The sequence below is a fragment of the Pseudomonas sp. KB_15 genome (genome assembly GCF_052114525.1).
Lineage (GTDB): Bacteria > Pseudomonadota > Gammaproteobacteria > Pseudomonadales > Pseudomonadaceae > Aquipseudomonas.
The window spans coordinates 1-56,425 of the sequence record NZ_JBFREX010000017.1 but is presented as its reverse complement, the minus strand read 5'-3'; the positions used below and the strand labels follow the sequence as shown (position 1 = coordinate 56,425).

The window sequence follows — 56,425 nt, the reverse complement described above, 5'->3', positions numbered from 1 at the left end:
AGGTAATCGAAGACTCGGGACCGATTTTCGTCCCCAGCACTTGCGGCCCGTAGGCAATTAAAAGGATGAAGGCGGAGTAAAGCCCAAGCATGATCGCCGATAGAATCCAGGCGAATCGTTCCCTCTTGCTAACCAGCTCCTTGAAGCGCGGGCTGTTTTGAATCGAGAGGTAAATGCTGTCGTTCATTGTTTTTATCCTCGCAGCACAGATTTAGTTGGAACGGTATCCACTCTATGCGGCTGCGGGGCAGGTTCCAGACGACCTTAGTCTTAGAACCACATGACAGAATCGCCATTTTTCAGCAGGCATTAAACAATGTGGGAGCGAGCCTGCTCGCGATTGCGGTGCGTCAGTCAACATCAATGCCGACTGATACACCGCAATCGCGAGCAGGCTCGCTCCCACAGGGAAAAGCAAAGGGCCGCTTGGCATAAGTTTGCCAAGCGGCCCTGCAAGGTGCTGACCAGACGCGTCAGCTCAAATCATTTAGTCCAGTCGGCAACACGCTCAGGGTGTTTGGCGACCCAATCCTTCGCCGCCGCTTCCGGCTTGGCACCATCCTGGATCGCCAGCATGACCTGACCGATTTCGTCTTTGGAGGCCCACTGGAAGTTCTTCAGGAACTTGGCCACTTCCGGCGCCTTGGCCTCCAGGCCTTTGCTGCCGATGCTGTTCACCGTTTCAGCAGCGCCGTACACGCCTTTCGAGTCTTCGAGGAAGCGCAGTTTCCACTTGGCGAACATCCAGTGCGGCACCCAACCGGTCACTGCGATGGATTCGTTTTTCTTCTCGGCACGGGTCAGTTCGGCAATCATGCCGGCGCCGGAACTGGCCTTGAGTTGATAACCGGTCAGGTCATAGTCCTTGATCGCCTGATCGGTCTTGAGCATCACGCCTGAACCGGCGTCGATGCCGACGATACGGTTCTTGAAGCTGTCGTCGGTTTTCAGGTCCTCGATGGTCTTGGCCTTAACGTACTCCGGCACGATCAAACCGATTTTCGCGTCCTTGAAGTTCGGGCCGTAATCGACGACCTGATCCTTGTTCTTCGTCCAGTATTCGCCGTGGGTCACCGGCAGCCAGGCCGACAGCATGGCGTCGAGTTTTCCGGTGGCCACGCCCTGCCACATGATCCCGGTGGCGACGGCTTGCAGCTTCACGTCATAACCGAGTTTCTGCCTGATCACTTCGGCAGCCACGTTGGTCGTGGCAACACTGTCCGACCAGCCGTCGACATAACCGATCGTCACTTCCTTGCTGGCGGCACTGGCCACGGTAGAACTGATCGCCAGCACCAAAGCGGCACCTGCGCCCAAGAGTCGTCGCATCTTCATCGTTACTTCCCCGAAAGTGCTGCGCTCGACGGATGCCGAGTCGCTTAAACGTATTGTTATGGTGCACAGCGCCCCCATCACGCCTCACCGCAAACTCGCCCTGTCATCAGCGGAGTACTGACGCCTTCGATAATCAACCTGACGCTCATCGCGACCTGCTCTGCGAGCGACCTCAAGCCATCGAGAAACGACATCAGAAAGCCATTAATCCTCACCGCAATACCCCTCCCTGCCCATCCGCCCAAACTTTGCATGTCAAATTCATGCAGGCCACCAAGCACGCGGCAAATGCAGGTAACATGCGCCGCTTTGCTCCCACACGGCCTGACCATGTCCGCGACATCCCGCTTCCCTTTTGCAGCTTATCTATTCGCTTGCCTGCTGGGGCTGTTTGCCCTTGGCGGCTTCTGGTACGGCCTCGGCAAACCGGTGATCCTGCCGGACGTGGCCAGCGCAACGCACAAGCTGCAATGCGCGTCCTACACGCCGTTCGACAAGGATCAATCGCCGTTCGATGTGCCATTCAACTTGCGCCCCGAGCGTATGGATGCCGACCTCGCGCTGCTGGCCAAAAGCTTCGAATGCATCCGCACCTATTCCATGACCGGCCTCGAAGCCCTGCCGGGCCTTGCGCGCAAGCATGGCTTGAAGCTGATGATCGGCGCCTGGGTCAACAGCAACCCGGTGGACACCGAGAAAGAAGTCGACCTGCTCATCGCCTCGGCCAACGCCAACCCGGATGTGGTGAGCGCGGTGATCGTCGGCAACGAAACCCTGCTGCGCAAGGAAGTCACTGGCGCACAACTGGCCAGGCTGATCAACAAGGTCAAAAGCCAGGTCAAGCAGCCTGTCACTTATGCCGACGTCTGGGAGTTCTGGCTCAAGCATCCGGAAATCGCCCCCGCCGTGGACTTCCTGACCATCCATTTGTTGCCGTACTGGGAAGATGATCCGTCGAACATCGACGCTGCCTTGCAACATGTGGCCGAAGTGCGCCAGGTGTTCGGCAACAAATTCGCTCCCAAGGATATATTGATCGGCGAAACCGGCTGGCCCAGCGAAGGCCGCCAGCGCGAAACAGCCCTGCCGAGCCGGGTCAATGAAGCCAGGTTCATTCGTGGTTTTGTCGCCATGGCCGAGCAACAGGGCTGGCACTACAACCTGATCGAAGCCTTCGACCAACCGTGGAAGCGCGCCAGCGAAGGTGCGGTCGGGGGTTACTGGGGATTGTTCGATGCCGATCGCCAGGACAAGGGCGTGCTGGCCGGGCCAGTGACAAACGTACCGTACTGGTCGCAATGGCTGGCGGCAGGCGGATTGATCTTCATCGGCACGTTGCTGCTCGGTGGCCGGGTTCGCACGACGCGCTCGGCGCTGGTGCTGCCCCTGCTCGGTGCATTGGCGGCCTGCTCGATTGGCGCCTGGGGTGACCTGGCACGGGTGACCACGCGTTTTACCAGTGAATGGCTATGGGTCGCATTGCTGACCGCACTGAATCTGCTGGTGCTGGCCCATGCCGCGCTGACGTTGAGCACTCGTACCGGTTGGCGCGGGCGGGCTTTCAACTGGTTGGAGCGCCGTGCTGGCTGGCTGGTTGCAACGGCAGGTTTCGCGGCCGCCGTGATGATGCTGGAGCTGGTGTTCGATCCGCGCTATCGCAGCTTCCCGAGCGTCGCGTTCATCCTGCCGGCGCTGGTGTATCTGTGCCGTCCGGTGAGCGTGCCGCGTCCGGAGATTGCCCTGCTGACCTTCATCATCGGCGCCGGCATCGCACCGCAGCTGTTCCGTGAAGGTTTGCAGAATCAGCAGGCCTGGGGCTGGGCGCTGGTGAGTGTGTTGATGGTGGCGGCGTTGTGGCGTTGCCTGCGGGTTCGCAAGGCTTGACTCTTTAGCGACCTGACTGGCCTCATCGCGAGCAAGCTCGCTCCCACAGTAGATCTTCAGTGAACACAAAATCCGTGTGCGACAAAGATCAATTGTGGGAGCGAGCTTGCTCGCGATAGCGGACTATCAGGCGCTACGGGAAGCCCTGACCAACCGCAACCCCGCAATCACCACCGCAAACACCGCCAGCGTGGTGTTGTACAACGCCAGTGCCGGAAACCCGAACACCAGCGCCAGCACCGCCAGCCACCACCCTGCCCGCCCCGGCACGACAAAACCGATGATCGCAGCGCCCAGCGCAGCCCAGCCCAGAACCCCGAAGTGAATCATCAGCCCCAGGTTCGAACGCACCTGGCATTCCCAGCGGCTCGCCTCATCCACGCAAATGCCGACCCACTGCGCATCCTCCATGAAGCCATAACGCGCGCCATAACTGGCGGCCAGCCAGACAGGCAGCAAAACAAGCAGCAGAATCACGGGCAGACGACGGGACATGAAGCACTCCAATTGGCGAAAAACGGCGGCCAGCTTAATCGCCCGAAAGCGTTTCGCAAGCGATAACAACGGTTAACTGGTCATTCAATCGCTGCGAAGTGTATCGTCCAGCTACTATTGCTTCGAAATCAGGCCAGTTTGGTGCCGAGGGTTGGCACTTTGGCGCAGATCCGGCGGTCATAGCCTGCGAAACTCATTCGGCACCTTCTTCTAAGGGATTTAGTCATGCTCCGTTCCTTGCGCTTCGCCGCCCTGTTTGGCGGCCTTATATTGAGTGCGTCCGCACTGGCAGTCGATATTGATGCCGCCAGTTATGGCTACCCCCTGACCAATCCGTTCGAGGCGACCATCGCGACCACGCCGCCGGACTTGCGTCCGGAGCTACCGCTGGACGATGACATTGATCAGGCGGTGCGCAGCGTCACCTTGCGTCCGGAACGGGCGTTCGAATTGCCGGACAATTTCTGGGCGGTCAAGAAACTCGATTACCGCATCGCCACGCAGGATCACGCCGCGCCGCTGATTTTCCTGATCGCCGGCACCGGCGCACGTTATGACAGCAGCCTGAACGAATACCTGAAGAAGCTCTACTACAAGGCCGGTTACCACGTGGTGCAGCTGTCATCGCCCACCAGCTATGACTTCATGAGTTCCGCATCACGCTTCGCCACGCCGGGCGTTTCCAAGGAAGACGCCGAAGACATGTACCGGGTGATGCAGGCCGTGCGGGCACAGAACCCGAAAGTGCCGGTCACCGATTACTACCTGACCGGGTACAGCCTCGGTGCACTGGATGCCGCCTTCGTCGCGCACCTGGATGAAACCCGCCGCAGCTTCAACTTCAAGAAAGTCCTGCTGCTCAACCCGCCGGTCAACCTCTACACCTCGATCACCAACCTCGACAAGCTGGTACAGACCGAGGTCAAGGGCATCAACAACAGCACCACGTTCTATGAACTGGTACTGAACAAACTGACCCGCTACTTCCAGCAGAAGGGCTACATCGACCTCAACGACGCCCTGCTCTACGACTTCCAGCAGTCCAAGCAGCACCTGACCAACGAACAGATGGCCATGCTGATCGGCACTTCGTTCCGCTTTTCGGCGGCCGACATTGCCTTCACTTCGGACCTGATCAACCGTCGCGGCCTGATCACCCCACCCAAGTTCCCGATCACCGAGGGCACGAGCCTCACGCCATTCCTCAAGCGTGCGCTGCAATGCGACTTCGACTGCTACATCACCGAACAAGTCATCCCGATGTGGCGCGCCCGTACCGACGGCGGCAGCCTGCTGCAACTGATTGACCAGGTGAGCCTGTATGCACTGAAGGACTATCTGCACGACAGTCCGAAAATTGCCGTCATGCACAACGCCGATGACGTGATCCTCGGCCCGGGTGACCTGGGTTTCCTGCGCAGGACCTTTGGTGATCGCCTGACCGTTTACCCGCACGGCGGCCACTGCGGCAACATTAACTACCGCGTCAACAGCGACGCCATGCTGGAGTTCTTCCGTGGCTAAATATCTCCTGCTTTTCGCTGCGTTACTCTGTGCAGGCGTCGCCAATGCCGACAACAGCAAAGCCAACGCTCCCGTAGTCATCGACAGTGACGGCTTCAAGGAACCGCTGAGCAAACTCAAATTCAACCCGGGCCTGGACCAACGCGAGTTCGAGCGTTCGACGCTCAACGCGCTTGCCGTCTACGACCCGTTGGAGGAGTGGAACCGGCGCGTCTATCACTTCAACTACCGTTTCGACCAATGGGTGTTCCTGCCGGTGGTCAATGGTTACCGCTACGTCACCCCAAGTTTCCTGCGCACCGGCGTCAGCAACTTCTTCAACAACCTCGGCGACGTGCCGAACCTGTTGAACAGCCTGCTGCAACTCAAGGGCCAGCGCTCGCTGGAAACCACCGGACGCCTGCTGCTCAACACCACCATCGGCATCGCCGGCCTGTGGGACCCGGCGACTGCCATGGGCCTGCCGCGCCAAAGCGAAGACTTCGGTCAGACGTTGGGCTTCTACGGCGTGCCGGGTGGCGCTTACTTTGTCCTGCCGATCCTCGGGCCGTCCAACCTGCGTGACACCGGCGGCCTGGCGGTGGATTACACGGCCGAGAGTGCGATCAACTTCCTCAACGTCGCCGAAGTCAGCTCCAACCATCCGGAAGTCTGGATCCTGCGCAGCATCGACAAGCGCTACCAGACAAACTTCCGCTATGGCCAGATGAACTCACCGTTCGAGTACGAGAAAGTGCGTTACGTCTACACCGAAGCGCGCAAGTTGCAGATTGCACCCCCGCTCCCACAGTTGTTATGTGTAGTCTTCAGCCTTTCAGGGTTTTCCAGATCTTGCTGACAGCCGAGACACCAACCAACACCACCGCTCCTGCCACAATCCCCGCCACGCCATTGAGCAACACCGGCACGATAAATCCACCACCACCCGCCGCAGCACCGACGCTTTCGATCCAGTGATGCACCACCGGCACGCCGTGGGTAAGGATGCCTCCGCCCACCAGAAACATCGCCGCCGTGCCGATCACCGACAGGCTCTTCATCATGTACGGTGCCGCACGCAGAATCCCGCCACCGATGCTTTTCGCCATCTGCCCGGGTTTCTGCGTCAACCACAGGCCCAGATCGTCGAGTTTGACGATACCCGCCACCAGGCCATAAACGCCGATGGTCATGACGATTGCGATCCCCGACAACACGATGATTTGCTGGCTCAATGGCGCACCGGCCACGGTGCCGAGGGTGATGGCGATGATTTCTGCCGAAAGAATGAAGTCGGTGCGGATCGCACCTTTGATCTTGTCCTTCTCGAACGCCACCAGGTCGATGGCAGGGTCCGCCACCGCCTCGACCAACTGCGCATGGTCGGCGACGTCTTCCGCCTTGCTGTGCAGGAACTTGTGGGCGAGTTTTTCAAAGCCTTCGAAGCACAGATAGGCACCGCCGACCATCAATAGCGGCGTGACCAGCCACGGAATGAACGCACTGATCGCCAATGCCGACGGCACCAGGATCAATTTATTGATGAACGAACCCTTGGCGACCGCCCAGACCACCGGGATTTCCCGCTCGGCACGCACGCCACTGACTTGCTGGGCATTGAGTGCCAGGTCGTCACCGAGTACGCCGGCCGTTTTCTTGGCGGCCATCTGGGTCATCAATGAGACGTCATCCAGCACGGCCGCGATGTCGTCGATCAGTACCAGCAAACTGCTTCCTGCCATGAATCGGGTTTCCTTCTGCAATGAATGCGCAGCAGCATAGCGCGGCATCACGGGCTGCGGCGCATTCTTGAGCGCCGCGCGAGGCCGGTGATACCATGCGCAACCGCCAGAACAGGCAAGGAATCACCCGGTTTATGAGCACAATCCGCGAGCGCAACAAACAACTGATCCTGCGTGCCGCCAGTGAGGAATTCGCCGACAAAGGCTTCGCTGCGACCAAAACCAGCGACATCGCAGCCAAGGCGGGATTGCCCAAGCCCAACGTCTACTACTACTTCAAATCCAAGGAAAACCTCTACCGCGAGGTTCTGGAAAGCATCATCGAGCCCATCCTGCAGGCCTCGACACCGTTCAATCCGGACGGCGAACCCGGTGAAGTGCTCAGCGGCTACATTCGCTCGAAAATCCGCATCTCCCGTGACCTGCCTTTCGCCTCCAAGGTGTTCGCCAGCGAAATCATGCACGGCGCGCCCCACCTGAGCGCCGATCTCGTCGAACAGCTCAATGGCCAGGCCAAACACAACATCGAGTGCATCCAGACCTGGATCGACCGCGGGCAAATCGCCCCCATCGACCCCAACCACCTGATGTTCAGCATCTGGGCCGCCACCCAGACCTACGCCGACTTCGACTGGCAGATCACCGCCATCACCGGCAAGGCCAGGCTGGATGAAGAAGATTACGAAGCGGCAGCGCAGACGATTATCCGGTTGGTGCTCAAGGGGTGTGAGCCGGAGCGGTAGACCGAGTCGCCTGCTTCGCGAGCAGGCTCGCTCCTACAGGGAATTTGCAACACCATAGATCCAATGTGGGAGCGGGCTTGCTCGCGAATGGCGGCAACTCGGTTTTAGATCAAACCCAGATCGCATCCCACAATGGATAATCACCAAGCTTCCCGACCAGCCCGGCCCGCAATGGGTTAGCCACAACATATCGAGCCAGCTTTACCAAATCCTCTTCTTTTCTCAGCGCATGGTCATGAAAGCTCGGTTGCCAGAGACTCCCCGTTCTGCCAGTTGCCCTATTGATTGCACGAGTACTCAAGGATTTCGCCTGGCACATCAGCTGCGCAAGCGATCCCTTTTGCAATTGAATCAGCCAATGGAAATGATCCGGCATGACCACCCATGCCAGTGTGTCGGCAAAGCCGTCATCCTGTGCTTGCCTGAATTGGTGAACAACCAGTCTGCCAAGGGTGTAATCCCTGAAAACAGGTTCCCGCTTCAGGATATTGGCAGTCAGTAGGTAAATGCGGTATTGCTCGGCGTAGCGGCCGATGCGCAGGCGGTGTGATGCTGACAGCTTAGGCATTCCCTTGCCCTCTCTCATGTTGAAGTCATGAAAAGGCTAGTTCAGCGGCTACGGGCCTATGGGGTAGAGCTTTAGCTGGATGTGTCTGAGAGATCGCCTTCGCGAGCAAGCCCGCTCCCACACTTGATCGCTGACGTTCACAAAGTTTGTGTACGCTAAAAAATATAATGTGGGAGCGGGCTTGCTCGCGAAAGCGATAGTTCAGTCAGCGAGGATCAAGCTGCTACCCCCGCATCCGCCACCAACCCCAACACCTCGATGGCAGTGATCGCGCACTGCTCGTCAACATCCGACAGATCGCCGCTGATCCCCACCGCCCCCAGCACGTTGCCGTCCTGATCCCGAACCAGCACACCACCCGGTGCCGGCACGACACTGCCCTGCCCCAGGCTGTTCAACGCGGCAATAAATGCCGGGCGTTGCTGGGCGTCCAGCGCCAGCAAGCGTGAGCCCTTGCCCAGCGCGATGGCGCCCCAGGCTTTGCCGATGGYGACGTGCGGGCGCAGCAGGCTGGCGCCGTCTTCGCGTTGCAGGGTGATCAGATGCCCGCCGGCATCCAGTACCGCGATGGTCAAGGGTGCCGCGGAGATTGCACGCCCTGCGTTGATGGCCTCGTTGACCAGGTTGACTGCGACTTTCAAGGTTAAAGCGCTCATGGTGCCGTCCTCATTTTGTTTTTCGGAAAGTCGGTGGGCTGCGCACTTGTGCCGCGCGTTTTCGCCGCAGCCCGATGCAACAAATAGAACACAATGAATTATTTTTTTGTATACAATAATTCTCGAAAGGCGCCACATGCGACGAAAAGCCACAGTAGAACGGGCTTCCGACGAATGAAACAAGCGCTTGAGAAAATGGATTGACCTGCGCCGTCCGCCGTGAATACACTCTGCGCAAAGCCACTTGTATACAATTACAAAACGTAAAGAGGCACAAAACCATGAGCAAAATGAGAGCAATCGAAGCCGCCGTTCTGGTGATGCGCCGTGAAGGGGTCGATACCGCTTTTGGCATCCCGGGTGCCGCCATCAACCCGCTGTACTCCGCCCTGCAAAAGGTCGGCGGCATCGATCACGTACTCGCTCGCCACGTTGAAGGCGCCTCGCACATGGCCGAGGGCTACACCCGCACCAAGGCCGGCAACATCGGCGTGTGCATCGGCACTTCCGGCCCTGCCGGCACCGACATGGTCACCGGGCTCTACAGCGCCTCGGCCGACTCGATTCCAATCCTCTGCATCACGGGCCAGGCACCCCGCGCCCGTATGCACAAGGAAGACTTCCAGGCTGTCGACATCACCAGCATCGTCAAGCCAGTCACCAAGTGGGCGACCACTGTTCTGGAACCGGGCCAGGTGCCTTACGCGTTCCAGAAAGCGTTCTATGAAATGCGCTCCGGCCGTCCAGGCCCGGTGCTGATCGACCTGCCGTTCGACGTTCAGATGGCGGAAATCGAATTCGACATCGATGCTTACCAGCCACTGCCGCTGGCCAAGCCGAGCGCTAGCCGCGTTCAGGTCGAGAAGGCCTTGGCCTTGCTGGATCAGGCCGAGCGTCCATTGCTGGTGGCCGGTGGTGGCATCATCAACGCCGATGCCAGCGACCTGCTGGTGGAGTTCGCCGAGCTGACCGGCATTCCAGTGATCCCGACCCTGATGGGCTGGGGCACCATTCCGGACGATCACCCGCTGATGGTGGGCATGGTTGGCTTGCAGACTTCCCACCGCTACGGCAACGCGACCATGCTCAAGTCGGACGTGGTTCTGGGCATCGGTAACCGTTGGGCCAACCGTCACACCGGATCGGTTGATGTGTACACCGAAGGCCGCAAGTTCATTCACGTCGATATCGAAGGCACTCAGATCGGCCGCGTATTCACCCCGGACCTGGGCATCGTGTCCGACGCCGCTGCCGCGCTGACCGTGTTCATCGAAGTCGCTCGCGAATGGCAAGCCGCCGGCAAACTGAAGAACCGCAGTGCCTGGCTGCAAGACTGCCAGCAGCGTAAAGYCAGCCTGCAGCGCAAGACTCACTTCGACAACGTGCCGGTCAAGCCGCAACGTGTATACGAAGAGATGAACCAGGTGTTCGGCAAAGACACCTGCTACGTCAGCACCATCGGTCTGTCGCAGATTGCCGGCGCGCAGTTCCTGCACGTCTACAAGCCGCGCCACTGGATCAACTGCGGTCAGGCAGGCCCGTTGGGCTGGACCATTCCGGCAGCGCTGGGCGTGGTCAAGGCTGATCCGAACCGTAAAGTCGTGGCCCTGTCGGGGGACTATGACTTCCAGTTCATGATCGAGGAACTGGCGGTGGGCGCGCAGTTCAAGCTGCCCTACATTCATGTTGTGGTGAACAACTCGTACCTGGGCCTGATCCGTCAGGCGCAGCGCGGTTTCGACATGGACTACTGCGTGCAGCTGTCCTTCGACAACCTGAACGCGCCTGAACTCAACGGCTACGGTGTGGACCACGTCGCGGTGGCCGAAGGCCTCGGCTGCAAGGCACTGCGCGTATTCGAACCGGCTCAGATCCAGCCTGCCCTGCGCAAGGCCCAGGAGCTGATCGAAGAGTTCAAGGTTCCAGTGATCGTCGAGATCATCCTGGAGCGCGTGACCAACATTTCCATGGGCACCGAGATCAACGCCGTCAACGAATTCGAAGACCTGGCGCTGGTCGGCGACGACGCACCGACTGCGATTTCGTTGCTGGACTAACTGCTGACCGCTCCCCCTGTGGGAGCGGGCTTGCTCGCGAAGGCGGTCTGACATTCACCATTGATGTCGACTGACACTCCGCCTTCGCGAGCAAGCCCGCTCCCACAAGGGACCTCATACATACACGGGAGACCACCATGCCGCGTTTCGCAGCCAACCTGTCCATGCTGTTCACCGAACAGGACTTTCTTGCCCGTTTCGAAGCGGCCGCCAAGGCCGGCTTCAATGGTGTCGAATACCTGTTCCCGTACGACTTCAGCTCCGCCGAAATCAAGGCCCAACTCGACGCCAACGGTCTGACCCAAGTGCTGTTCAACCTGCCGGCCGGTGACTGGGGCAAGGGCGAACGCGGTATCGCGTGCCTGCCGGACCGGGTCGAAGAGTTCCGTGCCGGTGTCGATCTGGCCATTGCTTACGCGCAGGTACTGGGTAACACCCAGGTCAACTGCCTGGCCGGTATTCGTCCGCAGGGCTTTGACGATGCCACCGTGGAGAAAACTTTCGTCGCCAACCTCAAGTACGCGGCCGACAAGCTGCAAGCGGCTGGTATCAAACTGGTGATGGAAGCGATCAACACCCGTGACATCCCGGGCTTCTACCTGAACAACACGGCGCAAGCCCTGTCGATTCGCGAGCAGGTCGGCAGCGCCAACCTGTTCCTGCAATACGACATCTACCACATGCAAATCATGGAAGGCGACCTGGCCCGTACCCTGCAATCGCACCTGGGCGAGATCAACCATGTGCAGCTTGCGGACAACCCGGGGCGCAACGAACCAGGTACCGGTGAAATCAACTACCGCTTCCTGTTCGAACACCTGGACCGCATCGGTTATCAGGGCTGGGTCGGCTGCGAATACAAGCCGCTGACCACCACCGAAGCGGGCCTGGGCTGGTTGAAAACCCATAACGCGATCTGACACATATCCCTGTAGGAGCGAGCCTGCTCGCGAAGAACGATCAGGCGCCGCGTTTACTCAGGCAGCACGCGTTTTCGTTGAGTTTTTTCGCGAGCAGGCTCGCTCCTACAGAAAGCACAAAACAAGAGGATTTTCTCATGGCTAAAATCGGATTTATCGGCACCGGCATCATGGGCCACCCAATGGCAGCGAACCTGCAGAAAGCCGGTCACAGCCTGTTCCTGTCGGCGCACCACGACCCTGCGCCTGCCGACCTGGTCGCCGCTGGCGCCGTTGCCCTGGCGAACCCGAAAGAAGTCGCCCAGGAAGCTGAATTCATCATCGTCATGGTGCCGGATACCCCGCAGGTCGATGACGTGCTGTTCCGCGCCGATGGCGTTGCTGCCGGTGTCAGCAAAGGCAAAGTCGTGATCGACATGAGTTCGATCTCGCCGACCGCCACCAAGGCTTTCGCGGCCAAAATCAACGAAAAAGGCGCGCAGTACCTCGATGCGCCGGTGTCCGGCGGTGAAGTCGGCGCCAAGGCTGCGACCCTGAGCATCATGGTCGGCGGCGATGCCGACGCCTTCGAACGCGCCCTGCCGCTGTTCCAGGCCATGGGCAAGAACATCACCCTGGTCGGTGGCAACGGTGACGGTCAAACCGCCAAAGTGGCCAACCAGATCATCGTGGCCCTGAACATCCAGGCCGTGGCCGAAGCCCTGCTGTTCGCTTCGAAAAACGGTGCCGATCCAGCCAAGGTACGTGAAGCGCTGATGGGCGGCTTCGCTTCGTCGAAGATCCTCGAAGTGCACGGCGAGCGCATGATCAAGGGCACCTTCGATCCAGGCTTCCGTATCAGCCTGCACCAGAAGGACCTGAACCTGGCCCTGCAAGGCGCCAAGGAGCTGAACATCAACCTGCCGAACACCGCTAACACCCAGCAGGTGTTCAGCACCTGCGCGGCCATCGGTGGCAGCAACTGGGACCACTCGGCGCTGATCAAGGGCCTGGAACACATGGCGAACTTCTCGATTCGCGACAAGAAGTAAGCCCTGCCCCATCCCCATGTGGGAGCGGGCTTGCTCGCGAAGGCGGCTTCACATTCAACAGAGATGTTGACTGACATGGCGCTTTCGCGAGCAAGCCCGCTCCCACACTGGACCGAGTTGCCCTTCAAATAACAAGAATTCCGGGAGCCCGCCATGTCGGTCGATCCGCAACAATTGCTGCGCGAGCTGTTTGCCACAGCCATCGACGCGGCGCATCCGCAACAAGTCCTCGAAGCCCATTTGCCCGCCGACCGCAGCGGACGCGTAATCGTCATTGGCGCCGGCAAAGCCGCAGCCGCCATGGCCCAGGTGGTCGAGCGCTGCTGGCAGGGCGAAGTGTCCGGTCTGGTGGTGACCCGTTACGGTCACGGCGCTCCATGCGAAAAAATCGAAGTGGTCGAAGCCGCGCATCCGGTACCGGACGCCGCTGGCCTGGCCGTGGCCAAGCGTGTGCTGGAACTGGTCAGCGACCTCAGCGAAAACGACCGTGTGATATTCCTGCTCTCTGGCGGTGGCTCTGCCCTGCTGGCACTGCCGGCCGAAGGCATCACCCTGGCCGACAAGCAGTCGATCAATAAAGCCCTGCTCAAGTCCGGCGCGACCATCGGCGAGATGAACTGCGTGCGCAAGCACCTCTCGGCGATCAAGGGCGGCCGCCTGGGCAAAGCCTGCTGGCCTGCCACGGTCTACACCTACGCGATTTCCGATGTACCGGGCGACCTCGCCACGGTCATCGCCTCCGGCCCCACCGTAGCCGACCCGAGTACCTCAGCCGAAGCCCTGGCGATCCTCAAACGCTACGCCATCGAGGTTCCGGCCTCGGTGCGCAGTTGGCTGCAGAGCCCGGAATCGGAGACGGTCAAACCCGGTGATCCGAGCCTGGCCCGCAGTCATTTCCAGTTGATCGCCCGCCCGCAACAATCGCTTGAAGCGGCGGCGGTGAAATGCCGTCAGGCCGGGTTCAGTCCGCTGATCCTCGGCGACCTGGAAGGCGAATCCCGCGAGGTGGCGAAAGTCCACGCCGGCATCGCGCGACAAATCGTGCTGCATGGCCAGCCACTGGCGGCGCCCTGCGTGATTCTCTCGGGCGGCGAAACCACCGTCACCGTGCGCGGCAACGGCCGTGGCGGGCGCAATGCCGAGTTCCTGCTGAGCCTGACCGACAGCCTCAAGGGCCTGCCCGGCGTGTATGCCCTGGCCGGCGATACCGATGGCATCGACGGTTCCGAAGACAACGCCGGCGCGATCATGACCCCGGACAGCTACGCCCGCGCCGCAGCAATGGGCCTGAGCGCCAGCGACGAGTTGGACAACAACAACGGCTACGGCTATTTCGAGGCTCTCGACGCCCTGATCGTTACCGAGCCGACCCGCACCAACGTCAATGACTTCCGCGCCATCCTGATCCTCGAGAGCACTAAACATGACGCCTGACAAAAAGGTCAAAATCCTCGCCACGCTCGGCCCGGCCATCGAAGGGATCGACGGCATCCGCGAACTGGTGCTGGCCGGGGTCAACATCTTCCGCCTGAACTTCAGCCATGGCGATCACGCCGACCACGCCCAGCGTTTTCAGTGGATTCGTGAAGTCGAGCGCCAGCTGAATTATCCATTGGGCATTCTGATGGACCTGCAAGGCCCGAAACTGCGGGTCGGCAAGTTCGCCGAAGGCAAAGTGCAACTGGTGCGTGGCCAGGCCTTGCGCCTGGACCTCGATGCCACGCCGGGCGATGAGCGCCGGGTCAACCTGCCACACCCGGAAATCATCGCGGCCCTGGAGCCGGGCATGGACCTGCTGCTGGACGACGGCAAATTGCGTCTGCGGGTGGTGACCAAGTACGCCGACGCCATCGACACCACCGTGCTCAATGGCGGCGAACTGTCGGACCGCAAAGGCGTGAACGTGCCGCAAGCGGTGCTCGACCTGAGCCCGCTGACCGCCAAGGATCGCCGCGACTTGACCTTCGGTCTGGAGCTGGGGGTGGACTGGGTGGCGCTGTCGTTCGTACAACGTCCCGATGACATTCGCGAAGCCCGCACCCTGATCGGCGACAAGGCCTTCCTGATGGCCAAGATCGAGAAGCCCTCGGCCGTCGAACAACTGCGCGAGATCGCCGAGTTGAGCGATGCGATCATGGTCGCCCGTGGCGACCTGGGCGTGGAAGTGCCGGCCGAAAGCGTGCCGCAGATTCAGAAGAACATCATCAGCACCTGCCGCCAGCTCGGTAAGCCGGTGGTGGTGGCCACGCAGATGCTGGAGTCGATGCGCTTCTCGCCGGCGCCAACCCGCGCCGAAGTCACCGACGTGGCCAACGCCGTGGCCGAAGGTGCGGACGCGGTGATGCTGTCGGCGGAAACCGCGTCCGGCGAATACCCGCTTGAAGCCGTGCAGATGATGAGCAAGATCATCCGCCAGGTGGAAAACGGTCCGGACTATCAGACTCAACTCGACGTCAGCCGGCCAAAAGCCGAGGCGACTGTTTCCGACGCGATCAGCTGCGCCATTCGCCGCATCAGCAACGTGCTGCCGGTGGCGGTGCTGGTGAACTACAGCGAGTCTGGCGCGTCGAGCCTGCGTGCTGCGCGGGAGCGGCCGACGGTGCCGATCCTCAACCTGACACCGAACCTGCAGACCGCCCGTCGCCTGAGTGTGGCGTGGGGCGTGCACTCGGTGGTCAACGATCGCCTGCGTCAGGTCGATGAAGTCTGCTCCACAGCGCTGGAGATCGCCCAGGCCCAGGGCATGGCGCAGCGTGGCGACACGTTATTGATCACCGCCGGTGTGCCGTTTGGGCAGCCGGGATCGACTAACTCTCTGCGTATCGAGACTTTGATCTAGCGCCTGAACTGGCCTCTTCGCGAGCAAGCTCGCTCCCACATTGGTTTTGTGTTGATCACAGAATCAAGACTGAACATAGATTCAGTGTGGGAGCGAGCTTGCTCGCGATGCAGGCAACCCGGTTTCATTGACTTTCAGAACTGCCATGCCTGCCAACCATTTCAACACCCATTGCCCCGACTGGGCCGAAGCATTGCTCAACGGCTTCAGCCAGATCTTTCTCCAGCGCAATCCGCTGTGCGGCCTGCTGTGCGTCCTGGCCATCCTGTTCACTGCGCCCGCCTTGCTCGGCGGCGCATTGCTCGGTGGTGTTGCCGGCCTGCTCACCGCGCAACGTCGCAACTATGCCAAGGCTGACCGTCAGGCCGGGTTGTTCAGCTACAACGGCGTTCTGCTCGGTCTGTTGCTGAGCCTGTACTTCCCCTGGTCGGCGATGATGCCGCCACTGATTCTGGCCGCCGGCGGTCTGAGTGCGATGATCACCCAGCAGTGGCTCAAGCGCGTCCGGTTCAGCCAATGCCTGCCAGCCTACACCGCGCCCTTCGTCGGGCTGGGCTGGGTCTTGCTGTGCTTCGCCACGCCCTCGACAGAGCCGCATTTGATCGAAGTCAGCACGCTGAACATGCTCGCCGCACCACTCAAAGGCATCGGCCAGGTGATGTTCCTCGGTCATCCGCTGGCCGGTGCGATGATTGCCGCCGGTTTGCTGATCGCCGATCGCCGCGCATTCTGCTGGGCGTTGCTTGCGTCTGTCGCGGGCATGGGCTGGAGCCTGCTGCACCACGACTTCTACACCGCACTGCTCGGCCTCGGTGGTTATAACGCCGTGCTGGCCGCCCTCGCCTTCAGTTCGCGGCGTCGCCAACCGTGGCTGCCGCTGATTGGCATTGGCCTGGCGCTGTTGCTGACGCCGGTGTTTGCCGCCATCGGTCTGCCTACGCTGACTGCGCCGTTCATTCTTGCCTGCTGGCTGATCCGCTGCGTTGTGCAAATGCTCGGCAAGGCCACGGTCGAAAGCGCACCTTGCGCTCCCGGGGAGAATCAACCTAGGCTGCGCTGATTTGCGGCCAAGGCGATGTGCATGATCAGCAACGACACGTGGCGTAATCGCCTGTACGTGATTATTTTCCAGACCGACACCGTCGCCGGGCGACGTTTCGACACCACCCTGCTGCTGATCATCCTCGCCAGCCTGGTGGTGGTGATTCTCGACAGCATCGATGACGTCCACCAGAACTACGCCAGCCTGCTGGCGTACATCGAGTGGGGCTTCACGATCATTTTCCTCGGCGAGTACATCCTGCGCCTGTACTGCTCGCCCAAACCGCTGCACTACGCGTTCAGTTTCTATGGGCTGGTGGATCTGCTGGCCATCGTGCCCGGCATCCTCGCGCTGTACTACAGCGATGCCCAGTACCTGCTGATCATCCGGATCATCCGGATGCTGCGGATCTTCCGCGTGCTCAAGCTCGGTCCCTACCTCAAACAAGCCCATTACCTGCTCGATGCCTTGCGCGGCAGCAAGCAGAAAATCCTCGTGTTCCTGCTCAGCGTCTGCACTCTGGTCATCGTGTTCGGCACCTTGATGTACGTGGTCGAAGGTCCGCAACATGGCTTCACCAGTATTCCCAAGGGCATCTACTGGGCGATCGTCACCCTGACCACCGTCGGTTACGGCGACATCGTGCCCAAGACCGCCCTGGGCCAGGTCATCTCGTCGATGGTAATGATCACCGGTTACTCGATCATTGCCGTGCCCACCGGGATCTTCACCGCCGAACTGGCCACCGCCATGCGCGGTGGTCAGTTGCAGCACAATTGCCCGGTGTGTGCGAAAAACAGCCACGAACAGGAAGCATCGTTCTGCTCCCGTTGCGGCAACGCACTGTTCAAAAAACTGGAATAAGCAAAGAGCTTTTTAATCTTTAAAGGACTATACGAGCCCAGTTATAGTCGCTGGCAAATTGCCCCACTTTTAAATAGAACAAGGACTGCGCAGTGAAAAAACTCTTTGGCGCCTCTCTTCTCGCCGCTGGCCTGGCATTGACCAGCGTGGCTCAAGCCGCACCGACCCTGCTCAACGTTTCCTACGACGTGATGCGCGATTTCTACAAGGACTACAACTCTGCGTTCCAGAAACACTGGCAAGCCGAGCACAACGAAAACATCACCCTGCAAATGTCCTTCGGCGGCTCCAGCAAACAGGCGCGCTCGGTGATCGACGGCCTGCCGGCGGATGTCATCACCATGAACATGGCCACCGACATCAACGCCCTGGCCGACAACGGCAAACTGGTCCCGGACAACTGGGTCACGCGCCTGCCGAACAACAGCGCGCCGTTCACTTCGGCCACCGTGTTCATCGTTCGCAAGGGCAACCCGAAAGCCCTGAAAGACTGGCCGGACCTGCTCAAGGATGGCGTTCAGGTTATCGTCCCGAACCCGAAAACTTCCGGTAATGGTCGCTACACCTACCTCTCGGCCTGGGGCTACGTGTTGAAAAACGGCGGCGACGAAAACAAGGCCAAAGACTTTGTCGGCAAACTGTTCAAGCAAGCCCCGGTCCTGGATACCGGTGGCCGTGCCGCCACCACCACCTTCATGACCAATCAGATTGGCGACGTATTGGTGACCTTCGAAAACGAAGCGGAAATGATCGCCCGCGAGTTCGGCCGTGATCAGTTCGAAGTCATCTACCCAAGCGTTTCCGCCGAAGCCGAGCCACCGGTGTCAGTGGTCGACAAAACCGTCGACAAGAAAGGCACCCGTGCGGCAGCCGAGGAATACCTGAAGTACCTGTGGTCGCCGGAAGGTCAGGAGATTGCCGCAGCAAACTACCTGCGCCCGCGTGACCCGGCTGTTTTGGCCAAGTACACCGACCGCTTCCCGAAAGTGGACTTCCTGTCCGTCGAGAAGACCTTTGGCGACTGGCGCACCGTGCAGAAAACCCACTTCAATGATGGCGGCGTTTTCGACCAGATTTATGCGCAATAAACACCTGTAGGAGCGAGCTTGCTCGCGATGGACGTCAACGATAATGCGTTTTTTCTGAATAAACGCGTTGACCGTGACTCCATCGCGAGCAGGCTCGCTCCTACAGTGTTCCGTGTATGTTTCAACTCAGGTTGCCGCAGAAAATAGCCTGATGACCATCGGCCGGGCTTTCACGCACGACCAAGGCATAGCCACCGGCTCGAAGGGTCTCGACGGCGACCGGTGCGCTTTTCCAGAAGCGCTGGTTTGACGCTTGCGAATAGAACCGGGCATTTGGACCGTCATTCATGTCATAGACTGGTTTCGAACCCAGGTTCCCACAGCTTCCCGGATAGATGTAGGCCGTCAACCGCCCTGGCAATGTGCTGCCTATGCTCTCGCCGCTGACCTCAACCCAGAACGTTGTTGCGTTATCACTGGGCATCATGATCAACCGGGCAATATTCCCGGGATTATTGGATGTAGCATTCAGGGGAACGCTGGTGACCTGACTGTCAGGCACTGTCGAGCACCCAGAGATCCAACCGACCGCTACCACTAACGCCAGCGAAGTTACGATTTTCATCGTGATACTCCCGCTCGTAAGGACACATTGAAGTGATCCCCCCTGTAGATTCTAGCTGCCGGGGCTGTGCGGGCTTTTCTTCAGATGGCCGGTTGCCACGTTCAGGTTACATCGGCGGCGTCACGCCATCCTTGCCTGCCGAGATGGATTGAGCGGTGAGCGTGCCGTCAGCGCCCTGCGTGACAAAGGTCACGATCTTCACGCCCACCTTCAACAGACTGCGATCGGCTGGCATCAGGTTGACGATGGGGACGTCTTCGGGCACCAGGATCTTCTGTTGGCCACCCTTGTAGTTGACGGTCAGCACCCGGCCATTGCTCACCACCAGGTCGCCGACGCTGCCGTTGGTCATGCTGCTGCCCTTGACCAGATCAAACGGCCGATGACCGTCGCCACTGCCGGCCAGCTCCGGTGGGAAAACGTGGACCTCCAGGGCCTTGAGGGTGCCATCCTCCTGAGGAATAGCCGCGGAGCCGATGTAGCTGCCGGGCTTGATGTCTTCGATATTGGCCAGGGTCACGGCGCGGACCTTGGTGTCCTGGGTCAGATTGATCACTACGTTTTCGCCGCTGTTGGCATGGACTTTCAGCACGTCCGGACTGACGCCGGTGATCTCGCCGCGCACACCGATGCGCGTGCCCGGCGCGTCTTCGGCCTGGGCCAGGCCAGCGCTGAATACACTGATCAAGGTGACGACTGAAACCCGGCGAATCAGCTGACGAAACTTCTCATTCATGGAGCGGCCCTCAGGTCATGAGACGTGGAGAGAGAACATAAGCACGCTATCGAACAAGATGTAAGTGAATGTATCATTGACCTTCGATCTTCTGACGCAAGGCCGTTCGGCGGACGACGCACGCGTCCGCCAGTCATTCCGCAATGGAATGATTGCTATCACTTCAATCCCGCTTCCGCCGTTTCCGCCAGCCCATTAGCCTGCGCGCATTCCATTCCGTACAGCGAGACCCGTTATGAACCCAGCGACCCAGGTGCCCCACGGCACCGCGACAATGACCCGAGGCATGGTGCTGCTGTTCGCCTTCTGCTGCGGCGCCATTGTTGCCAACATCTACTACGCCCAGCCGATCATCGGCCTGATCGCCCCGGATATTGGCCTGACCAACACCATGGCCAGCCTGATCGTTTCCCTGACTCAGATCGGCTATGCGCTGGGGCTGTTTTTCCTGGTTCCGCTGGGGGATTTGCTGGAGAACCGCCGATTGATGATCACCACCACGCTGGTGGCGATTGTCAGCCTGCTGGGGGCGGCATTCACCGATCAGCCGAACGTGTTTTTACTGATTTCGCTGTTGGTCGGGTTCAGTTCGGTCTCGGTGCAGATCCTGATTCCATTGGCCGCGCACCTGGCGCCGGAAGAAACCCGTGGCCGTGTGGTAGGCGGGATCATGGGCGGTTTGTTGCTCGGCATTCTGCTGGCCCGGCCGGTGTCGAGTGTGGTGGCCGACCATTTCGGCTGGCGGGCGATGTTTGTGATTGCCGCGGCGTTGATGGCGGCCATCAGCATCGTGCTGGCAGTGACCATTCCCAAGCGTGAACCTGATCACAGCGCTTCCTATGGCCAGTTGCTGGGCTCGCTGTGGACGCTGTTGCGCAAACAGCCGGTCCTGCGCCAACGGGCCTTTTACCAGGGTTGCATGTTTGCCACCTTCAGCCTGTTCTGGACCGCCGTGCCGCTGGAACTGGCGCGCAATCACGGTTTGTCGCAAAGCGAGATCGCGATTTTCGCGCTGGTGGGGGCCATCGGCGCCATTGCCGCCCCCATCGCCGGGCGCCTGGCCGACGCCGGTCACACCCGCATCGCGTCACTGCTGGCCCTGCTGTTCGCCAGCCTGAGTTTTCTGCCGGCGTTTATCCATCCGGCCTACAGTATCATCGGCCTGGCCGTGACCGGCGTGGTGCTCGATTTCTGCGTCCAGATGAACATGGTCCTCGGCCAGCGTGCGGTCTACGCCCTCGACGGCAAAAGCCGCAGCCGCCTGAATGCGCTGTACATGACCAGCATCTTCATCGGCGGCGCCTTCGGCTCTTCGGTGGCCAGCGCGGTGTACGAACAGGGCGGCTGGTTGTGGATCGTGATCGTCGGCAGTGCGTTTCCGCTGTTGGCGTTGTTGCGGTTCTTGAGTGTTTCGCAGAAGGTTTCGCTGGCGACGGCGTAAGCCTTCAACAGCATCGCGAGCAGGTTCGCTCCTACAGGTTTTCCATTAACCCTGTTGAATCGAACTTGCTTGCGATGTGATTGGCCTCACTCATTGCCGAACCAGCTTCTCCATCGCCGCATCCGCCAAAAAGGAGGAGCGGCTTTTGACGTTGTGCTCGCGCACATAGCGGTCGATGCGCTGGATCACATAGCCGGGCAGCGTGACATTGACCTTCTCGGTCTTGCCCATGTACGGCGAGATGTCCAGTTCCAGCATGCCCCAGCCCATGTCGGCGAATTCAGGATTGCCGCGGTGCAATGCCGCCGAAGTCGGCATCGGAATCGTATCGCCGTCTGCAGCCATCTCCTGCAACATGATGTGGGCAATTTCGACGGCTGCGTTGTAAGCCTCTTCAAAGGTATCCCCGGCGGTCACCGCACCTGGAATATCGGGGATCTGGATACCGATGGCGGTGTTCTCATCGCCCCATTCGATACAGATTGGATATTGCATTATGGATCTCCTGCGTAACTGGCTGGCGGGCAGTTCAGCCCGGCTCGCCTCCTGATGCTCTTGACCGTCCCGATCGGTAATTCCTTTTTTGGATGAGGGACGGGAATGGTGTACGGGTTGTAACGGTGCGTGAAGATATGATGACTGCCAGTGACCCGGTCCAGGGTCCAACCCGCTTCCACCAACTCCTTGATCAATAGCCGGCTCTGCACCACCAGCCTCCTTGCTTGGCAAAAACAAAAATAACCCTAGAGTTATCTTTACTCAAGCACAAAAAACCGAAGCACGACGTTCGGGTGTTTTACAGAGTGTGATGAAAAGATGTTCCGGCCCAAATAATTGCCAATGCCTGCGCGTTACGCCAAGGTCAACCCCGATTACACTCAGCGCTCAGAGCCTGAAGCGATGCTGGATGCGATCCGCGGCTGACCCAGGAAGTGCTGGCGGATCTGGCCAGCGTGCCGATGGGTCGCCTGGGGCAGCCACAGGAAATCGCCTCGGCGGTTACGTTTCTGTTGTCGGAGCAGAGCGGGTTCATCACCGGGCAGACACTGTTTGTCGATGACGGTGCTTCGGTGGGTAAAGCCGTGTTCTGAGCGTCTCCACATATCCCTTGTGGGAGCGAGCCTGCTCGCGATGGCGGCATGGCAGTCAGCATCAATGTTGAATGTTAAACCGCTATCGCGAGCAGGCTCGCTCCCACAGGGGGACTTGCGACAGCCTCCAGACTTTGCACAAGGACCTCAGATGGACCGCCTCGGCGCAATGGAAACCTTCGTCTACGTGGTGGAAACCGGCTCGTTTTCCGCCGCGGCCCGGCGCCTGAACATCGGCCAGCCAGCCGTGTCGAAAACCATCGCGCAACTGGAATCGCGGTTGGCGGTGCGGCTGTTGCTGCGCTCGACCCGGGGCCTGACGCCCACCGAGGCCGGGCTGGCCTTTTTCGAACGGGCCAGGCGCGCCATCGAAGAAGCCGACGAGGCCGACAACGCCGCACGCGGTTCCGCCAGCGGGCTGAGTGGCAACCTGCGCATCTGCGCGGCAGTCACCTTCGGCCGGCTGCACATCGTCCCGCACCTGGGACCCTTTCTGGAGCAAAACCCGGAGTTGAACATCGACTTGATGCTCGATGATCGCAACGTCAATCTGGTGGAAGAAGGCGTCGATATCGCCCTGCGCATGGGCGAGTTGAGCGACTCGGGGCTGACCGCCCGCAAGATCGCCGAATGCCGGCGCATGGTACTGGGCACACCGGCGTACTTCGAAAAACACGGCGAACCCACCTGCCCCGCCGACCTGTGCAAGCATCAGGCAATCGTCTACACCCTTGGCGGCGGCACCAATTGGCAGTTCAACAAGGCCGGCGAGGAGCAATCGGTGATCATCAACGGCCGGATCCGCGTCAACGCCGCCGAAGGCCTGCGTGAAGCCGTGCTGGCCCATCAAGGGCTGACCATGGCCTCGCAATGGATGTTCGCGCCGGAACTGGCCGACGGTTCGGTCCGCGAGGCAATGAAGGACTGGACCTTGCCGAACCTGGATCTGTGGGCGGTGTTCCCCACCGGGAGAATGGCCAGCGCCAAGGCTCGGGCGTTCGTGGAGTATGTGCAGGGGTTGTTGGACAGGAAGGCCTGACAGGCAGCTCAATCAAGATCAAAAGATCACAGGCTGCGCCATGGCCTGCATTGGCCGCGTACGAAGCTAATTGCTCGTCGTCCGTTCCCGGCAATGTCAGGTAAATCGGTGTCACTCGTCAATGCAGACCAGCAACCGCTCGACCGTTTGCTCAAGTGGCCCGGAGTTGTCGAGCACGTGTACGGTCGGGTCGTCCGCCAGCAGTTGCTCGCTGAATCGGGCATTGCGTGCCAACCGCTGATCGATCTCGATCAGCGATTCTCGCCCGCGCTCCAGCAAGCGATGGCGCAGTTCCGTTTGATCCACAGTCAACAACAGCACCAACACGTCTGGATAGCGCAGGCGCGTGTTCTGCAAATGCCCCCGAGAACCATTGACCAGCACGTCCTCGCCGGCGGCCAGCCAATCGTCGATTTCCCGCGGGATGCCATAGGACAACCCATTGGCGTGCCAGCTCAGGGCAAACGCGCCCTGAGCTTCCATATCGGCGAATTGCTGCGCACTGACACCCAGCGCCGCCTCGCCCACGGCTTCGGCCGAGCGGGTAATGACCCGCCGCACGATACGGCAGCCGCGTTCGGCCAACCGCGTTCGCGCGGCATCCAGCAGGCTGTCCTTGCCCGAACCTGAAGGCCCGATGAGATAGATCAACCTGCCCGCCATCAATTCCCCCTCTTCGCTTGTCGCCATACTTGCTGGACCACCGGCAACCCCGCTGCGGCCAGATCTGCGGCAGCCACGTTACCCGAGTGCGACCCGCCCCGCACGATGTTCGGTGCGCCCATCAACACATTCATGTCGTGCTCCCGGTAACTACGCGCGGCCTCACGAAGGGGCGCGTACCGCAAAAGCAAAGCGAGGCGGTATACCGGCCGGCCTGATCGCAATTGAACTCGTTTCCCTGTAGGAGCGACAGTGCGGCGATCCGACTTGCTCGCGAAAAACGCCAGGACAACGCGGGCATTCAGGCAGCACGCGTTATCGTTGACGTCCATCGCGAGCAAGCTCGCTCCTACAGGGCCGAGCGTTAGCTCGCCTGCAGCTCTTGATCTTGATCCACCCGCCCCCTCGGCAGGCCTCGTTCCGGCGTTCATCCGGGGGGAGGTGAGTCGCCGTAAGGGCGAAACCATAAGCCGCCGTTACCTTAACAACGGATATGCACTCAAAATAACAGGGCAAGCAGGCAATGACGGATCAAAGCTCGAACCGCAACTCCGGCCAGATCGGCGAAGTACCCCGCTTCTGCGACTCAAGAATGGCCCTGCACAGCGAACACAGCCGCTGATCCTGAAACACCCGGCGATCAACACTCGACCAGCGTGGCTGTGCCGGCAACAGGCTGCCGCACAAGGTGCGATCCGCCGAGCCGCCCAACTCCAATTGACGGGTCACCAGGTGTACCCGCACTTCCTGGCAGGCGAACAGATCCAGCTGTTCGTCAGGCTCGATCAGTTGGTAGGCAAATAGTGACCAGGCGGGACGCGGCATCGGGGGCTCCAAATCGGGGGCGCCACCTTAGCCGAAAGCCTGCCTCTAGAAAAGTGTCATAACAGCGGTTTTAGAGTAGGCCAGACATTTTCCAGCAACTTGTCCTGGGCCCCGGCCGCCGGGTGTATGCCGTCGGCCTGCATCAAGTCCGGATGGCCGCCCACGCCGTCGAGGAAAAACGGCACCAGCGGGATTTTTTTCTCATCAGCCAGGTTGCTGTAGACCTCGGCAAACGCCTTTGTGTAACGCACACCGTAATTGGGTGGCAATTGCATGCCGAGCAGCAACACCTTGGCACCGCTGGCCCGGGAACTGTCGATCATTGATGCAAGATTTTGTTGCAATTGAGTTGGCAGCAACCCGCGCAGGCCGTCATTGCCGCCCAACTCGAGGATCACCAGATCCGGTTTATGCTCTACAAGCAGCGCGGGCAGGCGCGCCTGGCCTCCGGCACTGGTGTCGCCACTGATGGACGCATTGATCACTTTGTCGTCGAAACCTTCGCGCCTGAGCCGTTGCTCAAGCAGCGACACCCACCCCAGCCGGGTATCCAGCCCGAAACCGGCGCTGATACTATCGCCAACGATCAGGACTGTACCCGCCGCTGCGTTTTGGGCCATGCACATCAAGGCCAGGCCAGCACTCAAAAACCAGACACGCATCGGACTCTCCATGGGCGCAAGCATTCTCATCGCGAAGGACCTTAGCAAAGTGGTCCCCAGCGCGGAAGGTGAACTGACCATCCTGCACGAACTCAGCCTGGAACTGAACAAGGGCGATAGCCTGGCCATCGTCGGTGCTTCGGGCTCAGGCAAGTCCACACTGCTGGGCCTGCTTGCCGGGCTCGATTTGCCGAGCAGTGGCGAAGTCACTCTCGCCGGGCAAGGCCTGAGCAACCTCGATGAAGACCAGCGTGCGCGCATCCGTGCCGAACACGTGGGTTTTGTGTTCCAGTCATTCCAGTTGCTCGACAGCCTCAATGCTCTGGAAAACGTCATGCTGCCACTGGAGCTCGATGGCCGCAAAGACGCCCGCGAACGCGCCACCCAATTGCTGCAACGCGTTGGGCTGGGTCAACGCCTGACTCACTCGCCGCGCCAGCTCTCCGGGGGCGAGCAGCAACGCGTGGCGATTGCCCGCGCGTTTGCCGCCGAACCCGCTGTGCTGTTCGCCGACGAACCTACCGGCAACCTCGACAGCCACACCGGCGAGCGCATCAGCGACTTGCTGTTCGAACTCAACAAGGAGCGCGGCACGACCCTGGTGCTGGTGACTCATGATGAACGCCTGGCCCATCGCTGCCGGCGCCTGATTCGTCTTGAAGCCGGCCTGCTGGTCGCCCCTCTGGAGCCTTGATGGCACGCCTGCCGCTGTTACGCCTGTTCACTCTCGCCATCCGCCAATTGCTGCGCGACGCCCGCGCCGGTGAGCTGCGTGTGTTGTTTTTCGCCTTGCTGGTGGCCGTGGCCGCGAGCACTGCGATTGGTTATTTCGGCGCGCGCCTGAACGGCGCCATGATGCTGCGCGCTACCGAGTTTCTCGGTGCCGACCTGCTCCTCGAAGGCAGTTCGCCGGCACGCGCCGAACAGATAAGAAGCGGCGTCGAACTGGGACTGGAACATGCGCAGGTGGTGGAGTTTTCCAGCGTCATCGCCACCGACAACGGCATCCAGTTGTCCAGTATCAAGGCGGCCGATGACACCTACCCGCTGCGCGGCGAACTGAAAAGCGCGCCCGCCCCGTTCGCCACGCAAACCGTTGGTGGCGGACCGCAACCCGGTGAAGCCTGGGTCGAGGCACGCCTGCTGACCGCCCTGGACCTGAAGATCGGCGACAGCATCGATGTCGGCATGAAAACCCTGAAGCTGGCGCGAGTGTTGACCTATGAACCCGACCGCGCCGGCAACTTCTACAGCCTGACGCCGCGAGTGCTGATCAATCTCGGCGACCTTGCGGCAACCGGCGTGGTGCAACCCGGTAGCCGGGTCAGCTATCGCGAATTATGGCGAGGCAATGCCCAGGCACTCGAGACGTATCGGCAACTGATCAAACCGGGACTGGCCGCCAACCAGCGCCTGCAGGACGCCCGCGATGGCAACCGGCAGATCGGAGGCGCCCTGGGCAAGGCCGAACGCTACCTGAACATGGCCAGCCTGGTGGCGGTGTTGCTGTCCGGCGTGGCAGTGGCGCTGTCGGCAACCCGCTTCGCCACCCGCCGCTTCGATGCCAGTGCGTTGTTGCGCTGCCTCGGGCTGTCACGCCGGGAAACCATGGTCTTGTTCAGCCTGCAACTGACCGTGCTCGGGCTGCTGGCCAGCATCAGCGGCGCCCTCCTCGGCTGGCTCGCACAGCTCGGGTTGTTTGCCCTGCTGCATGACTTGCTGCCGACCGACGTGCCCCCGGGCGGGCTGTTTCCGGCCATTGCCGGGATCGGCACCGGACTGGTGGCGCTGGCCGGTTTCGCCTTGCCGCCGCTGGCGGCCCTGGGCCGGGTTCCGCCATTGCGCGTACTGCGCCGGGATATGCTGCCGATTCCCTCCAGCACCTGGATGGTCTACGGCGCAGCGCTGGGTGCCCTCGGCCTGATCATGTGGCGCCTGAGCCTGGACCTGTTGCTGACCTTTGCCCTGCTCGGCGGCGGCGTGATTGCAGCGCTGGTGTTGGGCGGTTTGTTGCTGCTGCTGTTGAAGAGTCTGCGGCGCTTGCTTGCTCGTGCGTCCTTGCCCTGGCGCCTCGGACTCGGCCAATTGCTGCGTCATCCGCTGGCTGCCGCGGGCCAGTCCCTGGCGTTCGGCCTGATTCTGCTGTCGATGGCACTGATCGCCTTGCTACGTGGCGAGCTCCTGGACACCTGGCAGAACCAGTTACCCAAAAACGCACCGAACTACTTTGCGCTGAACATCCTGCCGGCGGACAAACAGGCCTTCACCGATCACCTGATTGCCGTGTCGGCGCAATCGGCGCCACTGTACCCGGTGGTGCCGGGGCGCTTGATCAGCATCAACGGCGAGCCGGTGCAGCAAATCGTCACCAAAGAATCGGCCGGCGACCGGGCGATCCAGCGCGACCTGAGTCTGACCTGGGCCGCGGACTTGCCGCCGGGCAACAAGCTCACTACCGGCAATTGGTGGAATGAACAAACGCCGGATGATGTTCCCGGTGTGTCGGTAGAGGGCAAGGTCGCTGAAAGCCTGAAAATCAAGCTCGGCGATCACCTGATTTTCAGTGTTGGCGGGGTCAATCGCGAGGCGCGAGTCACCAGCCTGCGGGAGATCAACTGGGACAACTTCCAGCCGAACTTCTTCATGATCTTCCAGCCCGGCACCCTGAAGGATCTTCCGGCGACTTACTTGACCAGTTTCTATCTGGCGCCGGGTCATGACCAACAGATCGTCGACCTGTCCCGTGCCTTCCCGGCGGTGACGATCCTGCAGGTCGAAGCCTTGCTGGAGCAACTGCGCAGCATCCTCGCCCAGGTGACCCTGGCGGTGGAGTATGTGTTGTTGTTCGTATTGGCGGCGGGGATGGCGGTGCTGTTTTCCGGCCTGCAGGCGACGCTGGACGAACGTATTCGCCAGGGCGCATTACTGCGAGCGCTGGGGGCCGAACGGCAATTGCTGGTCAAGGCGCGGCGCATCGAGTTCGGCTTGCTCGGTGCGGTCAGTGGTTTGCTGGCGGCGCTGGGTTCGGAAGTCGTGAGTTGGGTACTCTACCGCTATGCCTTTGACCTGCCGTGGCACCCGCATCCATGGCTGTTGCTGCTGCCACTGGTTGGTGCCGTGCTCATTGGTGGTGCCGGGGTGTTCGGCACCCGTCGGGCATTGAACGCCAGCCCGCTGACAGTCCTGCGCGAGGGTTGATAGACTCCTGCCATCCTCACCACAAGAAGCTGTCATGAGCCGTTACCGCCCTCCCCGCACCGCCGGCACCGCGCTGATCACCCCCGAGGGTGAAGCGCGGATGCGCGCCGAGTTCCATGAGCTGTGGCATGTACGTCGCCCCCAGGTTACCCAGGCTGTCAGCGAAGCCGCGGCCCAGGGCGATCGCTCGGAGAACGCCGAATACACCTACGGCAAAAAGATGCTGCGAGAGATCGACAGCCGCGTGCGTTTTCTCACCAAACGCCTGGAAGCGCTCAAGGTTGTCAGCGAAAAACCCAGCGATCCGAACAAGGTCTATTTCGGCGCCTGGGTCACTATCGAAGACGAGGACGGCAAAGAGTCGCGCTACCGTATCGTCGGGCCGGATGAACTGGACCTCAAACAGGGCCTGATCAGCATCGACTCGCCCTTGGCTCGCGCCCTGATCGGCAAGGCTCTGGACGCCGAAGTTCGGGTCCAGACACCGACCGGTGAGCAGTGTGTGTACATCGTGGCAATCGAGTACCCGTGAACCGCAGCGTTCCGGGCCTCAGCGCCGGGTAATCAGCCCTTGTCGGGCAACGCGGGTGAGTTGCCTGATCACTTCAGGAGCGTCTTCGAGGCTGGGAGATTGAATCACCGCCAGATCAAAACTGTCGTCGGCAAAACGAGCGAGCGACTCACCGTCTTCGACAAACTGGATCAGGAAGGCAGCGGGACCGCCGGTACGACGTGGCCAGCCATCGAGATAACGCAAGAGCGTCGGCTGATGTTTGCCGCCAAGCAGGATTTTTGGATTGCGCTGGGTCAGATGTGCCGTGATCGGCGCGGGACGTACAACGGGGTTTAGTGCATTCATTGTGTCGTGTCTCTGCCTCAAAAGTCTGCATGGCAGGTGAGAGGCAACACCGAACCAGCGCTTTAGCGGTATTTCGAAGCCTGTTCAGGCTTCTGTCGGCAACTGAATGAGTCACCTGGCGCCCCGCAAGTAGCTGTTTAAATCGGCGCATGAGCAACATCCTAGAGAAGCTGACTGGACAGTGTCAAGAATGACGCTCAACAAAAAAAGGCCCGCACGATGCGGGCCTTTTTTGTTGAGCCAGAGCGGTCAGCCGGCGATGGCACGGTCCGCCGAGAGTTTGCCCGCACCTTCGATCAATACCGCGATACTGCCACCGAGCAAAGCAAGGGCGAATTCATAACCGTTGTTGGCCATGAACAGTCCGTTGCTGATGTGCACCGAGAAAATCGCGACCAGCAACAGGAAGATCAGACCCAGTGCGGCCGGACGAACCAGCAGGCCGATGATCAGGGCCAGGCCGGCGAAGAACTCGATGCCGCCCGCCAGCGTCGCCATCAGGTAACCCGGCGTCAGTCCGAGGCTTTCCATGTACTGCGCGGTTCCCGCCAGACCATAGCCACCGAATGCCCCGAAGAGTTTCTGCGAGCCGTGAGCGGCGGAAATAATGCCGACCACGATGCGCAAAACGGTCAGGCCGTAGCCAGCGCGGGTAGACAGTACCTTGTTGATCAGAATGCTCATGCTGTTTCATTCCTTGTAAGTGTGTGTTGGTTGGCCGCTATATTAATCAGTAAATCGCATGTTAAAAGCGCAAAAACCTCAACATAAAAATCGAATTAATTGATCATTTTCGCAAGACAACTTTTTGTCCCTGAGGCTCCAACGACTCCCGCTCCCGGTCGAACGCCAAGAAATACTTGTTCACGCTATTAACATAGCTAACGGGGCCCATACCCACTTGCTCCATGGCAACGCGTTCGACCTGGAAGAACCACTGGTTGGGATTCAATCCTCGCCGCCGGGCTTCGGCGCGCATGCCCTGAACCCGCTCCGGCCCGATGTTGTAGGCTGCCAGAACGAAGGCCATGCGTTCGCGCTCGTTGAGTTTCGGGCTGGCAAAAAACTTGCGCCGGATCATCGCCAGGTACTTGGCCCCGGCCTGCACATTGCCGTCTACGTCCTGAATATTGTCGACCCCCACCCGCTGCGCCGCAGAAGGCGTGATCTGCATCAGACCGGTCGGGCCTTCGCCACTGCGGGCGGCAGGTTGCAGGGCTGACTCCTTGAAGGCCAGCGCCGCCAGGTTCAGCCAGTCCATGCCCTGGGCATCGGCGTGTTTCTGCAGCACCGGACGAAGTTTTTCCAGACGCTGCCGGTCCGCCTTGGCCAGTGGATAGTGCACTTGGTAGAGACGACGATAGATCCGCAGGAATGCGGCGTCCTGATCCGATGGTTTTTTGTAGACGGTGAGGAAACGATCAATGCTGGCCCGCAACATCGACGCATCGCGGCGCACGAACCAGAACTCTTCTCCCGGATCACTGATGAGTACCTGCCTGTCGAAACGCAGGTTGGGCAGGATCTTGCCCCAGCGTTCGGCGATCGGCTGCTCGACGATGGTCAGGTGGAAGATCCCGCCCTGCACCATCTCCAGTACGTCCTCGACGGCAAGGCTCGGATCGACCCATTCGACTTTGACCGGTGGCAGTTTGTGCAGGGCGAGTTTTTGATTGATCTGGCTGACAGCATCCCCGGCGGCGCTGCCGGCGGGTAACGCCAGGGTCTTGCCGGAAAGCTGTTCAAGCCGGGTGTAGCGGCGTTCGCCTTTGATGCCCACCAGGACCAATGGGATGTTGCTGGCAATCGGCTCACTGGTGCTGACGGCGAAACCCGCTTGCAGATCGAGCAACTCGCCTGGCGCCACCAGATCACCCTCCCCGCGCTGCAATGCACCGAGCAGTTGATCCTTGGCCTTGGGAATGATCTTGAGAGTGATTTCCTGACCGTCACGGGCGTGGCCGTTGAGGTATTGCTCGAAAGCTCTCAGACGATGGTATTCGACCCCGATCGCCTGCCCCTGGACTTCGCCGGAACTGTTGCGGCTCTGGTTGACCAACACCCGCAGCACACGGCTGCTGCGAATTTCCGCAAGGTCGCGCACCTTGGTGGCCGGTACGGCTTGCAGCGGCCCGGGCAGACGCGCGACCGCCGACATCGGCAGTAGCAGCGAACAACACAGCAGTAGCAAAACCGAGGGACGAATCATCCACTCTCCGGAAAGAATATGAGGCCCGCTTCAATGACGAATGACGTCAAGCACGGCGACAAAAACAGAGCGCCCGAGGCGCTGGCAAAGTGCGAAAGACTGGCACAATGATGGCAAAACTACCAACCCGGTCTGGCTCGCGGCTCAAGAGACAGCGTTAACCCGTTGTAGTTCTTGGCTTTTCTTATAAATCCACGGCTCTGATATGCTTTCCGGCCTTTGGGCCGAGGTAGCACCATGCAACTCATCGATATCGGCGTCAACCTGACCAACCCCTGTTTTGCCGACAAACACCAGGCCGTACTCGACCGCGCCTACGCGGCCGGCGTGTGCCAACTGGTGCTGACCGGCACCAGTGTCGAGGGCAGCGAACAGGCCCTTGAGCTGTGCCAGCAACTGGACGCAAGTGCGCAGCGCCTGTTCGCTACCGCCGGCATTCACCCGCACTGCGCCAGCGACTGGAATGCCGACAGCGCCCGACGTTTGCGCAGTTTGCTCAATGAGCCAAATGTGGTGGCCGTGGGCGAATGCGGGCTGGATTTCAACCGTGATTTCTCGCCGCGTCCGCAGCAGGAGAAGGTCCTCGAAGAACATCTGGCCATGGCTGTTGAATTGCAGCTGCCGGTTTTTCTGCACGAACGCGACGCCAGCCAGCGATTGCTGGAAATCCTGCGCGACTTCCGCGATCAATTGCCGGCTGCCGTGGTGCACTGCTTCACTGGCGAACAGAAGGCACTGTTCAGCTATCTCGACCTGGATCTGCACATCGGCATTACCGGCTGGATTTGCGACGAGCGTCGGGGCACGCATTTGCATCCACTGGTCAAGGAGATCAAGCGCGGGCGCCTGATGCTCGAAAGCGATGCGCCGTACCTGCTGCCGCGCAGCCTGCGCCCCAAGCCAAAAAACGGGCGTAACGAGCCGGCGTACCTGACCGAAGTATTGCGCGAAGTGGCGCTGCATCGCGGCGAAAGCCAGGAAGATCTGGCGGCGCACACCACAGCGTGCGCACGGGCGTTCTACGGGTTGCCATCAATCCCTCAATAACCACAAATCCCCTGTGGGAGCGAGCTTGCTCGCGATAGCGCTCTGACAGTCACCTCACGTGTGACGGTTCTAGCGCTATCGCGAGCAAGCTCGCTCCCACATGGGGGATGCTGCTGGCCCGTTGATCTGCATCAAGAATCAGTCACCTGAGTAGCGGCACAATGCTGGCACCTTGCCAAAACTGTTTCCGCTATCAGAGAAGACCTCCATGGGTGCCTGGCTTAGCAATATCTCGCTGAAATACAAATTCTGGGCGGTCAATGCCGTCGCGTTCGTTACCACCCTGTTGTTGGTGCTGTACGCGGTGCAGCTTGAACAGCAGGCTCGCAGTCAGTCCGCCCAGGCTTCGGCCCAGGCCCAGGCCCGATTGCTCGAAGCCTGGCCCGCAGGGCAACCGCTGCCCCATGCCGACAACCTGCTGGCGTTCAGTCGCGGGCAGGCACCCGTGCTCAATGAACAACCCGTGCAGGCACTGGCCAATGCCAATGGCTGGGTCGAGATCAACGCGATGCCGCTGTTCGGTGACAACCCGTTGATAGGCGCCGAAGTGTTTACCCGCGCCGGCAGCCAGCAGGTCGCCGTGATTGCTCATGGTCCGAGCCTGAGCCAGGTGTTCAGCGAGCGTTTTGCCAATTACGCGGTGGCCGTGTTCATCCTGATGCTGGCAATGCTCGGCGCATCGCAGTTGTTGATCCGCTTCCTGCTCAGCCAGCTCAACACCTTGAAAGACGTCATGTTGCACGTGGAGAAAACCGGCGACCTGTCGGCCCGCGTACCATTGGCTTGCAGCGACGAAGTCGGGCAAATGGCCAACGCCTTCAACGCCATGCAGGCCGGTTATCAACGGGTGGTCAGCACCGTCGCCAGCACCGCCCGGCAACTGGACGTCGGCGCTGCGCGGCTGGCAGCCAGCATGAATGAAGTGCGCCACGGCATGCTGGGTCAGCAAAGCGAAACCGATCAGGCCGCCACGGCGATCAATGAAATGACTGCCACGGTCTATCACATCGCCCAACACGCGGGCGCCACCCGTGACCTTTCACAATCGGCCGATACCCTGGCCGGCAGCGGCCAGGAGGTGGTTACGCGGGTGCAGAGGTCGATTGCCGGACTGTCCACCGGCGTCCAGCAGACCGCCGAGATGATTCAACGCCTGGCGGAGGACAGCCAGAAGATCAACGGCGTGGTCAACGTGATTCACAGCATCGCCGAGCAGACCAACCTGTTGGCGTTGAACGCTGCCATCGAAGCGGCCCGGGCCGGTGAGATGGGTCGCGGCTTTGCGGTGGTCGCCGATGAAGTGCGCAACCTTGCCAAACGCGTGCAGGTCTCCACGGATGAAATCACCATCATGGTGTCGGCGTTGCAGTCTGGCACGCGGGACGCCGTGGATTTCATGCAAGAGAGCTCGTTCAAGGCCGACGATTGCGTGCAGCAGGCGCAAGAGGCTGGTTCGGCATTGGCCGAGATCACCAGCGCGGTGGCGCAGATGCGTGAAAGCAACACGCAGATCGCGGTGGCGGCCGAGCAACAGAGTCAGGTAGCGGAAGAGATGAACCGGGTGGTGGTGAGCATCCGTAATGTGACCGAGAATACGGTGCAGCAGACGGTGACTTCGGCGATTACCAGCAATGAGTTGGCGGCATTGGCCGGGGAGTTGAGCAAGGCTGTAGGAGCGGGCTTGCCCGCGAAGAGGCCGGAACCGGCGACATCAATATTGACCATGACGCCTATCAAGCCAATAGCCAGCCTTGATTCGCCGCCAGCATTGACCGGGCCTATTCTTCACCATATGTGTTCAACATGGATCGAGGATCAGCATCATGGGCAAACGTCACCCCAACCTTCCTGCCTGGCAATGGCGAGCATACCCGAACAATCATCAGCACCCGACCAATCTGGTGTTGCACCTGATCGCGGTGCCACTCTTCATCGTGGCGTTTCTGTTGATCGTGTCCGGGGTATTCAGCCTGAGCCTGGCGAACGTCGCCATTGGCGTGGTCGGTGTGATTGCTGCGCTGGCTTTGCAACGCCACGGCCACAACCTGGAGACGCAAGCCTCCGAACCCTTCAGTGATCGCAAGGATGCGATATCGCGCTTGTTGGTCGAGCAGTTCCTGACTTTTCCGCGGTTCTTCCTCAGCGGTGGCTGGTGGCGCGCCTGGCGTGAGCGCCACCGCCGTCACTGATCAGGCGAATACCGTCACCGTCTGCCGGCTCATGGCGATCAACCGGCCATCCGCGCTCCACATTTTCGCGGCGGCATGCCCGTAGCCGTCGGCGGCGTGCTCGGTTTCGACGAGGTATTTGCACCAGTCCAGGGTGCTCAGTTGCAGCAGCGGTTGCACGAACTCGATGGTCCAGGTCAGCGTGCTGCCCATCGCCGGTTTCTTCAAAAACGGCATCAGGGCCGGTGGCCAGGCGTCCACCAGCGCCAGAATATGCGCTTCGCTGATCGCCTCTTCCTTCACGTCGCCGCGCAAGCGTACCCAGCCGCCCATCTGACGCGATGTGCTTGCGCTGAACGGCAGCCCGCCGACGCTCCAGCGCATCGCCAGATGCCGCATGAACGCCGGGAGGACGCCTTCGACAAAAGGCAGTTCCTGGCACTCGTCCCAGTGCTTCATTTCCGGTGCCGGTTCAGCGACCACCGCCACTTCCGAGGGGCGCGAGGCACCAAAGCTGCCCTGGATCAACGTCACTACCTGGCCCTTCTGCATCACCCGGCCCAACACTTGACTGACGGCCTTGCCTTCGCGCAGCACGTCGACCTCGAAACTGACCGGTACCTCAGGTTCAACCGGGCCGACAAAGGTGATTGCCAACGAACGCACCGGACGATCCATCGGAACCCGGGCACGCATGGCTTCGTACTGCAAAGCGGCCACCAGGCCACCGAAACTGGCCCGCCCCTGTGCCCAGGAGGCCGGGATAGACAGCTCCAGCGGCTGGCTACGGACAGCGTCAAGCAGTTCGGAAAAGCGCATGAAAACCTCAGGGATCGGAAAAAGATGAAGGGATCTTAACCAGCCAGCGATGGCTATACAGCACCCATTCCGGCCAAATTGACTGACAGATGAGCCGTGCTTGGTTCTAACACAAAATCCATGGCCAACATTGAGCCCATGTGGGAGCGAGCTTGCTCGCGAAAGCGGTCTACCCGTCACGATGTGTGCTGAATGTTAATCCGCTATCGCGAGCAGGCTCGCTCCTACAGTTTGTGTTCGCTGGGGATTCAGGATTTGAAGCAATCGCGACTGAGTTTTTCCAGCACACGGTCTGCACACTGTTCAGCCTCGGCCATAGTGGCTTTCCACACTGCAACACAGGGCTGCAAATCCGCTTCCCGTTCAGCCATGGCCAGCCATTGCACGCAATCGTGCCAGTCACCCAGCGCGCCCTGGGCCGATTTCAATCGGGGCATGGCCGCTTTCGGCAAACGGTCCAGCTCGGGGTAAGCGTCGATACCATAGCGCACGCGCTTGATCAGCAGTCGCAGCCGGTGGCGGTCGTGGGTCGGGTCGTGCAACGCTTCGTCGAGTTTTTTCCACTGCTTGCCCAGGCGTTTTTCAATGCGCTTGCGCAAGCCCTTGAGCAATCCCTGGCGCTGGGCAGCGCGTAGAAAGCGCGGAAACGCATCGAGGACGATCAGCATTTGCTCGAGCTCGGGACTGGCCGCTACGGCCGGATAGGCCTCGGCCATTTGTGCCATGCGCCACCGTGCGGCTTGGAGTTGATGGTGCTGGAGCAGGTACGCCGCCAGCACTTCGCGATCACGTAATGGCGTGGTCAGTTCACCCATCCGTGAGGCGGCCGCTTCCAGTTGTTCGACTCCGGGCACCCCGTTCAAGGGTCGCAACAGGCTGCGTAACCGACGCATTGTTGTGCGCAGATCGTGTAACGCTTCAGGGTCAGTACGCTCTTTCAAACGGGCCTGACAGGCCAGCAGACGAACTTCCAGGCCCAGAACATGAGCCACCAACCGATCGATCATGGGGGTTTACTCCGTAAACAGCGCCAGGCTGCAAGCTACGAGCTGCAAGCCCGATGAGTCTTGCAACTCGTAGCTTAGAACCTGCGGCTGCTTTTTGCCTTCAACGCCCCGCGCGCGACTCACGAATATAGAAACGGGCCTTCTCGGCTTTGGTGGTGCAGCCTTCGAACCCCTCGAATTGCTGCTGGGTCTTGGCCGCGGTCAACAGCGACAAGGCCTTGGAGTAGCTGACGGTCCCGGCAAAACCTTCGGCCTTGGCCAGGTCCAGCTCATGCCACGCGGCATCCAGGTTACTACCGCAACTGTCGCGATAAGCGGTTTTGCCGGCACAACCGGCGAGCGCCAGGGCAATCAATGGCACGCAGATCCAGGCTTTCATCACTCACTCCTCAAAGATAGGTCAACAGTCGTGCAGGTAAGACGGTGTGGCACCTGAAAAGTGCCGTTGGTCCGTTGTGCAAACTATAGCGCTGCCGAGAATAACCATGTGCCGCCATGGAGTGTCGAAAAAACGACGCTCTTGCCCCATCGAACGACCATGGCGATTGAAGCATGGCCCTCGATGGGTGCATTGTTGAACCATTCAAGCGAGGGCGATCCATGAAAAAGCGTGTCGCGCTGGTATTGGGCTCGGGTGGAGCCCGGGGTTATGCGCATATTGGGGTCATTGAAGAGATCGAACGGCGCGGCTATGACATTGCCTGTATCGCCGGTTGCTCCATGGGCGCGGTGGTGGGCGGGATCTATGCCGCCGGCAAACTCAATGATTACCGCGACTGGATCGAGAGCCTGGATTATCTCGACGTGTTGCGTCTGGTGGACGTGAGTTTTCGTCTGGGGGCGATTCGTGGCGAGAAGGTATTCGGGCAGATCCGCAAGATCGTCGGCGAGGTCAACATCGAAGACTTGCGTATCCCCTACACCGCGGTTGCCACCGACCTGACCAACCAGCAGGAAATCTGGTTCCAGGAAGGTTGCCTGCATCAGGCCATGCGCGCCTCGGCAGCGATTCCCAGCCTGTTTACCCCAGTGATGCAGGGCAACCGCATGCTGGTCGACGGCGGCATTCTCAACCCGCTGCCGATCGTGCCCGTAGTGTCGAGCCATTGCGACTTGATCATCGCGGTCAACCTCAACTCCACCAACCAGCGCCACTATCAATTGCCGGTCATCCAGCGCCCCGCCGCCTTCAAGACCCGCTTCGACAGCCTGATCAACTCCGTCGGCTCGAAGTTGCCGTTCCGGCGCAAACAGGCTGAACAATTGTTGGTTCTGGAACAGGAAGCCTTGAAGGCCGAAGGAGCGGACTTCAACCCGTGGATCGAATCCGCCGAGCCCGAGGCGCAGCAACCGGCGGCCGCTCCGCAAACCAGTGGTGCACCCCGCTCCGCCACCGGTTCGTTCATCATCGACAACGTCGGGCCGGCGTCCTTGCTGGATCTGATCAACCAGAGTTTCGAGGTGATGCAGACGTCGCTGGCGCAATACAAGATTGCCGGGTATCCACCGGACATTCTGATCAACGTGCCCAAGCGCGTGTGCCGGTTTTTCGAGTTCTACAAGGCGCCGGAGCTGATCGCGCTGGGACGGGAGATTGCGCGGGATACGCTGGACCGGTATGAGAATGAGCAGAACTGACTGTCTGAAAACTCTCGATTGAATGTAATGCCCTCATCGCGAGCAGGCTCGCTCCCACAGTGAATCTTTGGTGTACACAAAGTTTGTGTCTGACCAGGGGATCCCATGTAGGAGCGAGCCTGCTCGCGATGGGGGCGGATCATTCAGCACAAAACTAAAGGCTGTCTTCACTCAACAACCGATACCCCACCCCCGCCTCGGTTACGATGAACCTTGGTTGGGTCGGATCATCCGCCAGTTTCTGGCGCAAGTGCCCGACTACGATGCGCAGGTAATGAGTGTCTTCGGTGTGAGTCGGCCCCCAGATATCCTTGAGCAATTGCTGTTGGGTGATCACTCGCCCGGGATGCCGCGCCAGTTGCGCCAGCACAGCGTATTCCTTGCGAGTCAGCGCGACTTCGGCGCCGTCGAGCAGCACCCGGCGATACGCCAGGTCGACGGTCAACGGACCGAAGGTCAGCGCCGCTTGCTGGACCTCGCCTACGGGCGCCTGGCGCAACAACGCACGAACCCGTGCCAGGAATTCCTGAATGCCGAACGGCTTGGTCACGTAGTCATTGGCGCCGCCATCCAGGGCCTCGACTTTCTGCCCTTCACCGGCGCGCACGGAGAGCACCAGCACCGGCACCGTCGACCACTCGCGAAAATCGCGCAATACCTGTTGGCCGTCCATGTCCGGCAGGCCGAGGTCGAGCACCAGTAAATCCGGTTTGTTCAGCGCGGCTTGTGCCAATCCTTCGCTGCCGGTGGCGGCCTCCAGCACTTTATAGCCCTGGGACGCGAGGCTGATGCGCAGGAATTTGCGGATCTGCGGTTCATCATCGATGACCAAAATGGTCGCGGTCTGGCTCATGAATTCACATCAACACCAAGAAGTGGCAAGAGAGTAGCGCAAGCACAATCAGGCTTCACCTTCGTATCCCGGCTGAGCCTGTAGCGGCAGATGTAAAGAGATGCAGGTGCCACGCCCCTCGATGCCGTCGGCGACGCTGATGCGCCCGCCGTGGGCACCGACCATACCCTGACAAATCGCCAGCCCCAGCCCGGTACCCTGCCCGCCACGATCACCTCGCGCCGCGGTGTAGAACATGTCGAAAATTTTCGCCCGTTCCGCCTCCGGAATGCCCGGCCCCTCATCGCTGACCGAAAAAAACAGCTCACTGTCATCAACCCCGGCGCGCAATTGCAAACGCCCGTGGGGCGGCGAGAACCGCGCGGCGTTTTCCAGCACGTTGATCAGTGCCTGTTCGATCAGCGCGGCATGGACGAACAGCAGCGGCAATTGCGCCGGTACTTCGGTGCTGACCTGCAGCGACGCGAGTACCGCGCGCAAGCGATTGAGCGCACTGCCGACGATGTCCGCCGGCGACACCCAGTCCCGCGCCAGCTTCAGGGCACCGTGGCCGAGCCGGGTCATATCGAGCAGGTTTTGGATGTAGCGGTCCAGACGCTCGGCTTCATCGCGGGTGCCTTCGAGCAGTTCACGCCGATCCTCCAGCGGGATCGCTTCACCCAGGGCCAGCAGGCTGTCGATACTGCCGCGCATGGATGTCAGCGGTGTGCGCAGATCATGGGACACCGAAGCCAGCAAGGCACTGCGCAGTTGCTCGGTTTCGCCGTGCAGCCGCGCCGCTTCCAGATCATCGGCCAGTTGCGCCCGGGCCAGCGCCTGGGCCAGCGGCTGGCTCAGCGCGGTCAACAAGCGTCGGCGCTGGCCGCTCAGGACCTGGCCGTCCCTGGCACATACGCCGAGCAACGCCAGCGGGCCGCCCTCCACCGATAACGGCCACCACCACCAGCGGCCGAACGGCAATGTGCCGGTGCCCGCACCCGCCGGTTGATCGTGCTGCCAGGCCCAGTCGGCGGCGGCGCGCTCGGCTTCAGTGAACTCCAGCGGGCCACCGGTTTCGACTTTCCAGCCGTTTTGCCCGTCGCGATTGAGCAGGCACAGTTGTACATCACTCCAACCGTTGAGGTGCTGGGCAGCCGCGCTGACCACAGCCTGACGGTCGGTGGCGGCGGTGAGTTTGCGTGACAGGTCGAGCAACTCGGTGGTCTCTTCCTGTGTATCGCGCAGTGCCTGCAATTGCCTGCGCTGGCGCGCCGCGAGGTTACCGGTGAGGGCCGCCATCAGCAGGAAGAACAGCAAGGTCAGCACGTCTTCTTCGCGCTGGATGCTGAAAGAGAAATTCGGTGGAATGAACAGAAAGTCATAGGTCAGAAACGACAGCGCGGCACAGGCCAGAGCCGGCCCGAGGCTGCTGCGCACCGCCACCAGCAAAACGGCGGCAAGGAACACCAGAGAAATATTTGGCAGCGGCAGAACACTCGCCACGGCCCAGGCCAGGGCGCTGGCCAGAACCGTCGCGAACACGGCCAGGGCGTAGTCGAACCAGACCAGCGACTGCATCGACCGCTGATGGGGTTGATGCTGTTGGTGATCGCTATCGAGAACGTTGATTTCCAGTCCGCGAGCATTGCGCAGCAGCCGCGCCGCCAGCCCGCCACCGAACAGACGTCGGCGCAAGCGCGGCCGGGACTGACCGACCAGCACCAGGCTGGCGCGGCGTTCGGCGGCATGCTGGATCAGGGTTTTCGCCACTTCACCGGCCCGTAGCAACACCACTTCGCCCCCCAGCCGTTCAGCCAGTTGCTGGGCACTTTGCAGGCGCAGGCGCGACTGCTCGTCACGCACGCGGCCGTTGTCCACATGCACCAGGCTCCAGGGCAGGTGCCGCCGCTGGGCCACGCGACTGGCATGCCGCACCAGGCGCTCAGCCTGGGCATCGCCGTCGACCCCCACCAGCAAACGCCCGCGCACGGCTGGCGCCGCTTGACCGAGTTGGCGATAGCCCTGGGCCAGATCGTTATCGACCTGAGCCGCCGCGGTTTGCATCGCCAGTTCGCGCAGGGCCGTCAGGTTGGTCTGGGAAAAGAACGCATCGATGGCCGCCCGCGCCTGCTCCGGCACATAGACCTTGCCGTCGCGCAAACGCTCCAGCAACTCCCGCGGCGGCAAGTCGATCAGCAGCAGTTCGTAGGCTTCCTGCAACACCCAGTCCGGAAGGGTTTCACGGACCTGCACGCCGGTGATGCCACGCACCTGGTCGTTGAGGCTTTCCAGATGCTGGACGTTGACCGTGGTGTACACATCAATGCCGGCGGCGAGCAGTTCCTGAATGTCTTGCCAGCGCTTTTCGTGACGACTTCCCGGGGCGTTGGTGTGGGCCAGCTCGTCGACCAGCACCAGTTTCGGCTTGGCTTTGATCAGACCGTCGAGGTCCATTTCTTCGAGCAACACGCCACGGTATTCCGAACGCACCAACGGCTGCTGCGGCAAACCGCTGAGCAGCGCTTCGGTTTCGGCCCGGCCGTGGGTTTCGACAACGCCGGCGATAACTTTCACCCCTTGGCGTAACTGGGTGTGGGCCGCTTGCAACATGGCGTAGGTCTTGCCGACACCCGGCGCGGCGCCGAGAAATACCTTGAGCCGTCCACGGCCATCGCGGGGCAGGTCTGCTAACAGCGCGTCGGCGCGGCCGGAGTTGCTCATGCTTGGGGATCTCTTTTTTCGGATGTTTGTGTAGTGCCTGTCAGACCGCTATCGCGAGCAAGCTCGCTCCCACAGTTGGAATGCGTACTCCTGTGGGAGCGAGCCTGCTCGCGATTGGCTGCGCCGCCGATTTACAGTTTTTCCAGCGCCAGATTCAACTCAAGCACATTCACCACCGGCGGGCCTACCAGTGGCTGCTCGATGTGGGTGTCCAGCAGTTGCTGCAGGGTCGCTACCGGCAGGTTGCGCGCCGTCGCGACACGCGCCAGTTGATAGGCAATCGCTGCCGGTGGCAAGTGCGGATCGAGACCGCTGCCGGACGTAGTGACCAGCGCCAGTGGCACCGGTCCCTGGCCTGGCACCAGCAGTTTAGTGGCATCGTCGATCACCCGCGTGGCCAGCACCGGGTTGCTGGGCGACAGGTTGCTGGCACTGCTCGACACGGTGGCAAAGGCACCGGCCGAAGGGCGCGGGTGGAACCAGGCATCACCGACGAAATCCTGGGCGATCAGCGAAGAGCCGCGGACCTTGCCCTCGGCATCGCGCACCAGGCTGCCATTGGCCTGATCCGGGAAAGCCACCTGGGCCACGCCGGTGACCACCAGTGGATAAGCGACGCCGGTGATCAGCGTCATCAGGACCAGCAGGCTCAGGGCCGGGCGTATCAATGTGGACATTTCAGAATCCTCTAATTCACAGGAAAAACCTGTGGGAGCGAGCTTGCTCGCGATGCAATTGAGAGCGCCGCGTACAGTCAGGAAGCACGCGTTATCGTTAACCACCATCGTCGGAACGCCGCCCGGAGCAAGCTCGCTCCTACAGGGGCGTTTTCAGTCAAACCAAATGCAACGCCGTCAACAGCATGTCGATCGCCTTGATGCCCACGAACGGCACCAGAATCCCGCCCAGGCCGTAGATCAACAGATTGCGCCGCAGCAACGCCGCCGCACTCGCCGCTTGCACCCGCACACCGCGCAACGCCAGAGGAATCAGCACCACAATGATCAAGGCGTTGAACACGATCGCCGACAGAATCGCGCTCTGCGGACTGCTCAGGTGCATCACGTTGAGTACGCCCAATTGCGGGTAGATCGCGGCGAACAGCGCCGGCAGAATCGCGAAATACTTGGCCACGTCGTTGGCGATGGAAAAGGTCGTCAGCGCACCTCGGGTGACCAGCAATTCCTTGCCGATCTGCACCACGTCCAGCAGCTTGGTCGGGTCGCTGTCGAGATCGACCATGTTGGCCGCTTCACGTGCCGCTTGCGTGCCGTCGTTCATCGCCATACCGACGTCCGCCTGGGCCAGGGCCGGGGCGTCGTTGGCGCCGTCGCCGCACATGGCGACCAGGCGACCGTCGTTTTGCTCGTGACGAATGCGCGCCAGTTTTTTCTCCGGCGTGGCTTCGGCCAGCACATCGTCCACACCCGCTTCGGCAGCGATGGCGGCGGCGGTCAGCGGGTTGTCGCCGGTGACCATGACGGTGCGGATCCCCAGCTTGCGCAACTCGGCGAAACGCTCGCGGATGCCGGGCTTGACCACGTCCTTGAGGTGGATCGCGCCGAGCAGTTTACCGTTGGCACACACCAGCAACGGGGTACCGCCGCTTTGGGCGATCTTGTCGATTTCACGGGACAACGGTGCCGCCAGATCAGCACGCTTGAGGCCCACGAACGCCAGCAACGAATCCACCGCGCCTTTGCGGTACACGCGCCCTTGATAGTCGACACCGGACAAGCGGGTTTCGGCACTGAATGGCACGGCTGTCAGCAAGTCAGAGGACGGCTCCGGTTGCGGATGAGTGCCACGCAAGTACTCGACGATCGACTTGCCTTCGGCAGTGTCGTCGGCCAGCGAAGCCAGCAATGCGCCCTCGGCCAGCTCCCTGGTTGTCACGCCTGGCGCGGCATACACTGCCGAGCAACGACGGTTACCGAAGGTGATGGTGCCGGTCTTGTCCAGCAGCAGGACGTGCACGTCCCCCGCCGCTTCCACCGCACGACCGGACTTGGCGATCACGTTCAGGCGCACCAGTCGATCCATTCCGGCGATACCAATGGCCGACAGCAAACCGCCGATGGTGGTCGGGATCAACGTGACCAACAGCGCCACCAGGAACACCAGCGGCAGGCTGCCATTGGCGAAGTGGGCGAACGGTTGCAGGGTCACCACGACCAGCAGGAAGATCAGGGTCAGGCCGATCAGCAGGATGTCGAGCGCCACTTCGTTCGGGGTCTTCTGCCGTTTGGCGCCTTCGACCAGAGCGATCATGCGGTCCAGGGTCGACTCGCCGGGGTTGGCGGTGATTTTCACCAGCAGCCAGTCGGACACCAGTCGGGTGTTGCCGGTAACGGCCGAGCGGTCGCCGCCGGACTCGCGAATCACGGGTGCCGATTCACCGGTAATCGCCGCTTCGTTGACCGCCGCGATGCCTTCAATCACCTCGCCGTCACCGGGAATCATCTCCCCCGCTTCGACGCGCACCACATCGCCTTTGCGCAGGTTGGCGGCCGGCACCACCTGAAAGCTGCCATTGCCGGTTTTGCGCCGGGCGCTGAGGCCTTCGCTGCCGGCCTTGAGGCTGTCGGCGCGGGCCTTGCCACGGCCTTCGGCCAGGGCTTCGGCGAAGTTGGCGAACAGCACSGTGAACCACAGCCACACCGCGATTTGCGCGGCAACGAAGGTCGGCACCGCCGTGTCGGGAATGAAGCACAGCACGGTGGTCAGGATCGCCGTCAGTTCGACCACCAGCATCACCGGCGCACGCTGCAATTGCCGTGGGTCAAGCTTGACGAAGGCTTGCAGCAGCGCCGGGCGCCACAGGGCCGAGATCGCGGTTTTCGGTTGTTCCGGCGCTTTCATGGCGACCGGTTTAATTACGGGCATATTCATCAAATAATCCTCAGAAGCCCATGCTCAGATGTTCAGCGATAGGACCCAGCGCCAACGTCGGCAAGAAGGTCAAGCCACCCACCAGCAAGATGGTCACGGTCAGCAGGGTCACGAACAGCGGGCCGTGGGTCGGGAAGCTGTTCTGCCCGATCGGTGCGGTTTTCTTCATCGCCAGGCTGCCGGCCAGGGCCAGAACCGGGAGGATGTAACCGAAGCGACCGATCAACATGCCAAGGCCCAGCATCAGGTTGTGGAACGGGGTGTTGGCGCCGAAGCCACCAAACGCCGAACCGTTGTTGGCACTGGCCGAGGTGTAGGCGTAGAGCAGTTGACTGAAACCATGGGCGCCAGGGTTGCTCACAGCGGCCACCGGACCTGGCAGGCTGGCGGCGATCGCGCCGAGCACCAGTACGCCAATCGGCATGACCATCAGGGTCACCACCAGCAATTGCACTTCTTTGGCTTGCAGTTTCTTGCCGAGGTATTCCGGGGTGCGGCCGATCATCAGGCCGGCGAGGAACACCGCGATCAGCACGTTGAGCAACATGCCGTAGAGCCCGGCACCGACGCCGCCGAAGATCACTTCGCCAACCATCATGTTGACCAGCGCCACCATGCCACTCAGCGGGTTGAGGCTGTCGTGCATGGCGTTGACCGAACCGTTGGACGCGGCCGTGGTGGTCACCGACCACAACACCGTGGCAGTGGTGCCGAAACGCGCTTCCTTGCCTTCCAGCGGTGCAGTCTGTTCGACAGCGACATTGTTCAGGGCCGGGTTCGGTTGGTATTCAGCCCACAGCGAGGTCGCGCCGCCGATCAGGAACAGCGCCAGCATGCAGGCAATGATCGCGCGGCTCTGGCGCAGGTCCTTCACGTAATGGCCGAAGGTGAACACCAGCGCGACGGGGATCAGAATGATCGAGGCCATTTCGAACAGGTTGCTCCACGCGGTCGGGTTCTCGAACGGATGCGCTGAGTTCACGCCGAAGAAACCGCCACCATTGGTGCCCAATTGCTTGATCGCAATCTGGCTGGCGGCCGGGCCGAGCGGGATCACTTGATCAACCCCCTGCATCGTCACCGCATTCACGTACTGGGCGAAGGTTTGCGGCACGCCCTGCCAGACCAGGTACAGCGCCAGCAGCAGGCACATGGGCAGCAAGCCGTAGAGGGTGGCGCGGGTCATGTCGACCCAGAAGTTGCCCAGGGACTGGGTGGACTTGCGCCCGATACCGCGGCAAAGAGCAACCAGCACAGCGAGACCGGTGGCGGCGCTGACGAAGTTCTGCACGGTGAGGCCGACCATCTGGCTCAAGTAGCTCAGGGACGCTTCACCGCTGTAGGCCTGCCAGTTGGTGTTGGTCATGAAGCTGACGGCGGTGTTGAACGCCAGTGTCCACTCCTGGCCCGGCAGGTTTTGCGGGTTCAGCGGCAAGTGGTCCTGGAACAACAGGATCGCGAACAGCAGCAGGAAACCCGCGAGGTTGAAGGCGAGCAAGGCCAGCGTGTACTTCTGCCAGCTCTGTTCGGCTTGCGGATCGACGCCGGCCAGACGATAACAACCGCGTTCGACCGGACCGAGAACCGGCGTTAGCCAGGTGCGCTGCCCTTCCATCACCTTGTAGTAGAAGCGCCCGAGAAACGGCGCCGGGACCAATACCAGGGCGAAAAACCCGAGGATCAGCCAATAGTCATAACTGTGCATAGCCGCTCCTAGTTCCGGTCCGCGCGCAGCAGCGCAACCAACAGATAAATGAACAGTCCCACTGCCAGCAGCAGCGACACCCCGTCCAGAACGCTCATGGAAGTTCTCCGTGTTACGGCGTATTGCCGTGTGTGGAGTCATTGTCGGAAAGGAGGCTGTAAAGGAACGAGATCGAGGGTGCGGGCGGGGCATAAAGAAAACGTAAAGAGTGGGTTTACGCAGGGGTTACAGGGTGTGTGGAAGAGTTCCAGTGCGAAAAAAACGGGAGTGTCGCAGGTAGAACTCTAAATTGTGCGCGAGAGTAGTGAGGGATGACTGCAAGTCATGGATAATCCCGCCCGATTGGCGCGACGCAACCGAATGGGGTCAAGAACTCTTGCACCTCCCCGCTCGCGCCTGCAAGCTACCGTTATCCGCATTACTGAAAAAGGCTGGCCCAACGTGCGTATCCTTATTACCGGCGGAGCCGGTTTCATAGGCTCGGCCCTTGTTCGCGAGCTGATTCAACACACTGAGCATGAAGTGCTCAACCTGGACAAACTGACGTATGCCGGCAATCTCGAATCGCTGACCAGCATTGCCAACGACACTCGCTACGAGTTCGTTCAGGCCGATATCGTGGATCAGGCGAGCGTCACAGCCGTGCTGGCACGTTTCCAGCCTCACGCGATCATGCACCTGGCAGCGGAGTCCCACGTCGACCGTTCCATCGACGGGCCATCGGAATTCATCCAGACCAACATCGTCGGCACCTACAGCCTGCTCGAAGCCAGCCGCGCCTATTGGCAAGCCCTGCCGGAGCCTGAGAAAAGCGCCTTCCGCTTTCATCACATTTCCACTGACGAGGTTTACGGCGACCTGCACGGTGCCGACGATCTGTTTACGGAAACGACGCCGTACGCACCGAGCTCGCCCTACTCCGCCAGCAAGGCAGCGTCCGACCACCTGGTCCGCGCCTGGCAACGAACCTATGGCCTGCCGGTGCTGCTGACCAATTGCTCGAACAATTACGGGCCGTTCCACTTCCCCGAGAAACTGATTCCGCTGGTCATCCTCAATGCCTTGGCCGGCAAGCCGCTGCCGGTGTATGGCGATGGCCTGCAAGTTCGCGACTGGCTGTTCGTCGAAGATCATGCCCGGGCACTGATCAAAGTCGTGACCACCGGCACCGTCGGCGAGACCTACAATATCGGCGGGCACAACGAACAAAAGAACATCGACGTGGTGCGTGGCATCTGTGCCTTGCTTGAAGAACTGGCACCGCACAAGCCTGAGGGCGTTGCGCATTACGCCGACCTGATCACGTTCGTCCAGGATCGTCCTGGCCATGACTTACGCTACGCAATCGACGCCAGCAAGATTGAGCGCGAACTGGGCTGGGTGCCCGAAGAGACGTTCGAAACCGGCCTGCGCAAAACCGTTCAATGGTACCTGGACAACATGCAATGGTGCCGCCGTGTTCAAGATGGCAGCTATCAGGGCGAACGCCTTGGCGCCATCAATCCCAAGGAACTGCTCGCATGATGAAAGGCATCGTTTTGGCGGGTGGCTCGGGCACACGCCTGCACCCGATTACGCTCGGAGTGTCGAAGCAGCTGTTGCCGGTCTACGACAAGCCAATGATCTATTATCCGATCTCGGTGCTGATGCTGGCCGGCATCAAGGATATTCTGCTGATCTCCACCCCGCATGACCTGCCTCAATATCGCAATCTGCTGGGTGACGGCAGCCAGTTCGGGGTGAATTTCAGCTTTGCCGAGCAGCCATCACCGGACGGTCTGGCCCAGGCTTTTCTGATTGGCGAAGAGTTCATTGGCAATGACTCTGTGTGCCTGATCCTCGGCGACAACATCTTCCATGGTCAGCACTTTGGCGAACAATTGCAGAGCGCGGCAAAACGCTCTTCCGGCGCCACCGTGTTCGGATACTGGGTCAAAGACCCCGAGCGCTTCGGTGTCATCGATTTCGACAGCGACGGCCGCGCGCTTTCGATCGAGGAAAAACCGAAAAAGCCGAAATCAAGTTATGCCGTTACCGGCCTGTATTTCTACGACAACGACGTGATCGAGATTGCCAAGGCGGTAAAACCTTCACCTCGCGGCGAGCTGGAAATCACCGACGTCAACAATGCCTATCTGCAACGTGGCGATCTGCAGGTCGAACGCTTTGGTCGAGGTTTCGCCTGGCTCGACACTGGCACCCACGATAGCTTGCTCGAAGCCTCCCAGTACGTGCAAACCATCGAACACCGCCAAGGCCTCAAAGTTGCCTGTCTCGAAGAGATTGCCTATGAACATGGCTGGATCAACCGCGAGCAGTTGCTGGAGCGCGCCCGGTACTTCGGCAAAACCGGATATGGCCAGTACCTGGCCAAACTCGCAGGGGAAGAGCAATGAACCTGTGCGAGCCCGATTTGCCCGGTAACGAGACTGGACTATACCCGTGAAAATACTCATCAATGGCCGGCACGGTCAGGTTTCACATGAGTTGCAGCGGCGGCTGGGGGCTGTCGGCGAACTGATCGTATTGGGTCGCGATCAGCTCGATCTCGCGCAACCCGATCAGATTCGCCGTCAGGTGCAAAACGTCCGGCCCGATCTGATCATCAACGCAGCGGCCCATACCGCGGTTGATCTGGCAGAAAGCGAGCCGCAAACAGCCTTTGCCATTAATGCGGTAGCTCCTGGCATCCTCGCCGAAGAAGCGCTGGCTCTCGACATCCCGTTGATACATTACTCCACGGACTATGTATTCGACGGGATGAAAGCCGGCCCCTACAACGAGGACGACACGCCAAATCCGCTCGGGGTGTACGGCAAGAGCAAGCTGGCCGGTGAACAGGCCATCAGGGATGTGCAAGGTAAATATCTGATCCTGCGTACCAGTTGGGTCTATTCAACCCATGGCCGCAACTTTCTGCTGACGATGCAGCGTTTGCTGCAAGAGAAACCCGAGTTACGTGTAGTCGCCGATCAAATCGGAGCGCCTACATGGGCCGGTACAATCGCCAATAGCACCCTTGCCCTGATTGAACGCTGGCAGACGAACGAAGTTGCCAACTGGGGTACTTATCACCTGACCGCTCAAGGTGAAACCTCCTGGTTTGGCTTCGCCCAGGCGATCGGCGAAACATTGCGACAACAGGGCAGGCCCTGCGCCGACCTGTTACCGATCCCGTCCAGCGACTACCCTACGCCGGCCGCCCGACCGCTCAACTCGCGCCTGGATTGCAGTCGCTTGCAACGCGATTGGGGCGTCAGTCAACCTGACTGGCAAACGGCGTTGCGCGAGTGCCTTACTGAACAAAGCTGAGCATCAACCGCAGCCCGCACCAGCATTGAACTACGAAATCTCCGCGTCGCCGCGGTGTCGGGTAGCGGGTATGCGGGCTTGCTCGCGAAAGCGGCATCTGAAACAACTGCGCCCCTGACTGAAGCATAAAATTCGTGCATCCGGTGACGAACATCCCCGATACGACAGCTTTCAGCCCATTACGACGCACAATCGCGAAATGGCACGCCCACTGCACTGCCCCCCCTGAGCTTTCCAAACCACTCAGGGAGCAAACGCATGAACACACAACTCAAACCCACGCTGGGCACCTTGCATCTGTGGGGTATTGCGGTCGGGCTGGTGATTTCCGGAGAGTATTTCGGCTGGAGTTATGGCTGGGGCGTGGCCGGGACGCTGGGCTTTCTGGTGACCTCGTTCATGGTCGCCACCATGTACACCTGCTTCATCTTCAGTTTCACCGAGCTGACCACCGCCATTCCTCACGCCGGCGGCCCCTTTGCCTACAGCCGTCGCGCCTTTGGCGAAAAAGGCGGGTTGATCGCCGGGCTGGCGACACTGATCGAATTTGTCTTCGCTCCGCCGGCGATTGCCCTGGCCATCGGCGCCTATCTCAATGTCCAGTTTCCCGCCCTGGATCCGAAACACGCGGCAGTCGGTGCCTACATCGTGTTCATGGGCCTGAACATCCTTGGCGTAAAACTGGCAGCGACCTTCGAGTTGGTGGTCTGCGTGTTGGCGGTCGCCGAATTGCTGGTGTTCATGGGCGTCGTCGCCCCGGCATTCAGCTTCAGCAACTTCGCGCTCAATGGCTGGGCCGGCTCCGACGTGTTCGGTGCTCCGGCGATTGCCGGGATGTTCGCGGCCATCCCCTTCGCCATCTGGTTCTTCCTCGCCATCGAAGGTGCAGCCATGGCCGCCGAAGAAGCCAAGGACCCGAAGCGCACGATTCCCAAGGCTTACATCAGCGGTATTTTGACCTTGGTGCTACTGGCGATGGGCGTGATGTTCTTCGCCGGTGGCGTCGGCGACTGGCGCACCTTGTCGAACATCAACGACCCGCTGCCGCAGGCGATGAAAACCGTGGTCGGCGAAAGCTCGGGCTGGCTGCACATGCTGGTGTGGATCGGCCTGTTCGGCCTGGTGGCGAGTTTCCACGGGATCATCCTCGGCTACTCGCGGCAGTTCTTCGCCCTCGCCCGGGCCGGTTACCTACCGGCATCCCTGGCCAGATTATCGCGTTTTCAGACTCCACACCGGGCAATCGCCGCCGGCGGAGTAATCGGCATTGCAGCCATCTATAGCGACGGACTGATCAACCTCGGCGGCATGACGCTGACCGCCGCGATGATCACCATGGCCGTGTTCGGCGCCATCGTGATGTACATCATGAGCATGCTCAGCCTGTTCAAACTGCGTAAAACCGAGCCGAACCTGGAACGCACCTTCCGCGCTCCGTGCTACCCGCTGGTGCCGTTCATTGCACTGATGCTGGCGGTGGTGTGCCTGGTGGCGATGGCCTGGTTCAACACGCTGATCGGTCTGATCTTCCTGGGCTTCATGGTGGCAGGTTTCGTGTACTTCATGCTCACTGCGCAATTACGTGCCGACGCACCGGCGGATGCGATGTTGACCGGACATTGAAAGCGTTCGAGTGAACCTTGAACAACAGGCATAGAATAAGGGTGATAGCGATGGAACCCCATCACTCAAAGTGGTATGCACGATCGGTTGACGAACMTTCGCCGACCGCCTGTTTTCAAGGAGAGTCCTATGCCCTGGTATGCCTGGTTGATTCTGATCGTTGCCATCGGCTCGATCGTTGGTGGTCTGATGCTGCTGCGTGACACCGCCAACAAGGTCGAACTGACCGAGGAGCAACGTAAGCGCGTCGCCGAACGCAATGCGGAAATGGACGCCAAGGAAGCGCAGGACCGCTGACTGAAAACCCCCGCCTGGAACGGCGGGGTTTGTTTTTGCGTGAAAGCGCCCGAAACCATGCCGCTTTGTCCCCATATCGAAGCATCTGCATGCTTTTTAGAAGTAGAAGTACAGTCACCATGCAATTTTCATTGGTTAATATGGGCCGCATTGATGCGGAGATATCAGATGCGTTACTCGCAGGACCATAAAGCCCAGACCCACCAACGCATAATCAAGGAAGCTTCAGCGCGTTTTCGACGCGACGGTATCGGCGCGACCGGGCTGCAACCCCTGATGAAAGCACTGGGCTTGACCCACGGTGGCTTTTACTCGCACTTCAAATCCAAAGACGAACTGGTGGAAAAAGCCTTGCAAGAGGCTGGCGAACAAGTCGACAAGTTGTGCGAGCAAATCTTCGCCGAGGAGCATCCACTCGAAGCCTTCATCGACGCTTATCTGTCCGAATGGCATCAAACCTCACCTCAGGAAGGCTGCCCACTGTTGACCATTTCCTCGGAACTGGGGCTGCGTGGTCAACCGAGTCCAACCAGCGACGTCGTGCTCCAGGCGCGAATCGATCAGATCCAGCACACCCTTGACGGAGCGCGCACCGCCGAGCGCAGCATCGTCATCATGTCTACGCTGGTCGGCGCCTTGCTGTTATCCCGCAGCGTTGCCGACGCCGAGTTTGCCCAACGGATTCTCGACGTCGCACGCGAACACCTCAAACACTCGCAGGATTAACCCTGCCAACGCTTGAACAGCACACTGGCATTGACCCCGCCAAATCCGAAGCCGTTGGACAATGCGTATTCGATCGCCATCGGCCGCGCGTTGCCATGAACGATGTCCACACCTTCAGTGGCAGGGTCCGGGTTCTCGAAATTGAGAGTCGCCGGCACGATCTGGTCGCGGATCGCCAGCAGCGTAAAGATCGCTTCGAGTCCTCCCGCTGCACCGAGCAAATGCCCGGTCGCCGACTTGGTCGATGTCACGGCGATGCCGTTTTGCGCACCGAACAGCGCCTTGATCGCTGCCAGCTCACCCAGATCACCCACCGGGGTCGAGGTTGCATGAGCATTCAGGTGCTGAACCTGAGCCGGTGAAACACCTGCCTGAGCCAATGCCAACGACATCGCTCGCCGCGCACCGCTGCCGTCTTCGGGGCCAGCGGTCAGGTGATAGGCATCGGCGCTGGTGCCGTAGCCGACCAGTTCCGCCAGAGGTTGAGCACCCCGAGCCAGTGCATGCTCCAGAGACTCGATAACCAGTAGCCCGGCCCCCTCTCCCATGACAAAGCCATCGCGACCATTGTCGAAAGGTCGCGAAGCGCGCTCAGGCGTTTCGTTGTAAGCGCTGGACAAGGCGCGAGCAGCTGCAAACCCGGCAAGACTGACCCGATCGATCGCCGCTTCCGCACCGCCGCACACCGCGATATCCGCCTCACCCGCACGAATCAGCCGCGCCGCGTCACCAATCGCCTGAACCCCGGCGGCGCATGCCGTGACGGGCGCGCCTAATGGCCCCTTGAAGCCATGCTGGATCGACACATGACCTGCCGCGAGGTTGACCAGAAACGACGGGATGGTGAATGGCGACAAACGTCTCGGACCACGGCTATCGGTGGTGCGCACCGCGTCGGCAATCGCGCCGAAACCACCCACACCTGAACCGATAATGGTGGCCGTGCGCTCCTGGGCATTGGCATCCAGCGCTTGCCAGCCGGCTTGTTCCAGTGCCTGACGCGCGGCCTCCATGGCGAACAGGATGAAGCGGTCCATCTTCTTCTGTTCCTTGGGTGGGGTTGCCCGGTCCGGATCGAAACCCGCCTGCGGATCATCAGCCAGCGTCGGCACCGCACCACCGACCTTGGCCGGCAGATCGGCAACCACCTCTTCAGGTAACTTGCGCAGCCCGGAACGCCCGGCCAACAGCCGTGCCCAGACCGCTTCGACACCGCTCCCCAGCGGCGATACCAGGCCCATGCCTGTTACAACTACGCGACGATCACTCATACCAAACACACCTCAAGCCGATTGATGGCGCTTACCGATAACGGGCAGCGGCCTTGCTTTTGGAAAGATTAGGCGCCATCACATGACGCGCCGCCACGAACGCATCCCAATCCGCCGCATCAGGCAACGAAGGAATAGTGATCAATTCACCTTGGTCCAGACCCGACAACGCAGCATCGACCATCTCTTCAGCCTCCATCACCATTTCCGCAGGAATTTGTGAAGCATCGATACCGGAGCGCTCCCAGATTTCAGTACGTGTCACACCGGGCAGCACCGCCTGAATCTTCACCCCGGTGCCATTCAGCTCGGCGTTCAACGATTGAGTCAAGCTCAATACATAAGCCTTGCTGGCGCTGTACGTCGCATTGAAACGCTCGGGAAACAATGCCACCACCGATGCAATATTGATGATCGTGCCGCGCCCGGCCTTGGTAAAACTGGCCGCAGCCGCCGAGGCCAATCGCGTGACCGCGGTGATATTCAACTGAATCATTCTCTCCAGTTGGTCGGTATCGGCATTGGCCAATAGCCCGTCCGCCGCCACACCGGCGTTATTGAGCAACAGGCTGATACTCGAATCGCTGCGTAACCGCTGTTCGAGCTGCAACACGTCGTCCTTCCGGGTCAGATCCGACTTCAGCACCTCGACCTTGATCCCATGCTCGGAGCGCAGCTTGCTCGCCGCCACTTCCAGCCGCTGCTCGTCGCGAGCCACCAGCAACAAATCAAAACCACGGGCTGCCAACCGCTCAGCGTAAACCGCCCCGATACCGGAAGAAGCGCCGGTGACGAGGGCCGTACCTTGGGACTGAACTGAATTCATGACGGTGCTCCTGAAGGATGCTGAAGGACGCCTGACGCCAAGGCACTTCGACGCAAGCGGTATTTATTATACGCATAATTCAAACGCAATATGATAGCCGTAATTTTCCATGTCCACGAAGCGGTCGGYTCTCGTCGGTGCCCAGGCCAGTATGAGAGAGTAGACCCTGAACAAACGCAAAACCGCGCCGAACCTCTGCGATGGAATGAACGGTATTGCGGGCCGACCGATAAATGGTGGGGCGGATGAACAGTGCGCATTCAACAGTAACTGAGCGACAGGACCTTCATGCGTCAAAGCAGCCCATAAGGCGATCAAAGCGAAGTCTGATTGGCGGAAATGGGCAGGACGTTTTCGTACTCAACGCAAGCCCGGGCTCGGACACCATCCAGGATTTCAAACAAGGTGAAGACACCCTGCATATCAACGGCTGGACGACTACCAAGGCAGTGACACAAATGCTGCAAACCAATGGGCTGGTCGTGACATTCGACACTGCAGTGATGGCGCTTACGTTGGCAATTTCACGCTGCTTGGGCAGACGACCTTGCTGAACAACGCGGACCTGTACTTTGCCTGATCCTGGGTAACCGACAAACCGTTCAAGTACTGCGACTGGCCCACCGGGCATAACTCTCGCTACTGGCAAAGGCCGATCAATGATCGACCTTTGTCGTCCAGTTTCGCCTTCAGTTCACCTCGATCCTGTCGCGGTTTCTATCCAGAAGCGCTTTGCCGATACCCTTCACTTCCAGCAATTCGTCAACTGACGCAAACGCACCATTACTTTCACGATAAGCAACAATTGCTTTCGCTTTGGCCTCGCCCACCCCAGCCAGCTCACGTTGCAGCGTAGGTACATCAGCACTATTGAGATCGACTTTGCCGGATGGCGCCTTGACGGCCACATCCTGCACCAGAGGCGCATTCGTCACCTCTGGTGCCTTGACAGGCGCGGCGATTGTCGTAAGGGAAGCGCTGGTGAGAAGGGCGAATACCAGAGAGTAGAAACTGCTTGTACGCATTAGTGAAACTCCATGACGTCGTTTGAGAAAGCAGCTTTTCCGAAGCTGCTCTCCAAACGTAGGCTATGCCATGGGACTGTCAAAAATGTGTACGTTACTGCATATGAAACAATCAGGGTTCCAGGCGGCGCTGCTGGTAGATCCAGTCGACAATCTCACCGTCGGGGGTGTAGCCGCTGACGGTGTCGCGCAACAACTGGCGGACGCGCGCATAGTCGTCCTGATCCACCGCGGCGAGCAACTCGGTCAACTTGCCCTTCAGCAAATCCCAGGACAGGTGATCCTCGTTGGCCGTCATGATCATTGGATGCTGGGTCGCGCTGACGTTGTCACCGATCAACAGCTCTTCGTAGAGCTTCTCACCCGGACGCAGCCCGGTGAATTCGATAGCGATGTCACCATGCAGGTTTTTTTCCGAACGGACGCTCAGGCCGGACAAATGGATCATTTTCTCGGCCAGC

General features: G+C 60.5%; 54 protein-coding genes and 4 pseudogenes (1 of these 58 cut by a window edge). 28 read left to right on the top strand and 30 right to left on the bottom strand.

Annotated elements, in window-relative coordinates; all coding sequences use genetic code 11:
* On the bottom strand, positions 1 to 187 hold the 5' portion of the coding sequence (locus AB4Z35_RS15945) for a DUF485 domain-containing protein (protein WP_007998061.1). Its footprint begins 125 nt before the window's first position; the window shows 187 of its 312 coding nt (coding positions 1–187); the start codon lies at positions 185 to 187; its stop codon lies beyond the left edge, outside the window.
* 296 nt (positions 188 to 483) lie between these two features.
* Complete coding sequence (locus AB4Z35_RS15940; protein WP_429487453.1) at positions 484 to 1,335, bottom strand: glycine betaine ABC transporter substrate-binding protein; 852 nt, start codon at positions 1,333 to 1,335, stop codon at positions 484 to 486.
* Positions 1,336 to 1,623: 288 nt separating this feature from the next.
* Here AB4Z35_RS15940 and AB4Z35_RS15935 point away from each other — a divergent pair, with 288 nt between their 5' ends.
* The gene (locus AB4Z35_RS15935; RefSeq protein WP_442098049.1) at positions 1,624 to 3,219 is read left to right on the top strand and encodes a glycoside hydrolase family 17 protein; all 1,596 of its coding nucleotides are present in this window, start codon (positions 1,624 to 1,626) and stop codon (positions 3,217 to 3,219) included.
* A gap of 126 nt (positions 3,220 to 3,345) precedes the next feature.
* Here the strand turns inward: AB4Z35_RS15935 and AB4Z35_RS15930 are convergent, their stop codons facing one another.
* Positions 3,346 to 3,714: a hypothetical protein gene (locus tag AB4Z35_RS15930; protein WP_429396754.1), complete on the bottom strand. Its 369-nt coding sequence runs from the start codon at positions 3,712 to 3,714 to the stop codon at positions 3,346 to 3,348.
* A 225-nt stretch (positions 3,715 to 3,939) separates the two neighbouring features.
* Here AB4Z35_RS15930 and AB4Z35_RS15925 point away from each other — a divergent pair, with 225 nt between their 5' ends.
* Positions 3,940 to 5,238, top strand: coding sequence for a serine/threonine protein kinase (locus tag AB4Z35_RS15925; RefSeq protein WP_442098048.1), 1,299 nt, complete (start codon positions 3,940 to 3,942; stop codon positions 5,236 to 5,238).
* Positions 5,231 to 6,013: pseudogene (locus AB4Z35_RS15920) on the top strand (MlaA family lipoprotein); the annotation flags it as partial. The gene AB4Z35_RS15925 and the pseudogene AB4Z35_RS15920, both read left to right, overlap by 8 nt.
* Before the next feature lie 31 nt (positions 6,014 to 6,044).
* Here the strand turns inward: AB4Z35_RS15920 and AB4Z35_RS15915 are convergent.
* Positions 6,045 to 6,959 (bottom strand): DUF808 domain-containing protein, encoded by a 915-nt coding sequence (locus AB4Z35_RS15915; protein ID WP_442098047.1) that lies wholly within the window; start codon positions 6,957 to 6,959, stop codon positions 6,045 to 6,047.
* Positions 6,960 to 7,093: 134 nt separating this feature from the next.
* On the opposite strand from AB4Z35_RS15915, the gene AB4Z35_RS15910 reads away from it, so the two are divergent.
* Entirely contained in the window at positions 7,094 to 7,702 is a 609-nt protein-coding gene (locus tag AB4Z35_RS15910; protein ID WP_442098046.1) for a TetR/AcrR family transcriptional regulator, read from the top strand.
* Positions 7,703 to 7,811: 109 nt separating this feature from the next.
* On the opposite strand, the gene AB4Z35_RS15905 is transcribed toward AB4Z35_RS15910, so the two are convergent.
* Positions 7,812 to 8,270, bottom strand: coding sequence for an REP-associated tyrosine transposase (locus AB4Z35_RS15905; RefSeq protein ID WP_442098148.1), 459 nt, complete (start codon positions 8,268 to 8,270; stop codon positions 7,812 to 7,814).
* Positions 8,271 to 8,485: 215 nt separating this feature from the next.
* Positions 8,486 to 8,926 carry a GlcG/HbpS family heme-binding protein gene (locus AB4Z35_RS15900; protein ID WP_442098044.1) on the bottom strand — a complete coding sequence of 147 codons (441 nt, stop codon included), beginning with the start codon at positions 8,924 to 8,926 and terminating at the stop codon, positions 8,486 to 8,488.
* A gap of 281 nt (positions 8,927 to 9,207) precedes the next feature.
* On the opposite strand from AB4Z35_RS15900, the gene gcl reads away from it, so the two are divergent.
* From gcl to AB4Z35_RS15860, 8 genes are all read left to right on the top strand, one after another.
* Positions 9,208 to 10,983, top strand: a complete 1,776-nt coding sequence (gcl, locus tag AB4Z35_RS15895) for a glyoxylate carboligase (RefSeq protein WP_442098043.1) — start codon at positions 9,208 to 9,210, stop codon at positions 10,981 to 10,983.
* A gap of 137 nt (positions 10,984 to 11,120) precedes the next feature.
* On the top strand, positions 11,121 to 11,903 hold the full coding sequence (hyi, locus tag AB4Z35_RS15890) for a hydroxypyruvate isomerase (RefSeq protein WP_116263120.1): 783 nt from the start codon (positions 11,121 to 11,123) through the stop codon (positions 11,901 to 11,903).
* A 137-nt stretch (positions 11,904 to 12,040) separates the two neighbouring features.
* Positions 12,041 to 12,934 (top strand): 2-hydroxy-3-oxopropionate reductase, encoded by an 894-nt coding sequence (locus tag AB4Z35_RS15885; protein ID WP_116263121.1) that lies wholly within the window; start codon positions 12,041 to 12,043, stop codon positions 12,932 to 12,934.
* Positions 12,935 to 13,087: 153 nt separating this feature from the next.
* Positions 13,088 to 14,368, top strand: coding sequence for a glycerate kinase type-2 family protein (locus tag AB4Z35_RS15880; RefSeq protein ID WP_007998049.1), 1,281 nt, complete (start codon positions 13,088 to 13,090; stop codon positions 14,366 to 14,368).
* Positions 14,358 to 15,773: a pyruvate kinase gene (gene pyk, locus AB4Z35_RS15875; RefSeq protein WP_442098042.1), complete on the top strand. Its 1,416-nt coding sequence runs from the start codon at positions 14,358 to 14,360 to the stop codon at positions 15,771 to 15,773. The genes AB4Z35_RS15880 and pyk overlap by 11 nt, the downstream gene beginning before the upstream one ends.
* A gap of 145 nt (positions 15,774 to 15,918) precedes the next feature.
* On the top strand, positions 15,919 to 16,833 hold the full coding sequence (locus AB4Z35_RS15870; RefSeq protein WP_442098040.1) for an urea transporter: 915 nt from the start codon (positions 15,919 to 15,921) through the stop codon (positions 16,831 to 16,833).
* 21 nt (positions 16,834 to 16,854) lie between these two features.
* A complete protein-coding gene (locus tag AB4Z35_RS15865; protein WP_007983287.1) occupies positions 16,855 to 17,679 on the top strand; it encodes an ion transporter in 825 nt (274 codons plus the stop codon).
* Between the two features lie 92 nt (positions 17,680 to 17,771).
* Positions 17,772 to 18,767 (top strand): sulfate ABC transporter substrate-binding protein, encoded by a 996-nt coding sequence (locus AB4Z35_RS15860; RefSeq protein ID WP_116263125.1) that lies wholly within the window; start codon positions 17,772 to 17,774, stop codon positions 18,765 to 18,767.
* Between the two features lie 121 nt (positions 18,768 to 18,888).
* On the opposite strand, the gene AB4Z35_RS15855 is transcribed toward AB4Z35_RS15860, so the two are convergent.
* Entirely contained in the window at positions 18,889 to 19,332 is a 444-nt protein-coding gene (locus AB4Z35_RS15855; RefSeq protein WP_442098039.1) for a hypothetical protein, read from the bottom strand.
* Between the two features lie 106 nt (positions 19,333 to 19,438).
* The gene (locus AB4Z35_RS15850) at positions 19,439 to 20,068 is read right to left on the bottom strand and encodes a hypothetical protein (protein ID WP_442098037.1); all 630 of its coding nucleotides are present in this window, start codon (positions 20,066 to 20,068) and stop codon (positions 19,439 to 19,441) included.
* A gap of 235 nt (positions 20,069 to 20,303) precedes the next feature.
* On the opposite strand from AB4Z35_RS15850, the gene AB4Z35_RS15845 reads away from it, so the two are divergent.
* Entirely contained in the window at positions 20,304 to 21,509 is a 1,206-nt protein-coding gene (locus AB4Z35_RS15845) for an MFS transporter (protein ID WP_442098035.1), read from the top strand.
* 90 nt (positions 21,510 to 21,599) lie between these two features.
* Here AB4Z35_RS15845 and AB4Z35_RS15840 read toward each other — a convergent pair whose 3' ends face one another.
* On the bottom strand, positions 21,600 to 22,004 hold the full coding sequence (locus tag AB4Z35_RS15840) for a type II toxin-antitoxin system HicB family antitoxin (RefSeq protein ID WP_007983297.1): 405 nt from the start codon (positions 22,002 to 22,004) through the stop codon (positions 21,600 to 21,602).
* On the bottom strand, positions 22,004 to 22,216 hold the full coding sequence (locus AB4Z35_RS15835) for a type II toxin-antitoxin system HicA family toxin (protein ID WP_442098034.1): 213 nt from the start codon (positions 22,214 to 22,216) through the stop codon (positions 22,004 to 22,006). Before AB4Z35_RS15835 ends, AB4Z35_RS15840 begins: the two co-directional genes overlap by 1 nt.
* 237 nt (positions 22,217 to 22,453) lie before the next feature.
* Here AB4Z35_RS15835 and AB4Z35_RS15830 point away from each other — a divergent pair.
* Positions 22,454 to 22,600, top strand: a pseudogene (locus AB4Z35_RS15830) (SDR family oxidoreductase); the annotation flags it as partial.
* Between the two features lie 151 nt (positions 22,601 to 22,751).
* Positions 22,752 to 23,639, top strand: coding sequence for a LysR family transcriptional regulator (locus tag AB4Z35_RS15825; RefSeq protein ID WP_442098032.1), 888 nt, complete (start codon positions 22,752 to 22,754; stop codon positions 23,637 to 23,639).
* Positions 23,640 to 23,750: 111 nt separating this feature from the next.
* Here the strand turns inward: AB4Z35_RS15825 and phnN are convergent, their stop codons facing one another.
* From phnN to AB4Z35_RS15805, 4 genes and pseudogenes are all read right to left on the bottom strand, one after another.
* A complete protein-coding gene (gene phnN, locus AB4Z35_RS15820; RefSeq protein ID WP_442098030.1) occupies positions 23,751 to 24,302 on the bottom strand; it encodes a phosphonate metabolism protein/1,5-bisphosphokinase (PRPP-forming) PhnN in 552 nt (183 codons plus the stop codon).
* Positions 24,303 to 24,346: 44 nt separating this feature from the next.
* Positions 24,347 to 24,466 (bottom strand): annotated as a pseudogene (locus tag AB4Z35_RS15815) (alpha-D-ribose 1-methylphosphonate 5-triphosphate diphosphatase); the annotation flags it as partial.
* Between the two features lie 367 nt (positions 24,467 to 24,833).
* Complete coding sequence (locus tag AB4Z35_RS15810) at positions 24,834 to 25,127, bottom strand: hypothetical protein (RefSeq protein WP_003226812.1); 294 nt, start codon at positions 25,125 to 25,127, stop codon at positions 24,834 to 24,836.
* 56 nt (positions 25,128 to 25,183) lie between these two features.
* Positions 25,184 to 25,789, bottom strand: a complete 606-nt coding sequence (locus AB4Z35_RS15805; protein WP_442098028.1) for an arylesterase — start codon at positions 25,787 to 25,789, stop codon at positions 25,184 to 25,186.
* Positions 25,790 to 25,799: 10 nt separating this feature from the next.
* On the opposite strand from AB4Z35_RS15805, the gene AB4Z35_RS15800 reads away from it, so the two are divergent.
* The 3 genes from AB4Z35_RS15800 to greB are packed head-to-tail and all read left to right on the top strand — an operon-like array spanning position 25,800 to position 29,519.
* Positions 25,800 to 26,483, top strand: a complete 684-nt coding sequence (locus tag AB4Z35_RS15800; RefSeq protein ID WP_008001434.1) for an ABC transporter ATP-binding protein — start codon at positions 25,800 to 25,802, stop codon at positions 26,481 to 26,483.
* A complete protein-coding gene (locus tag AB4Z35_RS15795; protein ID WP_442098027.1) occupies positions 26,483 to 28,987 on the top strand; it encodes an ABC transporter permease in 2,505 nt (834 codons plus the stop codon). Before AB4Z35_RS15800 ends, AB4Z35_RS15795 begins: the two co-directional genes overlap by 1 nt.
* Positions 28,988 to 29,021: 34 nt before the next feature.
* Complete coding sequence (greB, locus tag AB4Z35_RS15790; RefSeq protein WP_057713804.1) at positions 29,022 to 29,519, top strand: transcription elongation factor GreB; 498 nt, start codon at positions 29,022 to 29,024, stop codon at positions 29,517 to 29,519.
* Between the two features lie 18 nt (positions 29,520 to 29,537).
* Here the strand turns inward: greB and AB4Z35_RS15785 are convergent, their stop codons facing one another.
* The 3 genes from AB4Z35_RS15785 to AB4Z35_RS15775 all read right to left on the bottom strand — a co-directional run bounded on the left by AB4Z35_RS15785 (position 29,538) and on the right by AB4Z35_RS15775 (position 32,055).
* Complete coding sequence (locus AB4Z35_RS15785; protein ID WP_008001428.1) at positions 29,538 to 29,846, bottom strand: hypothetical protein; 309 nt, start codon at positions 29,844 to 29,846, stop codon at positions 29,538 to 29,540.
* A 249-nt stretch (positions 29,847 to 30,095) separates the two neighbouring features.
* Positions 30,096 to 30,530 (bottom strand): DoxX family protein, encoded by a 435-nt coding sequence (locus tag AB4Z35_RS15780; RefSeq protein WP_442098026.1) that lies wholly within the window; start codon positions 30,528 to 30,530, stop codon positions 30,096 to 30,098.
* A gap of 103 nt (positions 30,531 to 30,633) precedes the next feature.
* Entirely contained in the window at positions 30,634 to 32,055 is a 1,422-nt protein-coding gene (locus tag AB4Z35_RS15775; protein ID WP_442098025.1) for a transglycosylase SLT domain-containing protein, read from the bottom strand.
* 237 nt (positions 32,056 to 32,292) lie between these two features.
* Here AB4Z35_RS15775 and AB4Z35_RS15770 point away from each other — a divergent pair, with 237 nt between their 5' ends.
* The 3 genes and pseudogenes from AB4Z35_RS15770 (at position 32,293) to AB4Z35_RS15760 (ending at position 35,291) form a co-directional block, all read left to right on the top strand.
* Positions 32,293 to 33,102 (top strand): TatD family hydrolase, encoded by an 810-nt coding sequence (locus AB4Z35_RS15770; protein ID WP_442098024.1) that lies wholly within the window; start codon positions 32,293 to 32,295, stop codon positions 33,100 to 33,102.
* A 208-nt stretch (positions 33,103 to 33,310) separates the two neighbouring features.
* A pseudogene (locus AB4Z35_RS15765) lies at positions 33,311 to 34,777 on the top strand (methyl-accepting chemotaxis protein); the annotation flags it as partial.
* Positions 34,778 to 34,925: 148 nt separating this feature from the next.
* Positions 34,926 to 35,291, top strand: coding sequence for an Mpo1-like protein (locus AB4Z35_RS15760; RefSeq protein WP_008000324.1), 366 nt, complete (start codon positions 34,926 to 34,928; stop codon positions 35,289 to 35,291).
* Here AB4Z35_RS15760 and AB4Z35_RS15755 read toward each other — a convergent pair whose 3' ends face one another.
* The 3 genes from AB4Z35_RS15755 to AB4Z35_RS15745 all read right to left on the bottom strand — a co-directional run bounded on the left by AB4Z35_RS15755 (position 35,292) and on the right by AB4Z35_RS15745 (position 37,475).
* Complete coding sequence (locus tag AB4Z35_RS15755) at positions 35,292 to 36,089, bottom strand: acyl-CoA thioesterase (RefSeq protein ID WP_442098023.1); 798 nt, start codon at positions 36,087 to 36,089, stop codon at positions 35,292 to 35,294.
* A gap of 248 nt (positions 36,090 to 36,337) precedes the next feature.
* Positions 36,338 to 37,096 (bottom strand): CHAD domain-containing protein, encoded by a 759-nt coding sequence (locus AB4Z35_RS15750; protein WP_442098022.1) that lies wholly within the window; start codon positions 37,094 to 37,096, stop codon positions 36,338 to 36,340.
* 100 nt (positions 37,097 to 37,196) lie between these two features.
* On the bottom strand, positions 37,197 to 37,475 hold the full coding sequence (locus AB4Z35_RS15745) for a hypothetical protein (protein WP_008000319.1): 279 nt from the start codon (positions 37,473 to 37,475) through the stop codon (positions 37,197 to 37,199).
* Between the two features lie 221 nt (positions 37,476 to 37,696).
* On the opposite strand from AB4Z35_RS15745, the gene AB4Z35_RS15740 reads away from it, so the two are divergent.
* Entirely contained in the window at positions 37,697 to 38,734 is a 1,038-nt protein-coding gene (locus AB4Z35_RS15740; protein ID WP_442098021.1) for a patatin-like phospholipase family protein, read from the top strand.
* A 154-nt stretch (positions 38,735 to 38,888) separates the two neighbouring features.
* On the opposite strand, the gene AB4Z35_RS15735 is transcribed toward AB4Z35_RS15740, so the two are convergent.
* The 6 genes from AB4Z35_RS15735 to kdpF all read right to left on the bottom strand — a co-directional run bounded on the left by AB4Z35_RS15735 (position 38,889) and on the right by kdpF (position 46,982).
* Complete coding sequence (locus AB4Z35_RS15735; protein ID WP_442098020.1) at positions 38,889 to 39,587, bottom strand: response regulator; 699 nt, start codon at positions 39,585 to 39,587, stop codon at positions 38,889 to 38,891.
* Between the two features lie 48 nt (positions 39,588 to 39,635).
* Positions 39,636 to 42,287 carry a DUF4118 domain-containing protein gene (locus AB4Z35_RS15730; protein ID WP_442098019.1) on the bottom strand — a complete coding sequence of 884 codons (2,652 nt, stop codon included), beginning with the start codon at positions 42,285 to 42,287 and terminating at the stop codon, positions 39,636 to 39,638.
* Positions 42,288 to 42,418: 131 nt separating this feature from the next.
* Positions 42,419 to 42,964 carry a potassium-transporting ATPase subunit KdpC gene (kdpC, locus tag AB4Z35_RS15725; protein WP_108229867.1) on the bottom strand — a complete coding sequence of 182 codons (546 nt, stop codon included), beginning with the start codon at positions 42,962 to 42,964 and terminating at the stop codon, positions 42,419 to 42,421.
* A gap of 157 nt (positions 42,965 to 43,121) precedes the next feature.
* The gene (kdpB, locus tag AB4Z35_RS15720) at positions 43,122 to 45,179 is read right to left on the bottom strand and encodes a potassium-transporting ATPase subunit KdpB (RefSeq protein WP_442098017.1); all 2,058 of its coding nucleotides are present in this window, start codon (positions 45,177 to 45,179) and stop codon (positions 43,122 to 43,124) included.
* A 10-nt stretch (positions 45,180 to 45,189) separates the two neighbouring features.
* On the bottom strand, positions 45,190 to 46,884 hold the full coding sequence (kdpA, locus tag AB4Z35_RS15715) for a potassium-transporting ATPase subunit KdpA (RefSeq protein WP_442098016.1): 1,695 nt from the start codon (positions 46,882 to 46,884) through the stop codon (positions 45,190 to 45,192).
* 8 nt (positions 46,885 to 46,892) lie between these two features.
* Positions 46,893 to 46,982: a K(+)-transporting ATPase subunit F gene (gene kdpF / locus AB4Z35_RS15710; protein ID WP_007899818.1), complete on the bottom strand. Its 90-nt coding sequence runs from the start codon at positions 46,980 to 46,982 to the stop codon at positions 46,893 to 46,895.
* 343 nt (positions 46,983 to 47,325) lie between these two features.
* On the opposite strand from kdpF, the gene rfbB reads away from it, so the two are divergent.
* The 6 genes from rfbB (at position 47,326) to AB4Z35_RS15680 (ending at position 52,842) form a co-directional block, all read left to right on the top strand.
* Positions 47,326 to 48,408 carry a dTDP-glucose 4,6-dehydratase gene (gene rfbB, locus AB4Z35_RS15705; RefSeq protein ID WP_442098015.1) on the top strand — a complete coding sequence of 361 codons (1,083 nt, stop codon included), beginning with the start codon at positions 47,326 to 47,328 and terminating at the stop codon, positions 48,406 to 48,408.
* Positions 48,405 to 49,280, top strand: a complete 876-nt coding sequence (gene rfbA, locus AB4Z35_RS15700; RefSeq protein ID WP_008003325.1) for a glucose-1-phosphate thymidylyltransferase RfbA — start codon at positions 48,405 to 48,407, stop codon at positions 49,278 to 49,280. The genes rfbB and rfbA overlap by 4 nt, the downstream gene beginning before the upstream one ends.
* A 46-nt stretch (positions 49,281 to 49,326) precedes the next feature.
* Entirely contained in the window at positions 49,327 to 50,196 is an 870-nt protein-coding gene (gene rfbD / locus AB4Z35_RS15695; protein WP_442098014.1) for a dTDP-4-dehydrorhamnose reductase, read from the top strand.
* 258 nt (positions 50,197 to 50,454) lie between these two features.
* Positions 50,455 to 51,819, top strand: a complete 1,365-nt coding sequence (eat, locus tag AB4Z35_RS15690) for an ethanolamine permease (RefSeq protein WP_442098013.1) — start codon at positions 50,455 to 50,457, stop codon at positions 51,817 to 51,819.
* A gap of 129 nt (positions 51,820 to 51,948) precedes the next feature.
* Positions 51,949 to 52,116, top strand: coding sequence for a DUF2897 family protein (locus tag AB4Z35_RS15685; RefSeq protein WP_442098012.1), 168 nt, complete (start codon positions 51,949 to 51,951; stop codon positions 52,114 to 52,116).
* Between the two features lie 168 nt (positions 52,117 to 52,284).
* Positions 52,285 to 52,842, top strand: a complete 558-nt coding sequence (locus AB4Z35_RS15680) for a TetR/AcrR family transcriptional regulator (RefSeq protein ID WP_442098011.1) — start codon at positions 52,285 to 52,287, stop codon at positions 52,840 to 52,842.
* Here AB4Z35_RS15680 and fabF read toward each other — a convergent pair.
* From fabF to AB4Z35_RS15660, 4 genes are all read right to left on the bottom strand, one after another.
* Entirely contained in the window at positions 52,839 to 54,113 is a 1,275-nt protein-coding gene (gene fabF, locus AB4Z35_RS15675; RefSeq protein WP_442098010.1) for a beta-ketoacyl-ACP synthase II, read from the bottom strand. The genes AB4Z35_RS15680 and fabF overlap by 4 nt on opposite strands.
* A 31-nt stretch (positions 54,114 to 54,144) precedes the next feature.
* Positions 54,145 to 54,939: an SDR family NAD(P)-dependent oxidoreductase gene (locus AB4Z35_RS15670; RefSeq protein WP_442098009.1), complete on the bottom strand. Its 795-nt coding sequence runs from the start codon at positions 54,937 to 54,939 to the stop codon at positions 54,145 to 54,147.
* A 689-nt stretch (positions 54,940 to 55,628) separates the two neighbouring features.
* Complete coding sequence (locus AB4Z35_RS15665; protein WP_442098007.1) at positions 55,629 to 55,964, bottom strand: ComEA family DNA-binding protein; 336 nt, start codon at positions 55,962 to 55,964, stop codon at positions 55,629 to 55,631.
* A 112-nt stretch (positions 55,965 to 56,076) separates the two neighbouring features.
* Positions 56,077 to 56,425, bottom strand: a 349-nt coding sequence (locus AB4Z35_RS15660; RefSeq protein ID WP_442098006.1) for a polysaccharide biosynthesis protein, incomplete at its 5' end; no start/stop codon positions are given.

Coding starts and splice junctions, on each gene's coding strand:
- AB4Z35_RS15940 (WP_429487453.1), bottom strand. CDS start 1,335: ATGAAGATGCGACGACTCTTGGGCGCAGGTGCCGCTTTGGTGCTGGCG.
- AB4Z35_RS15935 (WP_442098049.1), top strand. CDS start 1,624: ATGCAGGTAACATGCGCCGCTTTGCTCCCACACGGCCTGACCATGTCC.
- AB4Z35_RS15930 (WP_429396754.1), bottom strand. CDS start 3,714: ATGTCCCGTCGTCTGCCCGTGATTCTGCTGCTTGTTTTGCTGCCTGTC.
- AB4Z35_RS15925 (WP_442098048.1), top strand. CDS start 3,940: ATGCTCCGTTCCTTGCGCTTCGCCGCCCTGTTTGGCGGCCTTATATTG.
- AB4Z35_RS15915 (WP_442098047.1), bottom strand. CDS start 6,959: ATGGCAGGAAGCAGTTTGCTGGTACTGATCGACGACATCGCGGCCGTG.
- AB4Z35_RS15910 (WP_442098046.1), top strand. CDS start 7,094: ATGAGCACAATCCGCGAGCGCAACAAACAACTGATCCTGCGTGCCGCC.
- AB4Z35_RS15905 (WP_442098148.1), bottom strand. CDS start 8,270: ATGCCTAAGCTGTCAGCATCACACCGCCTGCGCATCGGCCGCTACGCC.
- hyi (WP_116263120.1), top strand. CDS start 11,121: ATGCCGCGTTTCGCAGCCAACCTGTCCATGCTGTTCACCGAACAGGAC.
- AB4Z35_RS15885 (WP_116263121.1), top strand. CDS start 12,041: ATGGCTAAAATCGGATTTATCGGCACCGGCATCATGGGCCACCCAATG.
- AB4Z35_RS15880 (WP_007998049.1), top strand. CDS start 13,088: ATGTCGGTCGATCCGCAACAATTGCTGCGCGAGCTGTTTGCCACAGCC.
- pyk (WP_442098042.1), top strand. CDS start 14,358: ATGACGCCTGACAAAAAGGTCAAAATCCTCGCCACGCTCGGCCCGGCC.
- AB4Z35_RS15870 (WP_442098040.1), top strand. CDS start 15,919: ATGCCTGCCAACCATTTCAACACCCATTGCCCCGACTGGGCCGAAGCA.
- AB4Z35_RS15865 (WP_007983287.1), top strand. CDS start 16,855: ATGATCAGCAACGACACGTGGCGTAATCGCCTGTACGTGATTATTTTC.
- AB4Z35_RS15855 (WP_442098039.1), bottom strand. CDS start 19,332: ATGAAAATCGTAACTTCGCTGGCGTTAGTGGTAGCGGTCGGTTGGATC.
- AB4Z35_RS15850 (WP_442098037.1), bottom strand. CDS start 20,068: ATGAATGAGAAGTTTCGTCAGCTGATTCGCCGGGTTTCAGTCGTCACC.
- AB4Z35_RS15845 (WP_442098035.1), top strand. CDS start 20,304: ATGAACCCAGCGACCCAGGTGCCCCACGGCACCGCGACAATGACCCGA.
- AB4Z35_RS15840 (WP_007983297.1), bottom strand. CDS start 22,004: ATGCAATATCCAATCTGTATCGAATGGGGCGATGAGAACACCGCCATC.
- AB4Z35_RS15825 (WP_442098032.1), top strand. CDS start 22,752: ATGGACCGCCTCGGCGCAATGGAAACCTTCGTCTACGTGGTGGAAACC.
- phnN (WP_442098030.1), bottom strand. CDS start 24,302: ATGGCGGGCAGGTTGATCTATCTCATCGGGCCTTCAGGTTCGGGCAAG.
- AB4Z35_RS15810 (WP_003226812.1), bottom strand. CDS start 25,127: ATGCCGCGTCCCGCCTGGTCACTATTTGCCTACCAACTGATCGAGCCT.
- AB4Z35_RS15805 (WP_442098028.1), bottom strand. CDS start 25,789: ATGCGTGTCTGGTTTTTGAGTGCTGGCCTGGCCTTGATGTGCATGGCC.
- AB4Z35_RS15800 (WP_008001434.1), top strand. CDS start 25,800: ATGGGCGCAAGCATTCTCATCGCGAAGGACCTTAGCAAAGTGGTCCCC.
- AB4Z35_RS15795 (WP_442098027.1), top strand. CDS start 26,483: ATGGCACGCCTGCCGCTGTTACGCCTGTTCACTCTCGCCATCCGCCAA.
- greB (WP_057713804.1), top strand. CDS start 29,022: ATGAGCCGTTACCGCCCTCCCCGCACCGCCGGCACCGCGCTGATCACC.
- AB4Z35_RS15785 (WP_008001428.1), bottom strand. CDS start 29,846: ATGAATGCACTAAACCCCGTTGTACGTCCCGCGCCGATCACGGCACAT.
- AB4Z35_RS15780 (WP_442098026.1), bottom strand. CDS start 30,530: ATGAGCATTCTGATCAACAAGGTACTGTCTACCCGCGCTGGCTACGGC.
- AB4Z35_RS15775 (WP_442098025.1), bottom strand. CDS start 32,055: ATGATTCGTCCCTCGGTTTTGCTACTGCTGTGTTGTTCGCTGCTACTG.
- AB4Z35_RS15770 (WP_442098024.1), top strand. CDS start 32,293: ATGCAACTCATCGATATCGGCGTCAACCTGACCAACCCCTGTTTTGCC.
- AB4Z35_RS15760 (WP_008000324.1), top strand. CDS start 34,926: ATGGGCAAACGTCACCCCAACCTTCCTGCCTGGCAATGGCGAGCATAC.
- AB4Z35_RS15755 (WP_442098023.1), bottom strand. CDS start 36,089: ATGCGCTTTTCCGAACTGCTTGACGCTGTCCGTAGCCAGCCGCTGGAG.
- AB4Z35_RS15750 (WP_442098022.1), bottom strand. CDS start 37,096: ATGATCGATCGGTTGGTGGCTCATGTTCTGGGCCTGGAAGTTCGTCTG.
- AB4Z35_RS15745 (WP_008000319.1), bottom strand. CDS start 37,475: ATGAAAGCCTGGATCTGCGTGCCATTGATTGCCCTGGCGCTCGCCGGT.
- AB4Z35_RS15740 (WP_442098021.1), top strand. CDS start 37,697: ATGAAAAAGCGTGTCGCGCTGGTATTGGGCTCGGGTGGAGCCCGGGGT.
- AB4Z35_RS15735 (WP_442098020.1), bottom strand. CDS start 39,587: ATGAGCCAGACCGCGACCATTTTGGTCATCGATGATGAACCGCAGATC.
- AB4Z35_RS15730 (WP_442098019.1), bottom strand. CDS start 42,287: ATGAGCAACTCCGGCCGCGCCGACGCGCTGTTAGCAGACCTGCCCCGC.
- kdpC (WP_108229867.1), bottom strand. CDS start 42,964: ATGTCCACATTGATACGCCCGGCCCTGAGCCTGCTGGTCCTGATGACG.
- kdpA (WP_442098016.1), bottom strand. CDS start 46,884: ATGCACAGTTATGACTATTGGCTGATCCTCGGGTTTTTCGCCCTGGTA.
- kdpF (WP_007899818.1), bottom strand. CDS start 46,982: ATGAGCGTTCTGGACGGGGTGTCGCTGCTGCTGGCAGTGGGACTGTTC.
- rfbA (WP_008003325.1), top strand. CDS start 48,405: ATGATGAAAGGCATCGTTTTGGCGGGTGGCTCGGGCACACGCCTGCAC.
- eat (WP_442098013.1), top strand. CDS start 50,455: ATGAACACACAACTCAAACCCACGCTGGGCACCTTGCATCTGTGGGGT.
- AB4Z35_RS15685 (WP_442098012.1), top strand. CDS start 51,949: ATGCCCTGGTATGCCTGGTTGATTCTGATCGTTGCCATCGGCTCGATC.
- AB4Z35_RS15680 (WP_442098011.1), top strand. CDS start 52,285: ATGCGTTACTCGCAGGACCATAAAGCCCAGACCCACCAACGCATAATC.
- fabF (WP_442098010.1), bottom strand. CDS start 54,113: ATGAGTGATCGTCGCGTAGTTGTAACAGGCATGGGCCTGGTATCGCCG.
- AB4Z35_RS15670 (WP_442098009.1), bottom strand. CDS start 54,939: ATGAATTCAGTTCAGTCCCAAGGTACGGCCCTCGTCACCGGCGCTTCT.
- AB4Z35_RS15665 (WP_442098007.1), bottom strand. CDS start 55,964: ATGCGTACAAGCAGTTTCTACTCTCTGGTATTCGCCCTTCTCACCAGC.